The sequence below is a fragment of the Pseudoroseicyclus sp. H15 genome, from assembly GCF_054353345.1.
Genome location: NZ_JBTHJE010000006.1, coordinates 167386 through 222454 on the forward strand (window position 1 = coordinate 167386; position 55069 = coordinate 222454).

The window sequence follows — 55069 nt, forward strand, 5'->3', positions numbered from 1 at the left end:
CTCCTCGATCGTCCCATCGGGCGGCATGCGGTGATTGTCACGCCCGGGCAGATCGCGGATCTCGGGATAGAGCGAGCCGCCCATTGCCACGTTCACCTCCTGAAAGCCACGGCAGACGCCCAGGAAGGGCTGGCCGCGTTCGACCAGCGCGCGGATCAGCGGCAGGGCCACGGCATCGCGGTTGCGGTCGAAGGCGCCATGCGCCGGCGTTTCCGCCTCGCCATATTCTTCGGGGTGCACATTCGGGCGCCCGCCGGTAAAGAGAAAACCGTCGCAGCTTTCCAGCAGCTCGGGGACGGAAACGAAGGCCGGGTCGGCAGGTACCACAAGCGGCATGCCACCGGTCACCTGAGCCACCGCCTCGATATTCATGATGCCGGCGGATTGGGTGAGGTAGCTGTCGTTCACCAGCGTCGCATTGCCAATGATCCCGATGATCGGCCGTGCCATCTGCCATTCCCCGCCTTGCCCTGGATCGCCCCAGCATAGGCCCGCCGGCCGGGCTGGAAAAGGCCCCGGCCCGCTTTCGCGCCGCGGCGGCAGGCCAAAGCCCCGCCACGGCGCAGTTTTTCATCACCCTCGTTAATTGAGGATCGCTAGCGACAGGTTAAGCAGCGAGGCGAAGGAGACCCAGGCGAGGTAGGGCACGAACAGCCAGGCCGCGACGCGATCGGTCCGCCAGCTTTGCCAGATGAAGGCGACGATCAGCACCCACATCAGCGCGATCACGGCGAGCGCGGGCCAGAGCAGGTGCAGCGAGAAGAAGACCGGCGACCAGAACCAGTTCACCACCAGCTGCGCCCCCCAAAGGCCCATGCGCCCGCTGCGCGGCGCCCGTTGCCAGGTCCGCCAGCCGGCGACGCCGACGCAGATGTAGAGGACCGTCCAGACCGGGCCGAAGAGCCAGTTCGGCGGGTTGAAGAAGGGCTTGTCCAGCGCCGCGTACCAATCGTCGGGTGCGGTGAAGACGCCGATGAGCGAGCCGACGCCCACGACGACGATGATGAAGAGGGCCAGGCTCAGCCAGTTGCGCGGGCGGGTGATGCTTGCTTGTGTCATATCGCATATACGCGCTGCCGCGCCGGTTGGATGCATCGCCGAACAACAGAAAAAAGGCCCGAAGCAATGCTCCGGGCCTCTTCCATCTCCGGGAGGGGAGAATGGAGATGCACGAACGGGTACCGATCCGCCGCACATCTCCAAAGGCCAAACAGGAACGCACGCGTCCGGCCCTCCGCCATGCTGGCTTAGCCAGCAGGCATCATGACGGTGTCGATCACGTGGATCACGCCGTTCGACTGCATGACATCGGCGGTCGTGACGGTGGCGACGTTGCCGTTCTCGTCTTCAAGCTTGACCATGCCGTCTTCCATGTAGGCGGTCAGGGTGCAGGAGCCGAGGGTCGGAACGGGGTGACGGCCGCCGTCATCTTCGATCATGCCCACGATGGCGGTCGAGGTCGCCTCGGCGCCAACCACGTGGCAAAGCAGGATGTCCTGCAGCGTTTCCTGGTTCTCAGGCATCAGCAGCATGTCGACCGTTTCCTGGCCGATCGGCGCGAAGGCCTGGTCGGTCGGGGCGAACACGGTGAACGGGCCTTCGCCCTGCAGCGTGTCGGCAAGGCCAGCGGCGGAGACGAGGCCGACGAGCACGGTGTGGATCGGCGAGTTCATCGCGTTTTCAACGATGTTCATGTCGGCCATCATCGGCGCGCCGCCGACGGTGGGGTTATCCTGGGCAGCCACACCGGTGGCAGTGGCGGCGGTCAGGGCGAGAGCGGTGACTGTCGTGCGGAACATGTAGAACCTCCATCTGTCTCTTTGCTAGCCGCAGCCCATCGCTGCGACCTTGCCCAAAGACACGGGAGCCGGCGGAGGGGAGTTTCAGATTAGCCAAGAAAAATGCGCTGACCCGGCCAATTTTCTCATAACCAACTGAAATAGCGTCGAAATAAATTTCGAGACTTGGCGAGCGGGCCTGTAGGCTACCCGCAAATTTCAACCAGCGTGGAGGGTCAGGTGGCCGAAGAGGAAAAGATCGAGGTGGAGAACGCCACTTCGCCGGGGCGGGTGACCCGCGTGAACCGCGCCAAGTACGAAGCGATGCGTGATGCGCTGATGCAGGTGGTGCCGAGTGAGCCGCCGGGCGCGACGCCAGCGGCGCTGAAGGAGGCGCTGCTGCCGAAGCTCGACGAGGGCCTCTTCCCCGGGGGAGACAAGGCCGGCTGGTGGCTGAAATGCGTGCAGCTCGATCTCGAGGCCAAGGGCCAACTCAAGCGCGCCGACAAGCCGCCGGTTCGGCTCTACCGGCCCTGAGGGCCGGCAGAGGCTCAGGCGGCAGTGAGCGGGCCTGCGGCGAGGACGGAGCCGGTGGGCTCGCCATTGGGCGCGCCACCGGGCGGCTCATCGGTGATGGCGAGCAGCAGCCCGGTCGGCAGCGAGGCCGCCAGCTCCGGCGAAAGCGCCAGCATCTGCTCGGGCGCGTCGATCAGGCCGAGCGAGACCGGCGCCTCGTCGCCCACGATCGCCCAGAGCTCCAGCACGCGGCCAGAGGGCGCCTCACCCGATTGCAGCAGCACGCGCAGCGCACCGAGATCGGCATGATACGCGGCGGTGGCGACGAGGGTCTGATCGTCGGAGGCGACGGTGGCGACATATTCCTGATCGACCGGCCCCTGCCCCGGCATCAACTGCGGCCCGAAGACAATGGCCAGCGCGACGATGGCCGCGGCTACGACGCCACCCAGGCCGAACCAGGCGCGGCGGCGGCCAGAGCCGAACAGGCGCGTCTCGATACGCCGGCGCAGATGCGCGGGCGGTGAGACCGGGTCCACCTCTGCCTCGGCCATCTGCGCAAGCCGCTCACCCCAGGCCATTGCCTCGGCGGCCAGCGCGGGATCGCCCGCCATATCCTGCTCGAACGCCCTCGCCTGCGCCGAGGTGAGCAGACCTAGGGCGTATTCCGCGGCCGTCAGCCGCGGATCGTCGCCATATGTTCCACTCACGTCGCTCATACCGCCAGACATTCCTTCAGTGCGATCAGCCCCCGGCGCAGCCAGGTGCGGATGGTATTCAGCGGAACGGCGAACCTCTCCGCCAGCTCGGCATAGGTCTCGCCTTCCATATACGCCCGGCGCACCGCATCTGCACGGCCGTCGGGCAAGGTCTCCAGGCAGGCCTGCAGACGTGCCGCTTCCGAGGCTGCGATCGTCTGCGCTTCCGGCCCGGGGGCGGCATCGGCGAGATCGGCGACCTCGTCCATGTCGCCCCGACCGCCACCCTTGCGGGCGCGCAGCCTGTCGATCGCTTTGTTGCGGGCAATGGTGATGAGCCACGACATCGGGCTCAGGCCATTGGCAGAATAGCGCCCGGCGTTATGCCAGATGCGCACATAGACCTCTTGCAATACCTCTTCTGCCTCTGCCCGGTCATTCAAGACACGCAAGGCCACTCCGAAGAGTTTCGCGCTTGTCGCATCGTAAAGCTGGGCGAAGGCCTTTCGGTCGCCAAGGGCGCATCTTCCGATCCAGTGCTCCACCTCCTCCCGCGTGGCCATGGATCAGGTGCCCTTCAGCTCTAGCCGCCGGGCATGCAGCACCGGCTCGGTATAGCCGGAGGGCTGAACGCGCCCCTTGAAGACCAGATCGCAGGCGGCCTGGAAGGCGATGCCGTCGAAATCGGGCGCCATGGGTTTGTAGGCTGGGTCGCGGGCATTTTGCCGGTCGACCACCTCGGCCATCTTCTTCATGGCCGCCATCACCTGATCTTCGCTCACCACACCATGGTGCAGCCAGTTAGCCAGCGCCTGGCTGGAGATGCGGCAGGTCGCGCGGTCTTCCATCAGGCCGACATCGTGGATGTCGGGCACCTTCGAGCAGCCCACGCCCTGATCGATCCAGCGAACGACATAGCCGAGGATCCCCTGCGCGTTGTTCTCAACCTCCTGCCGGATCACGTCGTCCGAGAAGTTGCGGCCCGTGGCGAGCGGGATGGTGAGCAGATCTTCCAGCGTGCCGCGCGGGCCGCCGGCGGCGATCTCATCCTGCCGGGCCAGCACATCGACCTTGTGGTAATGCGTGGCGTGCAACGTCGCGGCGGTCGGCGACGGCACCCAGGCGCAGGTGGCGCCAGCGTGCGGGTGGCCGATCTTGGCCTCCAGCATCGCTTCCATCCGGTCGGGCATGGCCCACATGCCCTTGCCGATCTGCGCCTTGCCTTTGAGGCCGCAGGCGAGGCCGATATCGACGTTGCGATCCTCGTAGGACTTGATCCAGGGCTGATCCTTCATCTCGCCCTTGGGCACCATCGGCCCGGCTTCCATGCTCGTATGGATCTCGTCGCCCGTCCGGTCGAGGAAGCCGGTGTTGATGAAGGCCACCCGGTGCTTCGCGGCGCGGATGCATTCCTTAAGATTGGCCGAGGTGCGGCGCTCTTCATCCATGATGCCGAGCTTCACGGTGTTGGCCGGCAGGCCGAGAACCTGCTCGACCCGGTCGAAGATCTCCACGGCAAAGGCAACCTCGTCCGGCCCGTGCAACTTCGGCTTCACCACGTAGACGGAGCCCTTGTGCGAGTTGCGTGCGCCGCTCGTTTTGCCGAGGTCGTGCATGGCGATCAGCGTGGTGACCATCGCATCCATCATCCCCTCGGGGATCTCGGAGCCGTCTTTCAGCAGGATCGCCGGGTTCGTCATAAGGTGGCCGACATTGCGGACAAGCATGAGAGCGCGGCCCTTCACGGGCAGCGGCGAGCCATCGGGGGCGAGGTATTCGGTATCCGGGTTCAGCTTGCGGGTGACGCGCTCGCCGCCCTTCTGGAACGTCTCTTCCAGGTCGCCCTTCATCAGGCCGAGCCAGTTGGAATAGGCGAGCACCTTGTCCTCGGCATCGACGGTGGCGACGGAATCCTCGCAATCCATGATGCTGGACATGGCCGATTCGAGCCAGACGTCGGAGATGCCGGCCGGGTCCCTCTTGCCGATCTCGGTCGTCCGGTCGACGAGGATCTCGATGCCGAGGCCGTTGACGCGCAGCAGCACCTGCAGCTCGCAGAGATCGTCCTTGAGGTAACCGGCGAACTGGGCCGGGTCCTTCAGGCCGGTGGCCCCATGCGGCAGGGTGACGACCAGCGCGCCGTCCTCCACCGCCAGCCCCTCAGCATTGGCCCAGGAGCCTTCGGCGAGCGGCGCCACCTCATCCAGATGAGCGCGGGCGCGGGCGATGACCTGCGCGCCGCGATCCGCGTCGTAGCCCTTGCCCTGCGGCAGGCTGCCCAGCGCATCGGTGCCGTAGAGCGCATCGTAGAGCGAGCCCCAGCGGGCATTGGCGGCGTTGAGGGCAAAGCGGGCGTTGGTGATCGGCACCACAAGCTGCGGGCCGGGCAAATGCGCGATCTCGGGGTCGACGTTCTGCGTCTCGATCTGAAAGTCGCCGCCCTCGGGCACGAGATAACCGATCTCGCCCAGAAAGGCGCGGTAGGCTTCGGCATCCACCGGCTCGCCGGCGCGGGCCTTGTGCCACTCGTCGATCTTCTGCTGCAGGTCTTCGCGGGTTTCCAGCAGCGCGCGGTTCTTCGGGGCGAGCTCATGCGTGAGGGCCGAAAAGCCGCTCCAAAACGCATCGGCTTCGATGCCCGTCCCGGGCAGAGCCGCCGTCTCGATGAACTCCGCCAGCTCCGGCGCAACCTGCAGCCCGGCCCGATCGATCCGTTCACCCATTCCAAACTCTCCCTCGTTGCCTTCGACGTGACATGAAAAAGGCCGCGTGAACAAGTCCCGCGGCCTCTTCAGCTAGCGATCCCCGCGTTTCGGGGCGCGCTGTGGGCCTTACTGGTCGACACCTTCCGACGCGATCGGAGCGGCGACGCCATCATCGGCGGGCTCGACTTCACCGCTCAGGCTATCGACCTGCATCTCGGCGCCTTCGGGGCTCTCACCGCGCGAGACGGCGATGAAGGTGAAGATGGCGATGAGGACCACGCCAAAAATCGCCACGACAGCCATGCCGATCAGGGGCACAGAATGCTTCTTGGCAGCTTTTTCGGTGTTCGTTTCAGACGCGGACATGGGAGACTCCTTCGACTGGGGTCATTGTTGCGGCCCCTCGGCGGGGCATTTACACCATAGCTAGGGCGCATAGGCGCCGAGACAACATCCACAAAGCGAGCCAGGCCATGAGCGAAACCGAGACCATTTATCTCGCCGAATACACCGCGCCGGGCTGGCTGGTGGACCGCACCGAGCTGACCTTCCGGCTCGACCCGAAGGCAACGCGCGTGATCTCGCGGGTGAGTTTTCGGCCCAATCCGGCGGCGCCGAAACAACCCTTTTTCCTGCATGGCGAGGATCTGAAGCTCATCTGGGCGAAGATCGACGGGCAGGAGATTTCGCCCGAGCTGACGGAGAAGGGCCTGACCTGTGCGGTGCCCGAGGGCGACTTCGTGTTCGAGGCGGAGGTCGAGATCGCGCCGGAGGAGAACACCACGCTCGAAGGCCTCTACATGTCGAGCGGCATGTATTGCACCCAGTGCGAGGCCGAGGGCTTCCGCCACATCACCTATTACCCCGACCGGCCCGACGTGATGGCCCCCTTCTATGTGCGCGTCGAAAGCGACCTGCCTGTGCTGCTCTCCAACGGCAACAAGGCGGGCAATGGCGACGGCTGGGCCGAGTGGGACGATCCCTGGCCGAAACCGTCGTATCTGTTCGCGCTGGTCGCGGGCGATCTGGTGAACCATCCGGGCCGTTTCACCACCATGTCAGGCCGCGATGTCGAGCTGAACGTCTGGGTGCGCGAGGCCGATCTAAATAAATGTGCCTTCGCGATGGAGGCGCTGATCCGCTCGATGAAGTGGGATGAAGAGGTCTACGGGCGCGAATACGACTTGGACATCTTCAACGTCGTGGCAGTGGGAGACTTCAATTCCGGTGCGATGGAGAACAAGGGGTTGAACATTTTCAACCCCAAGCTGGTATTCGCCTCTCCGGAGACGGCGACCGACAAGGATTACGAGCAGATCGAGGCGGTGATCGCACACGAGTATTTCCACAACTGGACAGGCAACCGCATCACCTGCCGCGACTGGTTTCAGCTGTCGTTGAAAGAGGGGCTGACGGTCTTCCGCGACCAGAGCTTCACCTCCGACCTGCGCTCTGCGCCCGTCAAACGCATCGAGGATGCGCAGATGATGCGCAGCATCCAGTTCCGCGAGGACGGCGGCCCGCTGGCGCACCCGGTGCGGCCGGAAAGCTTCGTCGAGATCAACAACTTCTATACCCGGACGGTCTACGAAAAGGGCGCCGAGGTGATCTCGATGCTGCACCGCCTTGTCGGGCCCGAGGCCTATCGCAAGGCGCTCGATCTCTATTTCGAGCGGCACGATGGCGAGGCCGCCACGGTGGAAGACTGGCTGAAGGTGTTTGAAGACACCACGGGCCGCGACCTGACCCAGTTCAAGCGCTGGTATGCCCAGGCCGGCACGCCGCGCGTGAGTGTCGAAGAAAGCTTCGAGGGCGGCACCTATACCCTGACGCTGGAACAGAAAACGCCGCCCACCCCCGGCCAGCCCGACAAGAAACCGCTCCATATGCCCATCGCGGTCGGCCTGCTCTCGCCCAATGGTGACGAGGCCGTGCCGACCCAGGTGCTGGAGCTGACAGATCAGCGGCAGAGCTTCACCTTCGATGGGCTGGGCGCCAAGCCCGTCCTCTCGATCCTGCGGGATTTCTCGGCCCCGGTGATCGTCGAGCGGAAGAGCGATGCCGGCGAAGAGGCCTTCCTCTTCGCGAACGACACGGACGCCTTCAATCGCTGGGATGCCGGCCAGTCGCTGGCCCGGCGCGTGCTGACCGGCATGATCAACGGCGATGAAACCGGCCCCGACGCCTATATCGGCGCCCTCGGCCAGGTGCTGGTCGAGCCCGACCTCGACCCGGCCTTCCGCGCCCTGCTCATGGGCCTGCCGAGCGAAGACGATCTCGCCGCCAGCGAAGCCGCCGCTGGCCGGGCGGTCGACCCCGACGCCGTTCATGCCGGGCGCGAGACGCTGAAGGACGAGATCGCCCGCACGCACGGCGCCGCGCTCCGCCGCATCTATGACGAGAACCAGGTCGCCGGCCCCTACTCGCCCGATCCCGGCCCCGCCGGGAAGCGCCAGCTGGCGAACGCGGCCCTCGCCTATCTCACCCGGTCGGATGGCGGCGCGGCCGCGCGCGGCCAGTTCGCAAACGCTGACAACATGACCCTCAGCATCGGCGCGCTCGGCGCCCTGCTGAGCATCGGGGAGGGGCAAGACGAGCTGTCCGCTTTCGCCAAGCGTTGGGCCGACGACCCCCTGGTGATGGACAAGTGGTTCACCCTGCAGATCGTCTCCGCCGCACCCGAGCGCGCGGTCGAGCTGGTGACCGAGCTGACGGAGCATCCCGCCTTCAATCCGAAAAACCCCAACCGCCTGCGCGCCGTCATCGGTGCCCTCTCGGGCAATGCAGCGGGCTTTCACCGGGCAGATGGGGCCGGCTACAAGCTGCTGACAGACTGGGTGATCCGCACCGACAAGGGAAACCCGCAGGCCGCCGCCCGCCTCTCCACGGCCTTCCAGACCTGGCGGCGCTATGGCGAGGATCGGCAGGCGCTCATCCAGGCCGAGCTCACCCGCGTGGCGGAGACGCCCGGCCTCAGCCGCGATCTGCGCGAGATGGTCGACCGGATGCGCCCCGAGGCGGCGACGGCCTAATCGGCCAGAACCGTCTGCACCATCGTCCGCTGCGGGCGGGCGATGGGGCGGATGGCGGTACGTGGCGCCAGATGGATCTGGCAATAGCTCTGGCTGCGTGTCCAGGCCGACATGGCGGCGCGCTTGGCCGAGTTGGTCATCGGCCCCCAATCGGCCGCCACCCCGCGCCAGCGCCCGTCATGCAGCGCCACGGCATCGTCGCGCGGCACGGTGGTAGCCAGAATGCGGATGGCGCAGGAGAGGTTGTCCTCGGCATCCTGCAGCTCAGAACCGCTGTCGGCCCGGCAGCCGTAGTGCCGCGCGGTCGAGGGGTAGATCTGCATCAGCCCGTACCATTGCCCGCCGCCGCCCACGGCGCTGGGGCGATGGGTGCTTTCGTACCATGACAGGGCCGAGATCAGCCCCACCCAGAAGGCACGGCGGTCTTCCTCTGTCCCGCGCGAATAGCCGGGGCACCAGGTGTCGATGTCGCGGGGCAGCGTGTCGACCAGCGGCTCACCGTGATCCTCCATCGCCGAGAGCGCGGCCCGCGTCCACAAGGCCGGGGTGCCGACGCGCGCCCAGCGGGCAGCGGGCAGGAAAGGGTCTCTCGCCACGGGGCGCACGCGGGCGCCAGTCTGCACGGGAGGAATCTGCTCTACCCATGCCGGTCGGGGCACGGGGCGGGCTTCGGGCGCTTCCAGCATGGGCGCCGGGGGCCAGGCCGGGGTCACCAGCTCGGCCTTCAGGGGCGTGGCTTGAAGCGCGGCGGCAAGCAGAATGGCGGCGCGCAGGGCAGACATGGCGCGGACAATGGCGCGAGTTCCCGGCCCGATCAATCGAAAATCGCCAATTATGAACGCCTTAGCGCTGAAAGCCGCCGAGCCTTTCTCAAAATCTCTGCCCGTACCGAGGCTTGCGGGCCAGCCGCGCTTTGCCTATTCATCCGCATCCCTAACAGGACGAGGCGCGTCATGCTCGATCTGACATACGAATCCCCCAAGCCGAAACGCATCTCGGGCGCCACCGGCGACTGGGAACTGGTGATCGGCATGGAGGTCCATGCTCAGGTCGCATCGAAGGCCAAGCTGTTCTCCGGCGCCTCGACGCAATTTGGCGCCGAGCCCAATTCCAACGTCTCCTTTGTCGATGCCGGCATGCCCGGCATGCTGCCCGTCATCAACGAAGGCTGCGTGGCCCAAACGGTGCGCACCGGCCTCGGCCTGAAGGCGGCGATCAATCTCAATTCCGCCTTCGACCGGAAGAACTATTTCTACCCGGACCAGCCGGCCGGCTACCAGATCAGCCAGCTCTACCACCCCATCGTGGGTGAGGGCGAAGTGCTGGTGGAGTTGGGCGACGGCAAGGCCCGCCTCGTACGGATCGAGCGCATCCACCTCGAGCAGGATGCCGGCAAGTCGATCCACGACATGGACCCGCAGCTCAGCTTCGTCGATCTCAACCGCGCCGGTGTGGCGCTGATGGAGATCGTCTCGCGCCCCGATATCCGCAGCCCGGAGGAGGCCGCCGCCTATATCCTCAAGCTGCGCCAGATCATGCGCTATCTCGGCACCTGCGACGGCGACATGCAGAACGGCAACCTGCGCGCCGACGTCAACGTCTCGGTCTGCCGGCCCGGCGATTACGAGCGCTTCCGCGAGACGGGCGATTTCAGCCATCTGGGCACCCGCTGCGAGATCAAGAACATGAACTCGACGCGCTTCATCCAGCAGGCCATCGAGGTCGAGGCCCGCCGCCAGATCGCGCTCTTGGAAGATGGCCGCGAGGTCGATCAGGAAACGCGCGGCTTCGACCCCGACAAGGGCGAGACCCGCACCCAGCGGTCGAAGGAAGAGGCGCATGATTACCGCTACTTCCCCGATCCCGACCTGCTGCCGCTGGAGATCGAGCAGGCCTGGGTCGATGAGATCGAAGCCTCCCTGCCCGAGCTGCCCGACGCCAAGAAGGCCCGCTTCATCGCCGATTACGGCCTGTCCGATTACGACGCCTCCGTCCTGACGGCCGAGGGCGAGAGCGCTGCCTTCTTCGAAGAGGTCGCCGCCGCATCAGACGGCAAGCTCGCGGCCAACTGGGTGCTCAACGAGCTCTTCGGGCGGCTGAAGAAGGATGGCGACAAGGCCATCACCGAAAGCCCCGTCTCCCCAGCCCAGCTCGGCGGCATCATCGGGCTGATCGTGAAGGGCGACATCTCCGGCAAGATCGCCAAGGATCTGTTCGAGATCGTCTACACCGAGGGGGGCGATCCCTCCGTCATCGTCGAAGAGCGCGGCATGCGCCAGGTCACCGATACCGGCGCCATCGAGACGGCGGTCGACGAGGTGATCGCGGCCAATCCCGCGCAGGTGGAAAAGGCAAAGGCCAATCCCAAGCTCGCCGGCTGGTTCGTCGGCCAGGTGATGAAGGCGACCGGCGGCAAGGCAAATCCCAAGGCGGTGAACGATATCGTAGCCGCCAAGCTCGGCCTTTAGGCGCCGCCCCGCCCGGCCGGGCGCGAAAGCGGCGTTGCGCCTTGGCGCCCGGGCCCGCTCTTGCTAGAGCGGGCATCGGGATTTGGGATTTCTGTCATGCAAGCATATGAGTATCGCGTCGTACCGGCGCCGAAAAAGGGCGCGAAGATCAAGGGCGTGAAAGCGCCGGAGGATCGCTTCGCCCATGCGCTGGAAGCGGCGATGAACGAGCTGGGTGCCGATGGGTGGGAATATATCCGCACCGACACGCTGCCCGCCGAAGAGCGCGCGGGCCTCACCGGCAAAACGACGACCTTCCAGAACCTGATGGTCTTTCGCCGCCCCCGCGAGAGCGCCGTGGTCGCCGCGCCGCAGCCGGCTGCCGAACCGGCAGCCGCCGCCCTGCCCGCCCCGGCGGCCGAAGCCGACCCTGCGACGCAGCTCGAACCGGTGAAGGATGAGCCGACGGAACCGTCGCCGCTCGCCCCCTACGGCCCCAGCCGCATCGAGCCGCCGGCGCCCGACCGCATCGGCGGCACGCTCACCCGCCCCGGCCCTGTTCTGACCGCCAAGCGCGACGAGGCTGCGCCTAAGCCCGCCGCCGACTAGGCCACCCGCCATCCGGGCGCCCCCGCGAGTCGTCCCGGGTCAAGGACGGCCAAAGGCCGCCGCCGCAGGCGGGCGAAGCTCCTTGATGCGGGGCGACTCGCTCGCACCCTTGATGAGGCCTGTTTGATGGCAGACCTGCCAGCAAACGGCCTCTCAGCCGAGTCCCCACCTTCAAGCCCGCCCCAACCCCGCCCCGCTCGCGCCAAGCTGCCCTGGCGCGCCGGGGTGGGCGGGCGGGAGGCTGGCCAGGGCAGCGGACTGTCAAAAGTCGGTCGGCGCCCCGCCCTCTTCCTTCCGCTGGGCCACGAACTCCTCCAGCGCGCCGCGCTCGGCATCGCCGATGGGCGGCGGCACGAAGCTGTCGAGGATCTCGTGATAGATCCGGTGCGCCCGCTCCGGCGTCCACACCGCGCCCGCCTGCTCCCAGGCCTCGAAGTTGCGCCAGTCGCTGACGAAGGGCGAGTAGAATGCAGTCTCGTAGCGGTCCTGTGTGTGCTGGATGCCGAAGTAATGCCCGTGGCTGCCGACCTCGCGGATGGCATCGAAGGCGATATCCTCCGGCCCCGTCGCCACCAGCTCTGGCTCCATGTAGCGCTGGATCATCTGGAGCATCTCGCAATCCATGACGAATTTCTCGGGGGAAGCGATCAGCCCTCCCTCCAGCCAGCCGGCCGCATGATAGACCACGTTGGCGCCCGACTGCACCGCGCTCCACAGCGAATTCGCGGTCTCCCACATCGCCTGGCCGTCCGGCACGTTGGCAGCGCAGGAGCCGGAGGCGCGCAGCGGCAGCCCGTAGAACCGCGCCATCTGCCCGGTCATCTGTGTCGCCCGCATATATTCGGGCGTGCCGAAGGCCGGCGCTCCCGACTTCATATCGACGTTCGAGGTGAAGGTGCCGATCACGCAGGGCACGCCGGGCCGGACGTATTGGAACAGCGCGATGGCCGAGAGCGCCTCGGCAATGCTCAGCGTCACCGCGCCCGCCATCGTCACCGGCGCCATGGCCCCCGCCAGCGTGAAGGGCGTCACCATCACCGCCTGCCCGGCACGGATCAGGCGCAGGCAGCCGTCGATCATCGGGTAATCGTGCTTGAGCGGCGAGGAGGAGTTGATGTTGGTGTACATGTGCGGGCGGGCGCGGAACTCGTCTTCCGAGAGCCCGCCCGCGAGGCGCACCATCTCCATCACGTCTTCCACCCGCGTCGGGCCCAGCGAATAGGCATGGGCCACCTTGTCGGTCAGCGTCAGCTTGTCGAAGAGCACGTCGAGATGGCGGACAGAGGCGTGGATATCCACCGGCTCCACCGGGTAGCCGCCGGCGAAATGGATGCAGTTGAACGCCTGGGTGAGGCGCAGGAGGTTCGCGCATTGCTCGCGCGTTCCCGGCATCTTCCGCCCCATGGTCAGGTCCATGTAATTGGGCGGAGAGGAAACGTTGCCGAACAGGATGTGCTTGCCGCCGATGGTGATCTGCCGCTCGGGGTTGCGCGGGGTGATGGTGAACTCCGCGGGCGCCTTGCCCACCATCTCCATCACGAAGTCCCGGCCAAGCCGCACATTCTCGCCAGAGACGATGGCGCCCGCCTCACGGAAGATCTGCAGCGCCTCTTCGTTGAGAAAGTCGATGCCGATCTCTTCGAGGATGCGCATGGCGCCGTCGTGGATGGCCTGCACGCCCTCGGGCCACAGCGGCTCTGTCGGGCGGTCGGTATTGACCGGCAGTCGCCAGGCGCTCTGGTGTAGATCGGCGCCGCCCCGTTTCAGCGTGTTCGCGGCGCGTCCCCCGGCCCGGCGGCGGCGTATTGGCTCGTTCATGCGATCCCACGCTCCTCAAGGGGCGGGATGGCCCCTGCGAGGAGAAGTCTCGCGCAAGGCGGCGGGCCGAAGTTTGCTCTTTGCGACAGGAATGGTCGCTCAGGTGCCCTGCAGCCAGCCCGGTAGTGCGGCCAGCGAGGGTAGGACCGCCGCGGCATGGGGCGCGAGTGCGGCCTCGTTCGCCGGGCCCGTGAGCACGCCGACGGCCTGCATCCCTGCGGCGCGGGCAGCGAGCAGATCATGCGTGGAATCGCCGACCATCAGTACCCCTGCGGGTTCCAGGTCGGTGGCGGCGCAGAAGGCGAGCAGCTGGCCCGGCGCTGGCTTGGCGCCATGGCCCGAATCGTAGCCGGCAATGAAGGCGAAGGCGCCGGTGATGCCCGCCGCTTCCAGATGCACCCGCGCCGGCGCCTCGGCATCGTTGGTGACCAGCCCCAGCGCGCGGCCCTGCCCCAGCTCGGCCAGCAGCGGCGCGAGCGGCGCCACCGGCACCTGCGGCACCTGGGCCGACATCGCATCCATCTGCGCAATCAGTTCGGCCTGGGTCGGAGGCTCGGGCATCAGCGGCAGGATCAGCTCGGCCACCTCGTCGGCGGTGCCGGCGATGACGGGCGAGCCGGGCGCGAAGCTGCGCGCCGCCGGATCGTAACCCATCGCCGCCGCCATCGCGGCTTCCAGCGCAGGGTCGCCCCCGGCCAGCTCGGCGATAAGGGTCGCCGTCCATTCGCCCCAGGTGGCGTTGAAATCGAAGAGCGTGCCGTCCTTGTCGAGGATGATCCCGCGAAAGCCGCGCCCGGCCGCGGCGCTCATGTCCAGTGTACCTGCTCGGCGCCGGGCAGGGCGGCGCGCGCCTGCATCAGCCGCTCCGGCTTCTGGCCGGTCTGATCGGCGAAACGGCGCACCCATTCGTCATCGAGCAGGATGAAATCGAGCACCGAGGCGAGCGTCGCCGGGTCGCCCGCCGCCTCGCGCAGCTGCCCGAGCTCCGCGCCCGAGGCGCCCAGGAAGACGGGCAGCAGCTCATCATCCGTCACCAGCCAGGCCAAAGCCTCGATCGCCGTGATTTCTGCTTGTTCCGGTGTCACCCACGCCCCCCTTGCGATGGAAACCAATTCTTAACGGTTCGGCGTTTTAAGAAAAACCGAGATATTTCCAGTCAGGCCCGCCCTTGCCCGCTCGCATCCTCATATACGACCCGACGGTCTCCAGCAGGATACTTACGCGCTCTGCTCTTGCCGAGGCGCAGTACGATATCGTCGTGGCTGAAAGTTCGGCCGATGCCCAGATCGAATTGATGCGCGGCGCTCCGGGTCTCATCCTGCTCGGCGTTGTTGCGCCGGCGGCCTCGGCCTTTTCCTTCCTCGCGGGCCTGCGGTCCGATCCGAAGACCCGCAACGTGCCCGTCATCGCCATCGGCCGGCTGACCGACCCGTCGCTGCGCCTGGCGGTGCTGCGCGCGGGCGCAGACGATCTGTGCGCCCGGCCCATCGACCCGGTGATGTTGCAGGCGCAGGTGCGCCGGCTGCTGCGCCGGGCCGACATGATGAACGAGCTCTGCCTGAAGGAGGATATGCACCACGCGCTCGGCTTTGCCGAAGAGGCCGAAGATTTCCACCATCCCGGCCCCGTCAACGTGATCGTGCCCGAGGGTCAGGCGATTCTGCCCAGCGTCGCCTCGGTGCTCGACCGGTTGCCCGGCGGCGGCGAGGTGCTCGACCCGCGCGGTCTGCTCACCCGCATCGGCGCGGGCAAGTCGGCCGATCTCTTCGTCATCGACGCCACGGCAGAGGGGCTGCGCCCCGGCGAGCTGTTCCGCCTGATTGCCGAGCTGCGCAGCCGGGGCGTCACACGGCACAGCGTGCAGATCGCCATCGTGCCGCCCGACATGCCGGATATGGCGGCCATGTCACTCGATCTCGGCGTCGATGACGTCGTCACCGCCCAGGTGCGCACCGGCGAGCTGATGCACCGGCTGAAGGCGCTGCTGCTGCAGAAATCGCGCGCTGACCGGGCACGCGACAAGCTGCGCCGCGGGGTGGAAAGCTCGGTGACCGATGCGTTGACCGGCCTGCATAACCGCCGCTACGCCCTGCCCGCCCTGAAGCGGGTGACGGATGAGGCGGCGCGCACCGGGCAGATGGCGGCGGTGATGGTGCTGGATATCGACCATTTCAAAGACATCAATGACAGCCACGGCCATGCCATCGGCGACAAGGTGCTGGCCGAGGTGGCGCACCGCCTGGCCGCCCGCATTCGCATGGGCGATCTGGTGGCGCGGATCGGGGGCGAGGAATTCCTGATCGTCATGCCCGATACCGATGACGAGGCCGCCGCCGCGGCGGCGGAGCGGCTGCGCTCAGGCATCGAAGACAGGCCCTTCGAGCTGGGCAGCGCCGGGCCGCGCGCGCTTGGCAGCGATACGGTGAAGGTGACCGTGTCGATCGGCGTGGCACTCGGCGCCGGTGAATGCCCGGGCGGGCCGACGCTGTTCGAGCGGGCGGATGCGGCGCTCTATTCGGCCAAGCTGGCCGGGCGCAATATGGTGAGCCTCAGCCGGCCGGCGGCCTGAGGCCGGCTCCCCGGGCCGACCACAGCGCTAGTCGTCGCGGGGCCCGGGTCCGAACGAAGGCGGGCCGGGGCGACGGCGTGTCTCGCTCTCCAGCCTTTCCGCGAAGGCTTCGCGCTCTTCTGGGCTCTTGCCCTCCAGCCGGGCGATGAACGCCTCGCGGCCCGCATCGCCCGCCGACATGGCACGCTGCATCTGGCGCTCGAGCACATCGCGCACCGCTTCGGGTTCGAACGGATCAGTGCGCACCGCCGCCACCAGCGCTTCCAGCGAAGCGCTGTCATCCGGCTCGGCAACGCCGCGCTGGGCCAGCTGGCGGCCAAGTTCGCGGCGCAGCGCGCGGCGGTCGTCATCAGAGAGGGCGCGGGAAATAGGCCCGAGCGACAGCTCGACCGGCGGCCGCATGCCGGGGCCGACATTGCCGCCGATCACCGCGCCGATCGCCAGCCCGAACACGAGCAGGTTCAGCCCCAGCGACACGACCAGCGCGATGCGCCAGGCGCGGCTTGGCTTTGGCTTTGGCGGCTTCTGCATCAGAATTCCTCCGCCTCGAACACCTCGGCTGATGGCATGATGTCCAGCGTCACGCTCTCGCCCAGCAGGGCCGCCATCGCCTCGCCAAGGTTTCCGGGCGCGGCCAGGCCGAACCACAGGCCGGTCAGCGCCGCGAGGCCGAGGAAGGTCAGCGAGGGCCAGCCGCCGATGTCGCCGACAAAGCCGCCGCCCATCGCGAGCGTGCCACCGCCCGACATTGCCGGCTGCTGCGCCATCGCCACCACCGGGCGCCGGCGCGGCTGGGCGCTTTCGGCATCGGCGCGCAGGCGGGCCATGAAATCGGCCGAGGGCGCCGGCGTGCTCGCACGCGCCGCGCCGAACAGCTCGTCCATCTCGTCGTCTTCCGGCCTAGTCATCGTGCCACCCCAACGCGCCTTTCTGCGGCAGCAGGGCCGCCTTCAGCGCTTTCTTGCCGCGGGCGACGAGACTTTCCACCGCCTCGACGCCGATGTCCATGATCTCGGCGATTTCCGGATTGCCGAGCTCTTCGAGATGCCGCAGCGACACCGCCTCGGCCTGCCGCGCAGGTAGCCCGGCCAGCGCATCGCGCAAGGCCAGCGCCCGGGCGCTTTCCTGCATGCGGGAGGTGACGCCGGGGGTCTCGTCCTCCGGCTCATGCGCCGCCTCCAACGGGGCCGAGCGCCCGCGCCGGCGCAGCCGGTCGGTGGCGAGATTGGCCGTCACCCGGTAGAGCCAGGTCGAAACCTTGGCCTCGCCATGCCGCCAGCCGGGCGCCGCGCGCCAGAGCCGCAGCAGCGCCTCCTGCGCCACATCCTCGGCCTCGGCGACATCCAGCAGCATGCGGTAGGCCTGCGCGAAGGCGCGCGGGCCGAGCCGCTCTGTCAGCGCCGCGGCGGCCCCGGGCTCGCCGGCGGCATAGTCGGCCAGAAGGCCCGCATCCGGGTCAGCCGGGTCGGGCGTGCGCGCCGGATCGGTGGTCTCGCTCATGGCCGAAGACGCTACGCCCCGGCCCCGGCGCAGTCCACGCCGCACGGCGCCGAGGGCCCCGCCATCGGCGAGAGGGCGCCCGGCCGTGCCGAGCGCCCCCATCTGGGCGGCATCAGCCCTCGTCACTGCCAGTCCCCTCGCTGGCCGGGCCCCAGCGCATCTCGCCGGGCCCATGGTGGGCGCCGCGCCACAGGCCGGGGCCGCGGTGCTCGCCGCGCATCCAGGCGCCGCCATGGCGCGGGCCCATCCGGCCCATGCGCTCGGTGATTGCGGCATATTCCTCGGCCGAGAGGCTGCCGTCGTCATCGGCATCCATGCGGTCGAAGATCATGGCGGGGTTCGGCATCCGGGCGCCGAGCTCTTCCACCGAGAGAACTCCGTCCTTGTCGATGTCCATGCGCTCGACGAGCCGCTCGCTCATCGCGCCTGCATTGGCTTCCGCCGCCGCCACGATGGCCGCGGCCATCTCTTCGGCCGAGACGGCCCCGTCGCCGTTGCTGTCGGCCTCGGTGAACCGGCCCCGCATCTGCGCGGTCAGCTCGGCGAGCGTCAGCGCGCCGTCGCCATCGGTGTCGAGTGTCTCGAAATCCGGGCGCTCGCCGAACGGCCCGCCGGGGCCGGCCTGCGCCGTCGCCTGTACGCCCACACCTGCCAACATCGCGGCCATGAGGATGGTCATCTTCATTTCAGCCTCCTACTTGCTGCCGGCTTCCCTGCCGGACTGCCCCTCCAACGAGCCGCGGCAGAGGTTCCGTCGCCGGCGGGGCGCAGCTGGCGCGTCACAGCGACGCGAGGGGGCAATGGGGCTTTAACCCGAGGGCAGCTTGCCCCATCTAGGGGGAAGACAGACTCGCCTGTTCCGATTGGAGGCCCCGATGAGCCAGACCGACACGCCCGCCGCCCGCCAGGGCGCCCTCGGCGATGTAACCGTGGATGACCGGCCGCTCTGGCCGGCGCTGCGGCGGGGCCTGCGCGAGCGCTGCCCGCATTGCGGCGAGGGGAAGCTTCTGCATTCCTACCTCAAGGTAAACGAAAAATGCGCTGTCTGCGGTGAGGATTATACCGCCCAGCGCGCCGATGACGGCCCGGCCTACATCACCATCCTGCTGGTGGGGCATATCGTCGGCTTCGCCATTCACTTCATGTGGGCCTGGTTCCATCCAGAGCCGCTGGTGATGGCGCTGTCGCTGACAACCCTTGCCGTCGCGCTCTCGCTCTTCCTGCTGCCGCGGGTGAAGGGCGGCTTCGTGGCGCTGCAATGGTCGCGCCGGATGCATGGCTTCGGGGCGAACTAGCCCCCCAAGCCGGGCGTGCGCCTGCCCGGTCACTCCGATTTGAACGCGAAGGGCGGGGCCGATCCCGGTGGTGCGGGTATTGGCGCGCTCTTTTGCGTTCCCGACGTCACTCCCCCGGGGTGGCCTTTACGCCCGGCGCCACAATCCTTATCTTTCACTCAGGAATAGCCGGAGACGCCCCATGCCCGATGACCAGCTCGAAGGCACCCCGCTGATCAAGCCCTCGACAACCGATCACCCGCTCTACGAGCAGATCGTCGAGGCCTGCCGCACGGTCTATGACCCAGAGATCCCGGTGAACATCTACGACCTCGGTCTCGTCTACACGATCGAGATCGACGCCGAGAGCGCGGTGACCATCTACATGACGCTCACCGCGCCCGGCTGCCCCGTGGCCGGCGAGATGCCCGGCTGGGTGGCCGACGCCGTCGAGCCGCTGCCCGGCGTGAAGCAGGTGGATGTCGAGATGGTCTGGTCCCCCCAGTGGGGCATGGACATGATGAGCGACGAGGCCCGGCTGGAGCTGGGCTTCATGTAAGCAAGGGTATTATCTTGCTTCTCCCGATAGCAAAAGAAAACCCTTGCATCTGATGAGAGCAAGGGTTTTTCTTTGCTCATGTCCCAGGCCGTCCTCACCGGAGATATCGTCGGCTCGTCAGAGCTGACGGCAGAGGCCCTCTCTGGCCTGCTGGAGAGCCTCACCCTGCTGGCCGCCGACGAGGGCGCCGCCTTCGGGCGCTACCGCGGCGATGGCTGGCAGATATATCTGGCCGAGGCACCGCGCGCCCTGCGGCTCACGCTGCAGATCCTCGCGCATCTCCAGGGCATCGCCCCACCCGCCGAGACTCGCATCGCCATCGGCATCGGCACGGCGGAGCTGCCGCCGGCCGGCATCGCCGCAGGCGCTGGCCCTGCCTTCGAGACCTCGGGCCGCCTGCTCGATGACCTGCCGGCCCGCGAGCGGCTGGCCATCGCGGGGGCTGGCATCACGCCCCTGCATCAGGCCCTGCTCGCCGCCTGCGGAGAAATCGCAGGCCGCTGGACGCGCACCCAGGCGGAGGCGGTGATCCATGCGCTGGACGCGCTGGGCACCCCGGACGACCCGCCCCGCCATGAAGACCTCGCCGCTGAGCTGGGCCTCACCCGCCAGGCCATGCAGTCGCGCCTCTCCGGCGCCGGCTGGGGGACGATCCTGAAGGCCCTGGCCGCCTGGGAGGCGCCGTCGTGATCGCCACCTTCGCCGCCCTCCTCGCCGCCCATGCACTCGGCGACTTCGCCTTGCAGAGCAACGGCATGGCGCGGCGCAAGGCGGAGGGAGAGCCGCTGGCCCTGCTCGCCCATGCCGGCGTGCATCTGGCGCTGCTCGCGGCGGCGTTGGCGCCGACCAGCCTGACGGCCGCCCTGCCGCTTCTCGCGCTGGCGCTGGCGCATCTGGCCATCGATTGCGCGAAGGCGCTCACCCGCCGCGCCGGGCTGGCCGCCTTCCTGATCGATCAGGCGGCGCATCTGGCCACGCTCGCGGCGCTGGCCATCCTCATGCCGGGCCTCTGGGAAGCCAGTCTCTGGGCGCCGCACCTGCCCGAGGCGCCGCGCTGGCTGACCTACGGCGCGGGGCTGCTGATCGCCACCCGCGCCGGCAGCTTCGCCATCGCCAAGCTGATGACCGGCCTCGCCCCGGGCGGCCTGCCCGCGGATGAGGCCGGCGGGCTCGGCTTGCCCGGCGGCGGCGCGGCGATCGGCTATCTGGAGCGCGGGCTGATCTTCCTGCTCCTGCTGATCGGCGAGCCGGCCGCCATCGGATTTCTCATCGCCGCAAAGTCGATCCTGCGCTTCGGCACCGTGGCCGAGAACCGCGCCGCCAGCGAATATGTCATCATCGGCACCCTGGCCTCCTTCGGCTGGGCCATTGCCGTGACCTTCGCCACGCAAGGGCTCGCCGAGGCCCTGCCGTAGGGTGGGTCACAGCCGCTGCCCCGCAAAACGGCAGAGGTTCCACAACGGAAGCCGGGCGGGGACTGAGCCCCCGTCACAAAACCTTCGCCGCGCCGTCGCCCTTCCGTTGCCGAGCCTGCCCTACCAGCACGGGCATCAACAGCCGTCGCAAGGACACTCCATGCCCCTCCTCCGCACCAGCGCGCTCGCCGCGTTCTCCCTCATCGCCCTGCCCGCCATGGCCGACCCGGCCATCTCCTACGGCCCCCGCCCGGCCTATCTGATCGACCAGATGGAAGACGGCGCCCTCAAGGACGCCCTTCTCGCCTGCGAGAGCCAAGAGCCGGCCCGCACCGCCTTCTCCATCGGCCACCGCGGCGCGCCGCTGATGTTCCCCGAGCATACGCGCCAGTCCAACATGGCCGCCGCCACGATGGGCGCCGGCATCCTGGAATGCGACGTCACCTTCACCTCTGACCTGCAGCTGGTCTGCCGCCATGCCCAGAACGACCTGCACACGACGACCAACATCGTGGCCACCGATCTGAACGACAGCTGCACCACGCCGTTCACCGCCGCCGAAGGCGACGCCCCGGCCACCGCCGAATGCCGCACCTCCGACATCACCCTGGCCGAGTTTCAGACGCTGCAGCCCAAGATGGACGGCGCCAATTCCGCCGGCACCACGCCCGAGGAGTACCTCGCCGGCACCCCCGCCTTCCGCACCGATCTCTACTCGTCGAACGCCGATCTGCTGACCCATGCCGAGAGCATCGCGCTCTTCGACGAACTCGGCGCCGACTTCACGCCCGAACTGAAGGACCCCTCGGTCGAGATGCCCTTCGGCGAATACACGATGGACGACTACGCCCAGGCGATGATCGACGAATATGTCGATGCCGGCATCGACCCCTCCCGTGTCTACCCGCAGAGCTTCAACTTCGACGTGGTCAAATACTGGATCGAGAACACCCCCGATTTCGGCGCCCAGGCGGTCTACCTGATCGACGACAGCTCCGTCCCGGGCCTTGACGGCAACGACCCCGCCACCTGGGGCTGGAGACCGGCCGAGCTGAAGGAGCAGGGCGTGAACTACGTCGCCCCGGCCATCCCCTTCCTGCTGACGCTGAACGAGGCGGGCGAGATCGTCGCATCCGAGCTGGCCAACCAGCTGAAGGCCGCCGATATCAACATCATCGCCTGGTCGCTGGAGCGCTCCGGCCCGCTCGGCAACGGCGGCGGCTGGTACTACAACTCCATCACCCCGGCGATCGACAATGACGGCGACTATTTCGAGGTGCTCGATGCCCTCGCGCAGAAGGCCGGCGTCGCCGGCGTCTTCTCCGACTGGCCGGCGACAGTGACCTATTACGCAAATTGCATGGGCCTCTGACCCTTTCGCATGGCTGACACCCGGGCGCGCCACTTGAGAGAGCGGCGCGCCCGTCCTATCTTGCGAGGTGTAAAGGAGGGCCCATGTTCTCGATCCCCGGAAAGCAGGCCGTGTCGCTCACGCCGGCCGCCGCCAAGCAGATCTCCACTCTGATGACCCGCAAGGGCCACAAGGGCCTGCGCCTTGGCGTCAAGAAGGGCGGGTGTGCGGGCATGGAATACACGCTCGACTATACCGATGCTGTCGATCCGCATGACGAGGTCGTCGAGCAGGACGGCGCCGTGGTGATGATCGCACCGATGGCGCAGATGTTCCTCTTCGGTACCGAGATCGACTACGAGGTCTCCCTGCTCGAATCTGGCTTCCGCTTTCGCAACCCCAACGTCGTCGACGAATGCGGCTGCGGCGAATCGATCAAGTTCGACGAGAGCCTCGGCGCGCAGCTTGGCTGAGCCAGGCCCCCGCTAGCGCAAACACCGGCCAGCGCTAGCGCAAACAGCGCGCGCCGCGATTGTCGGCACGCCGCCCCCCTGCTAGCCCGTAGGCCAAAGGGAGGCGCACATGCCCAGAAAGATCGCTGCCGGTAACTGGAAGATGAACGGCCTGAAAGGCGCGCTGGACGAAGTGCGCGCCCTTCTCACGGCCCACCCCTCCCCGGATGTGACCGTGCTGCTCTGCCCGCCGGCCACTTTGCTCAGCGCCCTTAGCGCCACGCTTCAAGGCACGCCGCTGGCCTCTGGCGGGCAGGATTGCCATGCCGAGCCCAAAGGCGCCCATACCGGCGATATCTCTGCCCCGATGCTGGCCGATGCCGGCGCGACCTATGCCATCGTCGGCCATTCCGAGCGGCGCGCCGATCACGGCGAGAGCGACGCCGACGTTGCCGCCAAGGCCGCCGCGGCGCATGCGGCCGGCCTCACCGCCATCATCTGCCTCGGCGAGAGCCAGGCCCAGCGCGAGGCGGGCGAGCATCTGGCGGTCATCACCGCGCAGCTCAAGGGATCGCTTCCCGAAGGTGCGACCGCGGCCAATACCGTCATCGCCTACGAGCCCATCTGGGCCATCGGCACCGGTCTCACCGCCGGGCCGGCGGAGATCGAAGAGGCGCATGGTGCCCTGCGCGCCGGGCTGGAAGAGCGCCTCTCCGATGGGGCCGAAGTGAGCCTGCTCTATGGTGGCTCGGTGAAGGGCAGCAATGCCGCCGAGATCTTCGCGGTGCCGAATTTGAACGGCGCGCTTGTCGGCGGGGCCAGCCTGACCTCCGCCGATTTCTCGCCGATCATCACGGCGCTGGAACAGGCCTAGCGCCGCGCCCGGCGCAGGCCGCCTCAGATCGCGGCCACGGCCTGCGCCAGCTGCTCTCGCACACCGCCGGCAACGCTGCCGAGATCGGGGTTCTCCACCGCCATCATCGAGGCGACGGGGTCGACAGCGCTGACCTCCACCCCGCCATCGACCTCGCGCAGGATGACGTTGCAGGGCAGCATGGCACCGATGCGGGGCTCGGCGCCGATGGCCTTCCAGGCCATCTTGGGGCTGCAGGCGCCGAGGATCTTGTAGCCCGCCATCTCCTCGCCGATCTTGGCCTTCATCGTGGCCTGAACGTCGATTTCCGTCAGCACGCCGAAGCCGGCATCGGCCAGGGCTGCGCGGGTGCGCGCCTCGACATCCGCCATATCGGCATTCTCGATCATGCGGTCGATCGTATAGGCCATCTCGCCCTCCACTGGTGACTCTCGGGCGCCAAACCTGCACCCCTGCCCCGCACCTCGCCCAAGCGCGGCGCGAAGGTCAAGCGGTACGCGAGCGCCCCTTGCGCTCCCTCGCCGCGCGGGCGAGTTTCGCGCCATGCTGCGCCTCTCCCAGTCACCGACTGACCCCGCCTTCGTCCAGGACCCATACGGCTTCTACGAGCGCGCCCGCGCCGGGGGCGACCTGTTCTATTGGGAGGAGTACGGGCTGGTCTGCGCGGTCTCTCACCAGGCGGTCGGGGCCCTGCTGCGCGACAGGCGCATGGGCCGCGAGGCGCCGCCCGAATCCGCGCCGGACATCCCCGACCGCCTGCGCCCCTTCTACGACATCGAGGCGCATTCGATGCTGGAGCTCGAGCCGCCGCGCCACAAGCGCCTGCGCGGGCTCGTTCTGCGCGCCTTCACCTCGCGCCGGATCGCCGCGCTGTTGCCGGGGATCGAGGCGCTCTGCTCCGAGCTGATCGCCGATTTCCCCGATGGCCCGTTCGACCTGATCGAGGCCTATGCCAAGCCGATTCCCGCCATCGCCATCTGCCGCCTGCTCGGCACGCCAGAGGAGGATTGGCGCCAGCTCGTCGACTGGTCCAACGCCATGGTCGCCATGTACCAGGCCCGCCGCACCCCGCAGATCGAGGCCGACGCGATGGAAGCCTCCACTGCGTTCGCCGCTTACGTGCGCGCCGTCATCGCCGCGCGCCGCTCGCGGCCCGGCGACGATCTGATCACCGAGCTGATCGCGGCGGAGGAGGCGGGCGAAAAGCTCTCCACCGACGAGCTGGTGACCACCTGCATCCTGTTGCTCAACGCCGGCCACGAGGCCACTGTGCATTCCCTCGGCAATGCTGCCGCGCTGCTGCTGCCGAGGCCACCCGCCAGGGTGGATGAGGCGCTGGTCGAGGAGGTGCTGCGCTATGATCCGCCGCTGCACATGTTCACCCGCTGGGTCTACGAGCCCTGCGAGCTCTACGGCCACCGCTTCGAGCGCGGCGACCAGGTCGCCTGCCTGCTCGCCGCCGCCGGGCGCGACCTGGCAGTCTATCCCGATGCCGCCACCTTCGACCCCGAACGCTACCGCGCCAAGGCGCCGGCCCATGCGGCCTTTGGCGGCGGCATCCATTTCTGCGTCGGCGCCCCGCTCGCCCGGCTGGAGCTTCTGGCGGGCCTCTCCGCCCTCTTCGAAAAGGCCCCCGATCTCAAGCTCGCCGAGCCGCCCCAATTCGCCGATCTCTATCATTTCCACGGCCACAACAGCCTGATGGTGACCCGATGACCCCTGAAGACTACGTCGCCCATGATGCCACCGGCCTCGCCGCCCTCGTCGAGAAGGGCGAGGTCACCCCATCCGAGCTGCTCGATGCGGCGCTGGAGCGGGTGGCAGCGCTCAACCCCAAGCTCAACGCCGTCGTGCTGATTCAGGAGAAGGTCGCCCGCAAGACCATCGACGGCTTCCTGCCGCCCGGCCCCTTTCGCGGCGTGCCCTTCCTCATCAAGGATCTCGGCTGCGAGGCCATCGACTTCCCCTCGCATAACGGCTCGAAGCTCTTCGAGAATACCGTCTACGGGCAGGACAGCTCCATCTTCACGCGCATCCGCTCCAGCGGCGCGGTGACCTTCGGGCGCACCACCTCGCCCGAGGGCGGCATCGGCCCGGCGACTGAGAGCGCCGTATATGGCGGCCCGACCCGCAACCCGTGGGACACTGAGCGCACCCCCGGCGGCTCCTCGGGCGGCGCCAGCGCCGCTGTGGCCGCGGGCATCGTGCCGCTGGCGCATGGCTCCGATGGCGGCGGCTCGGTGCGCATTCCGGCTGCCTCGTGCGGGCTCTTCGGCTTCAAGGCCACCCGCGCCCGCTTTCCCGACGGGCCTTATGCCGGCGAGGGCTGGGGCGGCATGGCGATCGACGGCTTTCTGGCCCGCTCCGTCCGCGATTCCGCCGCGATGATGGACGAATGCCAGGGCCCTGATCAGGGCGCGCCCTATTTCGCCCCGCCCCTGCGCATGGGCTTTCGCCGCGCGATCGAGGCGCCGCCCGCCCGCCTGCGCATCGGCCTTTGCACCACGCAATTCGACGGCACACCCGTGGCGCCGGAGGTCGCGGCCGAGGTCGAGAAGGCCGCCAAGCTGCTGGAAAGCCTCGGCCACCATGTCACCCCGCTGCGGCCAGAGGCGCATCATGAGGGCATGATGCAGGCCTGGACGAAGATCGTCGCCTGCGGCACCGCCCTGTCGGTGCGCAAGGCACTGGCGCGGCAGGGGCGCGAGCTGCGGCCGGACGATGTCGAAGGCGTCACGCGCGGTGCCATCGCCTATGCCGACGGGCTTTCAGGCGCCGATTATCTCGAAGCCATCGGCCAGATCCACGCCTATGGCCGGCAGATGGCGGCGATGTTCGACAGCATCGACATCCTGCTCTCGCCCACCCTCGCCGAAGTGCCGGCCAGGGTCGGCCGCTTCAAGCACGATACGGAGGATTATGTCGCCTTCCGCACCGGGCCCGAGGGCGTGTTCGCCTATTCCCCCTTCTGCGCGGCCTTCAATGCCTCCGGCCAGCCCGCCGCCTCGGTGCCGCTCGGCACCAGCCCTGATGGATTGCCCGTTGGCATTCACCTTGCGGCCGCGATGGGCGAGGACGAACGGCTGATTTCGCTCTGCGCAGAGCTTGAGCAGGCGGCGCCCTGGGCAGACCGCCTGCCTGCCTTCGCCCTTGCCAGCCCGTAAACAGCCGTTCAACATCCCCTCCATGACACGGGGTACAGCATGACGAATGCCATCGAGGCCCGCGCGGTCACCAAGACCTTCGGCGCCAGCGCCGATCTTGTGACCGCGCTAAACGACGTCACCATCGAGATCGCCTCTGGCGAATTCTTCACGCTGCTCGGCCCGTCGGGCTGCGGGAAGACGACGCTGCTACGCTGCATCGCCGGCTTCGAGACGCCCACCAAGGGCTCCATCCTGCTGGCCGGCAATGACATCACCCATGCCCCGCCGAACCAGCGCAACGTCAACACCGTCTTCCAGAGCTACGCGCTCTTCCCGCATCTGACCGTCGCCCAGAACATCGGCTTCGGCCTGAAGATGCGGGGCGACGAGACCGGCAAGATCGACGCGCGCGTCGCCGAGATGCTCGCCCTGGTGAAGATGGAGCAGATGGCGAGCCGCCGCCCCGAGCAGCTTTCGGGCGGTCAGCAGCAACGCGTGGCGCTCGCCCGCGCCCTCGCCCCGGCGCCCGAGGTGCTGCTGCTCGACGAGCCGCTCTCGGCGCTCGACCTCAAGCTGCGCAAGGAAATGCAGGGCGAGCTGAAGCGCCTGCAGAACGAGACGGGCATCACCTTCGTCTTCGTCACGCATGATCAGGAAGAGGCGCTGACGATGTCTGACCGGATCGGCGTGATGTCGGGCGGCCGCCTGCAGCAGGTGGGCAGCCCTCGCGAGATCTACACCGCCCCGGTGAACCGCTTCGTCGCAGATTTCATCGGTGAGACCAACTTCCTCGTCGCCGATGCCAAGGGCGACAGCATCGCCCTGACCACCGGCGAAGAGCTCTCGCTGCCCGGCGCTGGCACCGGCAAGATCACCGTCGCCGTCCGCCCCGAGCTCATCCGCCTCACCGAGCCAGGCGAAGGGCAGATCGCCGCCACCGTAGCCGATACGGTCTATTTCGGCACCGACTGGCACTGCCATCTGACGCTGAGCGACGGCACCCCCGTCACCGCCCGCCTGCAATCGCCGCCCTCGGGCGAAAGCGCCATCGACAAGGGCGTACCAGTCGGCCTGGCCTTCCAGCCCGGCGCCCTGCGCGTGCTGGAGGACTAGCCCATGGCCCGCGCCGCCGCCCCCAGCAACACGCGCACGGCCTGGCTGCTCTCGGCGCCGGCGCTGGTGGTGCTGTTCTGCGCCGCGATGGGGCCGCTCCTTATCGTCGTCGTCTATTCCTTTCTCAGCCCCGGCGAATATTCCGGCGTGGTCTGGGACCCGACGCTGGAAGCCTGGTTCCGCGTGCTCTTCCGCCGCGACATCTTCGATGGCACCGTCAGCCTGGCCGATGCGCATCTGACGATCTTCTGGCGCTCGCTGAAACTGTCGCTGCTGACGACGCTGATCACCTTCGTCATCGGCCTGCCGACGGCCTGGTTCATCGCCACCCGGCCCGCGCGCAGCCGGCCGCTCTGGCTGTTCCTCATCACCATACCCTTCTGGACGAACCTGCTCATCCGCACCTTCGCGATCATGCAGGTCATCCGGAACGAGGGCATCCTGAACACCGGCCTCATCAAGCTGGGCCTGATCGACACGCCCATCCAGATCCTCAACACCGACACGGCGGTGCTGATCGGCATGGCCTATGTCTACCTGCCACTGATGGTGCTGCCGCTCTTCGCGGCCATCGACCGGTTCGACTTCCGCCTCGTCGAGGCGGGCTATGACCTTTACGCAAGCCGCCTCGCCGTGCTGCGCAGGATCATCCTGCCGATCATCCGGCCCGGCATCGTCGCCGGCTCGATCCTCGTCTTCGTGCCCTCGCTCGGCGCCTATGTGACGCCGCGGGTGCTGGGCGGCGGGCGCAACATGATGCTGGGCAATTACATCGAGTTGCAATTCGGCCAGGGCCGAAACTGGCCGCTCGGTGCCGCCCTCTCGATGGTGCTGCTGATCATCGTGACACTGGCGCTGCTCGTCTATGTTCGGGCCTCGTCCAGCGAACCGGAGAGGCAGTGATGGCCCGCAAAGCATTCTCTGTCACTCGCCTGCCCGGCTTCAGCGCCATCGCCATCGCGGCGTTCATCGCGCTCTACGCGCCGATCTTCACGCTGGTGATTTTCTCCTTCAACGCCGCCAATTCGGTGGCCGTCTGGGGCGGCTTCAGCCTCGACTGGTATCGCCTGGCCTGGGAGAACGAGGTCGTCCAGCAGGCGGCGCTGCGCTCTGTCATCATCGCCACCTGCGCGGCCTTCTTCTCTACCGTCCTCGCCACGCTCACTGCCGTCGGCACCACCCGGCGTGCGGGGATCAAGGGCTCGACGCTGATCTACGTGATGATCAACCAGCCGCTCATGGTGCCAGAGATCGTCACCGCTGTGGCGCTGCTCATCCTCTTCGGCGCCATCCGCACGGCGACCGGCATCCAGGGGCTCGGTTACCTGATCCTCGCCCATACCGCCTTCTGCATCCCCTTCGCCTATCTGCCCATCCGCGCCCGGCTGGAGGGGCTGGACATGAGCCTCGAGACGGCGGCAGCCGACCTCTACGCCTCGCCGTGGCAGGCCTTCCGCCATGTCACGCTGCCGCTGCTGGCGCCCGGCATCATCGCCGGCGCCATGCTGGCCTTCGTGATCTCGCTCGACGACGTCATTATCACCGAATTCGTCAAGTCGGCCGGGCAGGATACACTGCCGACCTACATGCTCGGCCAGCTGCGCCGGGCGATGACGCCCGAGGTCAATGCCATCTCCACCGCGCTGCTCGTGCTGACGGTACTGCTGCTGACCGCCTTCTTTCTCATCACCCGGGGCCGCCAGGACTGACGGCCCCCAACACGTCCGCCACAGGGAGAAATACCATGATACGGACTATGACGCTGACGACCACGGCCCTCACGCTTCTGGCCGGCGCCGCCGCCGCGCAGGAGCTCAACCTCTACAACTGGGGCAACTACACCTCCCCTGAGCTTCTGGAGAAGTTCACCGAGGAGACCGGCATCGAGGTGACGGTGACGGATTACGACAGCAACTCCACCGCGCTGGCGAAGATCGAGGCCGGCGGCCACGGCTTCGACCTCGTCGTGCCGACGGCGAACTACGTGCAGATCTACGTCGACTCCGGCCTCCTTGCCCCGCTCGACAAGGACCGGCTTGAAAACTTCGGCAACATCGCCGAGCGCTGGCAGAACCCCGACTGGGACCCGAACCGCGACTACACCGTACCGTGGCAATGGGGCACGACCGGCATTTCGGTGAACACGTCTGCCTATGACGGCGACATCAACACCTCCGGCATCTTCCTCGACCCGCCGGAAGAGCTGATCGGCAAGGTCAACGTGGTGCCGGAGATGTCCGACATCATGGCGATGACGATCTTCTACGTCGGCGGCGAGGCCTGCACCGAAGATCTGGACGTGCTGCGCCAGGTGCGCGACGTGCTGGTGGCGGCCAAGCCCTCCTGGCAGTCGATGGATTACGGCATGACCGACCGGATGAGCGCCAACGACGTGATGGCGAGCGTCAACTGGAACGGATCGTCCATGCGCATCCGCCTCAACAACCCCGACGTGGCCTATGGCTACCCGCAGGAAGGCTACCCGATCTGGATGGACAACGTCGCCCTGCTGGCCGACGCCCAGAATGTCGACGAGGCCTATCAGTTCATCGACTTCATCCTGGAGCCGGAGAACGCGGCAATGATCTCCGCCTTCGCCCGCTACGGCAACGGCGTCGCCGGCTCGGAAGAGTTCATGCCGGAAGACATGCGCACGGCACCCGAGATCGTCATCCCCGACGAGCTGGCCGACGCGGGCCTCTTCCTGCCCACCTGCCCGGCCTCGGCCAACGATCTCTACACGCAGATCTGGACGGAGCTCCTGCAATAAGCGTCGGACCGGGGGGCTGTCTGCCCCCCGGACCCCCCGAGAGTATTTCGAAGAAAGCGAGGGGGCATTTACCTCTCGCTAACCAACATTTCCGATCATGTCAGTGCGGTACAGGCTGGAGAGTCGATGACCGCAGAAAGCGAGCCCCGCCTGGCCCTCCTTTCGGGAGCGTCATGGCGGGGTAAGCCTTGTTCTCGCTTTCTTTCAAATACTCCGGGGGGCGCCGCAGGCGCGGGGGCAGCGCCCCCTCCCCGCCCGGACGCAGGCGATGGCCCTACCGCTCAGGCCCCTTCGAAGCCTGCCAGCACGTTCACCGTGTTGATCCCCACCGCCTCGATCGCATAGCCGCCCTCCATGACGAAGAGCGTCGGCAGGCCGAGCGCCGCGATCTTCTCGCCCGCGCGGGTGAAGTCGTCGCTCACCAGTTTGAAGAAGCTGATCGGGTCGTCCTTGTAGGCATCCACGCCCAGCGAGACGACCAGCGCCTCCGTGCCATGGGCGCGGACGCGGCCGATGGCGTCGTCCAGCGCCGCGCCCCACTCGTCCCACGCCGTGCCCGGCTTCATCGGGTAGTTGGCATTCGCCCCCTCGGCGGCGCCGGTACCCCGCTCGTCGGCATGGCCGAGGAAGTAGGGATAGGCGTCCAGCGGGTCGCCGTGGAGCGAGGCGAAGAGCACGTCCTCCCGGTCGTAAAAGATGTTTTGCGTGCCGTTGCCGTGGTGGAAGTCGATGTCCAGCACCGTGGTGCGGCGCCCCTCGGCGGCGAACATCTGAGCGGCCATCGCTGCGTTGTTGATGAAGCAGTAGCCGCCGTACTGGTCCGCCGTCGCGTGGTGGCCCGGCGGGCGGCAGAGGGCGAAGGCGGCGCGGGCGCCGGCGGCGACCTCGGCCTGGGCCTCCTGGGCGGAGGCGGCGGAGGAGAGGGCGGCCTCCCAGGTGCCGGCGGTGATGGCCGTCTCGGCGGCGTGGCAGTAGTAGCCGGCCTTGCCGTCGATGTTGGTGGGGATGCGGTCCGTGCGCATGCCGCGCGGCGTGATGCAGCCGGCGATCAGCTCGCCGGCATTGCCGTCGGCCTTCCACTCCGCGAAGGCGCTTTGCAGGAAGGCGAGGTAGCCGGCATCGCAGATCGCCTCGATCGGGGCCATGTCGGCGGCACCCGGCGCCACGATGTCGCCCATGCCGCGCGCCTTCAGCTCCGCCAGCACGTATTCCACGCGGGAGGGCCGCTCAAAGGGAGTCACGAACTGGCCGCCCGAAAGCTCGGCCTGCGGGAAGTGCTTGCGGTGGTCTTCGGAGAAGAAGGTTTTCATGGCGGCTCCGCTGTTTCTCGCGCCAAGGCTGCCCTGTGCCGAGCCGGCCCGCAAGGGCCGGCCGAGGCCCCGTTCACCCGGCGCTGACGCCAGCCTCGGCGAAAGTCGCCATGCCCGAATGGCAGGCGAGCGCCCCCTGCAGCACACCGATGGCCAGCGCCGCTCCAGAGCCTTCGCCGAGCCGCAGCCCCAGCGAGAGGAGCGGCACCAGCCTCAGCTCCCCTAGCAGCGCCGCATGCGCCGCCTCGGCGCTCTGGTGGCCGGCCACGCAGTGATCCAGAGCGCCCGGAACGGCCCGTGCCAGCACCGCCGCAGCTGCCGTGCAGATGAAGCCGTCGAGGATCACCGGCACGCGCTGCATCCGCGCCGCCGCGATGGCGCCCGCCATGGCGGCGATCTCGCGCCCGCCGAGGCAGCGCAGCGCCTCCAACGGGTCCTCCAGCGCAGACGGGTGGCGGGCGAGCCCCCTCTCGACCACGGCGCGCTTGCGGGCCAGCCCCTCGTCATCAACGCCGGTGCCCCGGCCGACCCAGGCCTCGGCCCCGCCGCCATGCAAAGCCGCTGCCAGCGCCGCGGCCGCCGTCGTGTTGCCGATACCCATTTCGCCGGTCACCAGCAGATCGGCGCCCTCCTCCACCGCGTTCCAGCCGGCGGCGAGCGCGGCGACCACCTCGTCCTCGCTCATCGCCGGCTCTTCGGTGAAATCCGCCGTGGGTGTCTCCAGCGACAGCGGCGTTACGCTCAGCCGGGCGCCGAAGGCGCGGGCGAGCTGGTTGATGGCGGCGCCGCCATGCTCGAAATTCGCCACCATCTGCGCCGTCACCTCCGCCGGGAAGGCCGAGACGCCGCGCGCCGCCACGCCGTGATTGCCGGCGAAGAGGCAGATGAGCGGCGCGGTCAGCGCCGGGCGCTCGTCGCCCCGCCAACCGGCATACCAGACGGCCAGATCCTCCAGCCGCCCCAGCGAGGCCGGGGGCTTGGTGAGCTGGGCGTTGCGGGCGCTGGCGCCGGCCAGTGCGATGGCATCGGGGGCCGGCATGTCGGCGAGGGCGGCGCGGAAGCCGGCGAGATCGGTGAAGGTGGCGGGCATGTCGTCCTCGTTGCGTTTGGCTCCGCCTCTCTCTAACGCTCGCCCCGACGAGGGAAAGTCCGGAGCGGACATGGCCAGAGCTATTGGCGACATCGAACCGCGCGACATCGCCGCCGCCATCGGCCTGCTCACGCGCCTCCCGCTCGGCCAGTCCCCGGTCGCGGCGGAGCGGGGCGCGCGGGCGGCCTGGGCCTTCCCGGTGGCCGGGCTGGTCGTGGGCGCGCTCGCGGGCCTGGCCGGCGCGCTGGCCCTGTGGCTGGGGCTGACACCCGGCCTCGCCGCCGCTGCCGTGCTGGCCGCGCAGGCGCTTCTAACCGGCGCGTTGCATGAGGACGGGCTGGCCGATGCCGCCGACGGGCTCTGGGGCGGCTGGGACAGGGCGGCTCGGCTCGCCATCATGAAAGACAGCCGCACCGGCGCCTATGGCGTGATCGCGCTGGTGCTGAGCTACCTGGCCCGCTTCGCGGCGCTGGAGGCGCTGATCGGCGCCGGGGCGCTCTGGCCGGCGCTGCTGGCGGTGCCGGCCTTTGCGCGGGGCGTGATGGCCTGGATCATGGCGGTGATGCCGCCTGCGCGGGAGGGCGGGCTGTCGCGCAGCGTGGGGCGCCCGGGCCGGGCCGGATGGCTGGCGCTCGGGCTGGGAACGCTCTGGGTGCTCGTGCTGCTCGGCTGGGCGGGGCTGCCGGTCGTGCTGGCCGGGTTCGCGGCGGCGGCGGCGCTGGCGCTGGTGGCGCGGGCGAAGATCGGCGGGCAGACGGGCGACATTCTGGGCGCGGCCTGCGTGCTGGCGGAGATTGGCGGGCTGGCGGCGCTGGTCGCCGGGCTCTAGGGCGCCGCGCAGGAGAGCGCGGCGGCGATGCTCGCCGGGCCCGTGGCCGGGCCGATCTCGCGAGTGCTCAGGCCCGTACCATCGAAGCGGACGGCAATCAGGCGCTGCCAGTCGGGGCTGAGGAGGATCATTTCCGGCCCTTCCCCGCAATCGCGCACACCGCCGCTGATGCTCTCGTCACCGATCCGGTGGTTCGTCACCCCCTCAAGCGCCGCAACCTGCACCAGCCGGTCGCCCTGCAACCGCACCACGCGCAGAACTCGCGTCAGATGCGGCCGGTCGACATAGGCGATCTCGACCTGCCCGTCGCCATCGAGATCGGCGGCACCCACCGGTGCCAGCCAGCGGTGGCTCTGGCCGATGAACTCCGTCGCCGCGATCCGAGCCTCCGGGCCGTAGACCGCCAGACGCGCGCCGAGGGAGAGGTCGCTCTCCACCACGATGGCCTCGGGCGAGCCATCGCCGGTGAGATCGGCCAGGCGCGGCGCCACATCCTCGAAGACGCGTGTATCCGGCAGCCGGATCGTCACGTCCTGCAGCTGCACGTTGGCGCAGGCGGGGCAGAGATTGACGCGGAACGTCAGCGCGCCCCATTCGATGGCATCGCCGAGCACGCCGTGATCGTAGCGATCCGTCGGCTCGGCGTATTCGGCCGAGACCACCTTGCTGAGGCTCTCCTGCGCGGCCGCCCCATTCCCGGCCATAGCGGCGAGGAACAGCGCGGCCCAGCGCATCAGATCTGCTTTTCGGGCATCTGCACGACGAGGCCGTCGAGCGCATCGGAGACCTTGAGCTGGCAGGTCAGGCGCGAGCGGTCGGGGTTGGGCTCGAAGGCAAAATCGAGCATGTCCTCTTCCATCGGCTCCTTGCCGGGCAGCTTGTCGACCCAGTCGGGATGCACGTAGACATGGCATGTCGAGCAGGCGCAGGCGCCGCCGCAATCGGCCTCGATCCCGGGGATGCCGTTGTCGCGCGCGCCCTCCATCACCGTCAGCCCGTTGGGCACGTCGACCACGTGCTCGGTTCCGCCATGTTCGATATAGGTTATGCGCGCCATCGATGCCTCTTCGCGTCGGATCGGGCCCTTGATAGGCGAGGCGGCCAGGCAAGGCCAGAGGGGGCGCGGGAAAGTGAGTCCGCGCCGCCACAGGGGCGCCGCGCGAAGCGCCCCGGCCTTTCCGCCCTCTCCCCCGGCGCCATATATGAGGGCGACCCCAATGGCAGACGCCCCATGAGACGCGCCCTCCCCCTTCTCCTCCCATGGCTCGCCGCCTGCACCCCGATTCAGGAGGCGCCTGCCGCCCTGACGCCTGCCCTGCAGGGCGCCGAGATCGAGATCGGCGAGGGCGGGCGCTGCTTCGGCCGCGACATCCAGCCGGCGGTGATCGAAACGGTGACGGCGCATGAGCTGGCCTCGCCCGAGGTACGCGGCGAGGACGGCACGGTCGTGACTCCGGCCAGCTACCGCACGGTCACTCGGCAGAACATCGCCCGCGAGCGGCAGGACGTGCGCTTCGAGACGCTCTGCCCGCCGGTCTACACGGCGCCCTTCGTCGAGAGCCTGCAGCGGGCGCTGGCGGCGCGCGGCTATTACGACGGGCCGGTCAGCGGGCAGCTCGATGTGGCGACGGGCCGGGCGATCCAGGATTTCCAGCGTGGCCGGGGGCCGGACAGCCCCTTGCTGTCGCTCTACGCGGCGCAGGCGCTGGGGCTGGTGGAGCTGACGCCCGAGCAGCTTGAGCGGCTGTAGGTCCCGGACAAACTAAGCCGGCCGAACGAAAAAGGGCGCCCCGAAGGGCGCCCTTTCGACGTCTGCGATCGTTTGAGGATCACTCGTCAGCGTCGTCGATCACCAGCGCGACGAAGCGCGGGTCACCGCCGCGGCGGATGAGCAGCAGAAGCGAGCGGCGGCCGGCTTCGCGCGCATCTTCGATGCGGGTGTTGAAGTCGTCCAGCGAGGCGATGGTCTGCTGGCCGGCCTCGGTGATGACGTCGCCGGGCAGGATGCCCTTCTCGCCGGCATCCGAGAGCGGATCGACATTGGTCACAAGCAGGCCGGAGAGATCGCCGAGGTCGTATTCCTCAACGAGGTCGGGCGTGATCTCGGACAGCTCCAGCCCGAGGATCTCGTCGCTTTGCGGCGCTTCCGGCTCGCCTTGCTGCGCGGCCGGGACCGGATCGATGTTCTCTTCGCGGCGTCCGAGTGTGACGGTCAGCGTTTCCGGCTGGCCATTGCGCAGCACCTCAACCTCGACAGCCTTGCCCACCGGCGAGTTGCCGACGATGTTGACCAGCTCACGGGTGTTCTCTACCGCCGAGCCGTCGAAGGTGAGGATCACGTCGCCGGAGAGCATGCCGGCATCCTTGGCCGGGCCATCCGGCACGTCGGTGATCAGCGCGCCCTGGGCGGAGTTCATGCCCACGATGGCATCCACCATGTCGGGCGTGATGTCCTGGATGTGGACGCCGAGCCAGCCGCGGCGGGTTTCGCCGAATTCCACCAGCTGATCGACCACGCGGGTGACGACGTTGGAGGCCATCGAGAAGCCGATGCCGATGGAGCCACCGTTCGGCGAGAGGATCGCCGTGTTCACCCCGATGACTTCGCCGTTCATGTTGAATAGCGGGCCGCCGGAGTTGCCGCGGTTGATGGCGGCGTCGGTCTGGATGAAATCGTCATAGGTGCCCGAGAGGGCGCGGTTGCGGGCGGAGATGATGCCGGCAGAGATCGAGAAGCCCTGGCCGAGCGGGTTGCCCATGGCCATGACCCAGTCGCCCACTTCGGCATTGGTATCGTCGCTGTCGCCGAATTCGACGTAAGGCAGATCGGTCGCGTCGACCTTCAGCACCGCGATATCGGTGTTGGGGTCGGTGCCGACCAGCTCTGCCGGGCGCGTGTCGCCCGAGAAGAACTCGATCTCGATCTGATCGGCGCCTTCGATGACGTGGTTGTTTGTCACGACATAGCCGTCCGACGAGATGACGAAGCCCGAGCCGAGCGCGGACGAGCGGCGCGGCGCCTCACCACCGCGATCCTGGAAGTCGCGGAAGAAATCCTCGAAGGGCGAGCCTTCCGGCACCATGCCCTGCGGGCCGGTCGAGCCGGCGATCATGGTGGTGGTGGTGATGTTGACCACCGCGGGGCTGACGTTCTGGGCCAGCTCGGCGAAAGAGGCGGGACGGTCGAGGGCCGGGTTCCCCAGCGGGGCCGTGTCACTGTCGGCCGTGACGCCGGGGTTGGCGCCCGTATCCTGGGCACCGACGACAGCCGGCGAGAAGGCCAGCGTCAGACCGACGGCGGCGGCGCCAAGGCCGAGCGGCCCGGCCGTGGTAAGTTTGGACCTGATCGACACTTGTGAATCTCCATTCTGGTTTCTGACCACTCTTGCGGCATCAATGGCACGCGAGAGGGGCGGATGTCGGCGAACATGGCGCCATCTTGGGGCATTGCACAATCGCCTGTTGCAAAGCGTCAAGGCCATGTGAATGGCCGCAATCGGCATGTGAGCTTAGCGTGAAGATCAGATTAACGCTGCCGTGTCAGGCCGTTACGCCGTCGTGAAAGGGGCGCGGACTAGGCCCCAAGCGACGTACCCAGCCAGGCGATTGCGATGCCCAGCGCCAGGGCACCGAGGCCGACGAGGCGCCGCATCGGCACGTTCATCGCGCGCAGCACCTCCAGCATGGCCTCGATGAGGTTGGGCGCGAGGGCCCAAAGCAAACCCTCGGCCACCAGAAGGAGGCCGAGGGACAGGATCAGGGTTGCGATCAATTGCCGGCTGCGGGCGCCGTCTCACCTTCGCGCTCGAGCGTCACGTCGTCGCCCGGCTCGATGGTGATGACATCGGAGCTGTCACCAGCGGCGGCATCCTCTTCCGCCGGAGCGGCCTCGTCTGCCGCGGGCTCGGCCGTGTCGGCCGGCCCGGCAGAGCCGTCACCTTCCGGCAGCGCCTCGCCTTCGATGGCCGGCACGCCCAGTTCAGAGCCCTCGTCGGCCTCATCGCTGGCGGTATCCTGCAAAGTGGCCGGCGTTTCCTCCGCCGACAGACCGCCGCTCGTGGCGATGTTGTCGGTGTAGAGGTAGTCGAAGAACTCGCTGTCGGGCGTCATGACGAGCGCGGTGTTCGAGGAGTTCAGCGCACCGCGATAGGCCTGCAGGCTGCGGTAGAAGTCGAAGAACTCCGGATCGGCGCCATAGGCATCGGCGAAGATGTTGTTGGCTTCGGCATCGGCCTCACCCCGCGTGATCTGCGCCTCGCGCTCGGCTTCTGAGCGGGTTTCCACCACGGTCCTGTCGGCGAGAGCGCGCACACGCTGCGCCGCCTCGTTACCGCGGGCCACCTCGTCGGCAGCCTCACGTTCACGCTCTGCGCGCATCCGGCTGAAGGTGGCATCGAGGTTCTGCGGCGGCAGGTTGGTCTGCTTCAGCCGCACGTCGACGACATCAAGGCCGAGGCCCAGCGCCGAGGCGCGGGATTGGTCGCGAATACGCGTCATCAGCAGGCGGCGGTCCGACGACAGGATCGTGTCGGAGGTCACCTGATCGGCACCCAGAACTTCGCGGATCTGCGAGTTCAGGATCGAGGCCAGACGGTTCTCGGCCGTGGCGATGCCGCCCACGCCGACAGCCTGACGGAAGCGCACGACATCGGCGATGCGATAGCGCGCGAAGGCATCGACGACGAGACGCCGGTCATCCGAGGGCGTGACCTCGATGGTCTGCGTGTCGAGGCTGAGGATACGGTCGTCGTAGCGCACGACATCCTGGATGATCGGGATACGGAAACCGAGCCCCGGTTCCTCCTTCACATCGACGATCTGGCCGAATTGCAGGACCAGCGCCTTCTCCTTCTCGTTCACCACGTAGAGCGACGAGAAGGCGAGCAGCACGATGATCACGACAGCGGGGATAAGATAGACAGCACGGCGCATATCAGTTGCTCCCCGTTTGCGTGGCGGCGGGCGCAGGTGTCTGCGCGGACGACCCGGACGACCGGTTCAGCTCGTTGAGCGGCAGATAAGGCACAACACCCTGCCCGCCCTCAGAGCCGACGAGGGCCGAATCGAGGATCGTCTTGTCGACGTTGCCCAGCACCTCTTCCATCGTCTCAAGGTAGAGACGGCGGCGGGTGACATCTTCAGCCGTCTGGTAGGCCTGCAGGACCGAGGTGAAGCGGCTGGCCTGGCCGAGCGCGTCGTTGACGGTTTCGGCGCGGTAGGCCTCGGCCTCTTCCACGATCTGCGCGGCGGCACCGCGCGCCTCGGCGAGGACACGGTTCGAATAGGCATCGGCCTGGCGCTGCAGACGGTCACGCTCTTGCTCGGCAGCCTGCACGTTGCGGAAGGCATCGATCACCTCGGCCGGCGGGTCGGCCCGCTCGAGGTTGACGCGGACGATGTTGATGCCGCTCTCGTATTCGTCGAGCGTATCCTGAATGCCCTCCTGCACGTTCGCGGCGATGATGCCACGGTCGCGGTTGAGGATGGGCGCCAGCGTCGAGGCCGCGATGACCTCACGCATGATCGATTCAGACACGGCCTGCACCGTTTCCTGCGGCTCGGCGATGTTGAACAGGTAGCGCGCCGGGTCGGACACGTTCCAGACGACCTGGAAGTTGATGTCGACGATATTGGCGTCGGTCGTCAGCATCAGGCCATTCTGATCGCGGGTATTGCCGGAGGAGCCGATGTTCTCTGTCCGCTCGGAGGTGACGTTGACCACCTCGTAAGTGACCAGCGGCCAGGGCGCGAAGTTGAGGCCGGGCCCGCCGGTGGAGGAATATTCGCCGAGGAAAAGCTCGACCGACTGTTCCTCGGGGCGGACGGTGTAGAACGACATGAACGCCCAGGCCGCCACGATCACCGCCGCGGCGATGCCGATGGTGCCGCGGGTGATGCGGAAGTCACCGCCGCCACCGCCGCCGCCATTGCCCGTGCCATTGGGCCGGCGATTGCCACCGCCGCCCATCAGCACGCGCAGCTGTTCGCGGCCTTTGTTCATCAGGTCGTCGATCTCGGGAATGGAGCCCTGCCCATTTTCGCCAGGACGGCGCCCGCCGGGGCGGCGCCCTCCGTCACGACCGCCTTCGCGGTCCCCGTCGTCGTTTCCTCCGCCCTGTCCGCGGCCGCCACCGCCCCAGGGCCCTTGGCTGTTGCCTGCCATAAGGTCCTTCGTCTCCCTTTGCCCGGTCAGTCGGACGTTCACTCACATCTGGACTGTGACGGCCCGAGATTCAAGCTGTGCGCGGCAGAGAGGCTTGTTTGATTGGAGACGAAGGCCTCACAAACTCGCTCTATCTCGTGAGAAGAGCGGAGGTTGGCGCTTGGCTTCCGGCGATTGCCCCGGCGGGCCGCTTGCCGACTGCCGCCACGGTCGCACACGGGTCGAGCGCCGGCCCGTGGGGTGGCGCCCCTCCTGCCCCGCTACCGCGCTTTTTGGCTGCCACATTACTCCAAGCGAAGGGGTCAGCGCTGTCGTTACCGGAGCGCCAGCCCGCGGGACGGGCTGGCGCCCGCCCTGCGCCTTTGGCGCGCACCGGGCTGGGGGAATGGCGGTACGGTTAGGACGACCGGGTTACCCCCAGCGTCTTACCCCACGCGACGAACCGGCGCACGCATGGTCACCAGCTCTTCAGCGATGGTCGGGTGCACGGCGCAGGTCTGGTCGAACTGCTCCTTGGTGGCGCCCATCTTCACCGCGATGGCGGCGAGCTGGATCATCTCGCCCGCCTCGGGAGAGACGATATGGCAGCCAAGCACCACGCGGGTCTCGGCATCCACCACCAGCTTCATCAGCACCCGGTCGGGCGCGCCGGTGAAGGCCGAGCGCATGGGGCGGAAGGAAGTGGCGTAGATCTCCACCGGGCATTGCTCCGCCGCCTGCTCCTCCGTCAGGCCGACGCTGCCGAGCTCGGGCTGGGTATAGACGGCCGAGGGGACCAGCTCGTGATCGACCGGCGTGGGGTTGGCGTTGAACACCGTCTCGACAAAGGCAATGCCCTCGCGGATCGCGACCGGGGTGAGGTTGATGCGGCCGGTGACGTCGCCGATGGCATAGATCGAGGGCGTGTCGGTCTGGCTGTATTCGTTCACCAGCACCTCGCCGTGCCGGCCGAGCTGCACGCCCGCCTCCTCCAGCCCCAGGCCGGCGGTGTTGGGCACCCGGCCCGTGGCGAAGAGCACGCGCTCGTAGATCGCCTCGTCTCCGTTGGAGCCCTTCACGCGCAGCCCGCCCTTGACCTCCTCGGCCTCCAGCACCGAGGTGCCGCAATGCAGGTTCACGCCGCGGTGGCGCATGCCCTCTGCCACCAGTCCTCGGGCCTCGCCGTCGAAGCCGCGCAGGATCTGCTCGCCGCGGTAATATTGCGTCACCTCGACGCCCAGCCCGGCCATGATGCAGGCGAATTCGCAGGCGATGAAGCCGCCGCCGATGATCAGCATCGACTTCGGCAGGCTCTCCATGTCGAACAGATCGTCAGAGACCATGCCATGCTCGGCCCCCGCCATCTCGGGCCGGAAGGGCCGGCCGCCGGTGGCGACGAGGATGTGCCGGGTGGTGATCTCGGTGCCGTCGGCCAGCGCGACGGTATGTGGATCGACCACGCGGGCGCGCTGGTCGTGGAGCGTGACGCCGGCCTTCTGCAGGCCGGAGCGATAGATGCCCTCCAGCCGGTCGAGCTCTTTATGCAGGCGGGTTTTGAAGGTCGGCCAGTCGAAGCTGGCCTCGCCGATCTCCCAGCCGTAGCCCTCTGCCTCTTCCAGCGCGGCGGGCACGGCGGAAGCGAAGACCATCAGCTTCTTCGGCACGCAGCCGCGGATCACGCAGGTGCCGCCCATGCGGCTCTCTTCCGCCAGCGCCACCTTCGCGCCGCCCTGCGCCGCCAGCCGGGCCGAGCGCACGCCGCCGGAGCCGCCGCCGATCACGAAGAGATCAAGGTCGAATTCCGCCATGGCTGGGTCTCCTGTTGATTTGGGGCGATGCTATCCCACGGATTGCGCGAGGAGACCAGCCGGGAGCGCCGGGCGGAGAGCTGCGTGGGGCCCTGCCCCACACCCCGGAGTATTTCGAAGAAAGCGAGGGGGGAAGAGGGCGACGACGCGGCGGCGGGGCCGAGGGATGGGGAGCGACGAGACCATCGGCGGGTAGAGACCACAGTGCACGCCGGTCCGTCGGGTGGCGCTCCAATGGAACCGCTATCGCGCTTTATCCTAGACAAACCCGTCCCGGCGGAGGGCTATGCGCTGACTTCACCAGAGCGCCAGCCCGCGGGTACGGGCCGGCGCTCGCGCGGCGGCCTGAAGGCCTTGTTTCCGCGCGGGGGAAGAAGCCGTGTACCGCGCCCCGACCCTACTCGCCAATGTCGGAGAAGGCGTTGCCGTCTTCGACGAAATCGTAGCGATCCTCGCTGACCTCGCCGGAGGCCAGATCGCGCACCTCGACCCGGCCATCGCCATGGCCGATGACCACGGCGTCGCAGATGTCGATGAACAGACCGTTTTCGACCACGCCGGGAATCTGGTTGAGCACCAGGCTGAGTTGCCGGGCGGTGCCGATGCGATTGAGATGCAGATCGAGGATGTGGTTGCCCTCGTCGGTGACATAGGGCGCCTCGCCGTTCATGCGCAGCGAGGTGGTGCGGCCGAGCACATCGAGGCCGATCAGGGTTTCCTCGATGAGCAGCTTGGTGGTCTGCCAGCCGAAGGGGATCACCTCGACCGGCAGGGGGAAGGCGCCGAGCGTCTCCACTTCCTTGCCGCTGTCGGCGACGACGATCATCTGGTCCGAGGCGGTGGCGACGATCTTCTCCATCAGCAGAGCGCCGCCGCCGCCCTTGATGAGGTTCATCTTGCCGTCGAACTCGTCGGCGCCGTCGATGGTGACATCGAGCCAGCGCGCCTCGTCGAGGCTGATCACCTCGATGCCGACCTCGCGGGCCAGCTCGGCGGTGCGGGTGGAGGTGGGCACGCCGGTGATCTTGAGCCCCTCGTCGCGCACCATCTCGCCGAGGCAGCGCACCAGCCAGGCGGCGGTCGAGCCGGTGCCGAGGCCGACCTTCATGCCGGATTCGACAAAGCGGGTGGCGCGCTTGGCGGCGACGAATTTGGCCTTGTCGATGGGCGACAGATCAACGGGCATGAGCGGGCTCCTTCCGGCGGCAGGGCCTTATAGGAAGAATGGGCCCGCGAGGCGAGAGGGGAGATGGATTGGGTGCGCCCGCCGCGCCCTTTCGGGGGTTGGTTGGGACGCTCTGCGCCGCTCCTCCCTCGCGCCACGGTGCCGCGCCGGGCAAGCGCCTGCCCGTGGGGTGGCTCTGCTCCCTTCCCGCAGATGTGCTTTATGCTGGCCACACTCCTCGTCGCGGAGGGCTCGGCGCTGACTTCACCAGAGCGCCAGCCCGCCGGGACGGGCAGGCGCTCGCCCGGCGCCTTCGGCTCGAGTCCGGGCGGGGTGCGGCGCGGCACCAGGGGTCGCAACCCTTCACCCACCGCCGCCCACACCCCACCACCCTTGACCCGCCGCCCCCGCAGCGCCACTTCGCGAGGGCGGGCGGCGGAGGCCCGGGGCAGACGGGGCAACAGATGACGCGTTGGGTCTACATGGGCCTCGGCTGGCTGGCGGTGGCGCTGGGGATCGTCGGCATCGTGCTGCCCGGCCTGCCCTCGACCGTCTTCTTCATCCTCGCCGCCTATTGCTTCGCCCGCTCCAGCCCCGCGCTGCACGCCCGGCTGCTGGCCAACCCCCGCGTCGGCCCCTCCATTCGCGACTGGGAGGAGCGGGGCGCCATCCATCCGCGCGCCAAGCGGCTCGCTATCGGCACCATGGGGGTCGTGCTGCTCATCAGCGTCGTGCTGCAGCTGCCGCTCTGGGTGATTCTGGTGCAGATCGGCGGCATGGGGCTGGGCGCGGCCTTCATCCTGACCCGTCCCGATTGAGCCGCCCCCAAACGTCGCTTTCCGCCTGCGGCCGGTCTCAGCGGGGTGGTGGGCGGCCGCGGAGCTTGGTTAACTGGCGCCATGGCCGAGCTGACGCTGCACTACGCCCCGGACAATGCCTCGCTCTGCGTCCGGCTGGCGCTGGAGCTGCAGGGGCGTCCCTATGAGACGCGGCTGGTTGACCGGCGGGCCAAGGCGCAGACGTCGCCCTCTTACCTGCGCCTGAACCCCAACGGGCTGATCCCGGTGCTGGAAACCCCGGACGGTGCGCTCTTCGAGACCGCCGCCATCCTGCTTTGGCTGGCGGAAAAGGATGCTGCCCTCTTCCCGCCGTCCGAGGCACCTGGCTATGGCGCGGCCCTGAGCTGGCTCTTCTGGCTCTCCAACAGCCTGCACACCGCACTGCGGGCGCGGTTCTACCCCGGCAAATATCCCTTCGCCGAACCGGAGGCGACGCGGACCCGGCTGATGGAGCTGCTGAACATCGCCGAGGAACGTCTCGCCCCCATGATGCTCGCAGCCCCGCCCGGCATTCTCGATTGCTATCTGGCGCCGATGCTGCGCTGGCTGGCACTCTACCCCACGGCGGACTGGCCGCCGATCACCGGCTGGCCCGGGCTCGCCGCGCTCTGCACCCGGATGGAGGCCCTGCCCGCAACCTGGCGCGCCGCCGAGGCAGAGGGGCTCGGCCCCCGGCCCTTCACCGCGCCAGAGCCCTGCCGCCCCAAGGAAGGAAGTGCTGTCTGATGTTCCTCTCGGTCTTCGACATGTTCAAGGTGGGCGTCGGCCCCTCCTCCAGCCACACGATGGGGCCGATGGTGGCCTCCGCCCGCTTCCTCGATCATCTGCGCGGGCTCGACTTCACCGCCTCGGGCGTGCGGGCGACGCTCTATGGCTCGCTCGCCTTCACAGGGGTCGGCCATGCCACCGACCGCGCGGTGATGCTGGGCCTCGCCGGCTTCACGCCCTCAGATTACGACGCCGACAAGGCCGAGTCGGCGCTGGCCAAGCTGCGCGAGGAGAAGGCGGTCGAGCCCGAAGGCCTGCCGCGGCTGACCTTCGACCCCGAGGCCGACATGCGCTTCAACTACGACGCCCCGCTGCCCGGCCATGCCAACGGGCTGGTGCTCCAAGGGCTCGACAAGCAGGGCGACGTCATCACCGAGGTCACCTATTACTCCGTCGGCGGCGGCTTCGTGCTGACGGACAAAGAGCTGGAGGCCGGGCAGGATACCGACAGCGGCGCGCCTGTGCCCTACCCGTTCAAGAGCGCCGCCGAGATGCTGCAGATGGCGGCGAAGTCCGGCAAGACCATCGCCCAGATGAAGCGCGCCAACGAGGAAAGCCGCCGCCCGCCCGGTGAGGTCGATAAGGGCATCGCGCGGATCTGGGAGGTGATGTCGGCTTGCATCGACAAGGGGCTGGAGGAGCGCGGCATCCTGCCCGGCGGCCTCAACGTTCGCCGCCGCGCCGCCGCCATCCACGAGGCGCTGAAGGCCGAGGCGGGGCAGAACCTGACAGCGCCGCATGTCATCAACGACTGGATCGGCGCCTATGCCATGGCGGTGAACGAAGAGAATGCCGCCGGCGGCCAGGTGGTGACCGCGCCGACCAACGGCGCCGCCGGGGTCGTGCCCGCGGTGCTGAAATACTGGATGGCGCATGTGCCGACAGCCCAGCCCTCGAAGCTGCCCGACTTCCTGCTCACCGCCGCCGCCATCGGCGGGCTCATCAAGTACAACGCCAGCATCTCCGGCGCCGAATGCGGTTGCCAGGCGGAGGTCGGCTCGGCCTCGGCCATGGCCGCAGCCGGGCTTTGCGCCGTCCTCGGCGGCAGCCCCGAGCAGGTGGAGAATGCCGCCGAGATCGCGCTGGAGCATCACCTCGGCATGACCTGCGACCCGGTGAAGGGCCTCGTGCAGGTGCCCTGCATCGAGCGCAACGGCCTCGGCGCCATCAAGGCCGTCTCGGCCGCCTCGCTGAGCCTGCGCGGTGACGGGCAGCATTTCGTGCCCCTAGACGCCGCCATCGAGACGATGCGGCAGACCGGCAACGACATGAGCGAGAAGTACAAGGAGACCTCGCTCGGGGGCCTCGCGGTGAACATCCCGAATTGTTGAGCGGCAGCCCCGCCTTCCCTTCCGCCACGGCACGGAACGGGCGGGCCGGGGGGCGCGTTTCTCTGGCAGCCTCCACCCAAGGGGGCTGAACAAGACAGGAGATTTCGCGATGTCCGACACCAAGCTCAAGCTCACCCACGACATCTACGTGATGGTCGCCGATGGCGAGAAGGCGCTGCTCTTCCGCAACGAGGGTGACGAGAAATTCCCCAATCTCGAGGTCGTCCGCGAATTCCATGAAGAAAACCCGCCGACCCGCGATCAGGGCACCGACCGCCCGGGCCGCATGAACGATGGTGGCGGTCGCGTGCAGAAGAGCTCGTTCGACGAGGCCGACTGGCACCGGATCGCCAAGGACCGCTTCGCCGACGAGATGGCAGAGCGGCTTTACAAGCTGGCCCACAAGGGCGCCTATGAGCACCTTGTCGTTGTCGCGCCGCCGCAGGTGCTGGGCGAGATGCGCCAGAAATTCCACAAGGAGGTTGAGAGCCGGATCGTCGCAGAGATCCCGAAAACGCTGACGGGCCATCCGGTCGATCAGATCGAGAAAGTGCTCGCCTCCGAATAAACCTTCCGTCGAATGAGCGCCGGCGGCCCGCCAGCCGCCGGCGCTTCCCCATCTGGTCAAATGGCCGCAGCGGGACTTTCGCCCCCGCACATTGCCCCTGCGTCATCAGCCGGTTAGCGTGCGGCCATGGCACAAGACCGCCCCCTTCTCGGCATTTTCCTCATGCTCGGCTTCTGCATCATGGCCCCCTGCGGGGATGCCATGGCGAAGCTGCTCGGCGATTCCGTCTCGATCACCCAGCTCGTCGCCATCCGCTTCACCGTACAGGCCGCAGTACTTGTGCCGCTGGTGCTGCTCTCGGGCGGCAGCCTTCGGATGTCTCGCCGAGTTCTGGTGCTGACGGCGGTGCGCACGGTCCTGCATATAGCTGGCATCTCTCTGATGTTCACCGCCCTGCTCTACCTGCCCCTGGCCGATGCCATTTCCATCGCCTTCGTCATGCCGTTCATCATGCTGCTGCTCGGCTGGGCGGTGATGGGCGAAAGCGTTGGCATGCACCGGCTCGGCGCCTGTGCCGTCGGCTTCGTTGGCACGCTTGTCGTGCTGCAGCCCAACCTGCGCGAGGCCGGCGCCGTTGCGCTGCTGCCGCTCGCCGTGGCGCTGTTCTTCGCGCTTTTCATGCTGGCCACTCGCGCCGTCGCGCGCGAGGTCGGGCCGATTGCCCTGCAGGCAATGAGCGGGCTGATGGCGAGCGTCGTGCTGGTGCCGCTGCTGCTGATCCTCGGCGACACGCCCGGCGTCTTCAACTGGACCCCGCCCTCGGGCGCAACCTGGTGGCTGATGGCGGCGCTGGGGCTGCTCGGCACGCTGGCGCATCTGGCCATGACGGCCTCGCTGCGCTTCGCCCCCTCCGCCACGCTGGCACCGATGCAGTATCTGGAGATCCCGATGGCCACGCTGATCGGCTGGGTCGTCTTCTCCGATCTGCCCGGGCCGACAGCGAGCCTGGGCATCGGCCTGACCATCGCCGCCGGGCTCTACATCATCCTGCGGGAGCGGCGGGCGGCCAGGCTGGCGATGCCGCCAGTGAGCTGACCAGCGCGCCCAGCGCCTCCTGCGGCAGGATCAGCAGCATGGCGGGCCGCTCCGGCGCCAGCCACGCGGGGCCGGTGACCTCGTTCGACGTGGCCATGCGCCCGCCGATCTCGAACAGAAGGCCCGAGGTCGGCCAGAGCAGCCCCTCACTGTCACAGCGCCCCGGCGCGAGCGGGAAGAGCGACAGCTCGGTGCCGCTCGGCAGGTCGAGCCGCAGCTCGGGCGGGCAGAGGCAGGCGAGGTAATCCTGCCCCAGCAGCACGCAGCGCCGGTCGGGGTGGGCCGCGAGCACGGAAAGAGCCGCCAGTTCGTGGTCGAGCCGGCCGCCGCGCATGCCGAGCGCCAGCACCAGCGGCGCCTCGATATGGCGCAGCGCCTTGTCGAAATCGGTGGTCTCCTGCTCGTCGACCTCGATCAGCCGCCCCTCCAGCGCCGCCCGGGCGGCGGGCGAGATGGAATCCATATCGCCGATCACCGCCTCGGGCTGATGCCCGGCATCCAGCGCGGTATCGGCCCCGCCATCTGCTGCGATGAGCCGCGGGGCGAGCTGCAAAGCGCTCTTCAGCGCTACGGGGTCAACCGGGCCGCCGCCGATCAGCGTCACCGGAACCGGGCTGACAATCATGCTGCTGCCTGCCACAATATTCCCGCATTCGTCGCCGATTGCCCTGAAATGGTCCTGAAAACTGCCATGGGCGACCTATTTCTTCGCCCTCAATGGGCCTTCAAGGAGGAGCAGAATATCCTCCTGCACCGCGCGAAACCAGGAAGCGAGTGAAGACATGGTCGGGTCCAGCAAGATTCTCACGGTCTCCTATGGGACATTCAGCTGCACCCTGGAAGGGTTCGACGATTCCTTCGGCACCATGAAGGCGATTGCGGAGTATTTCCGCGACCTTGCCTCGGATGACCGCTACTTCGGCGCCGAACCGCCCACGCCCGATGCCGAAATGCTCGCCCGCATCGCCGAGCGCGAGATCTCCCGCCGCGTCGATGCCCGGACCGACGGCACCGGCATCGTGCTGCGCGCCGCTCAGCTGAGCGCCCCGGCAGCGCAGCCGGAGCCCGAGGTGGAGGAGCCGCAGGAGGAGGTGGCGGAAGAGACGCAGCCGGAAGAGGCACCCCAGACCGTCGAGGAGCCCGTGCCCGCCATGCCGCCCAGCCCGGTGCAGCCGCGCGAGGCCAAGGGCGGCTCCGTCGAAGACAAACTCGCCCGCATCCGTGCCGTCGTCGGCACCGGCGCGGCGGCGGCAGTTGCCGGTGAGGCGATGGCTGGCGAGGCGAGAGATGAGCAGGTGAGCGAGGCGCCTGCCGAAGAAGATTGGGCCGAAGCGCCGAGCGAGGATTTCGCCGAGACACCGGTTGCGGAGGCGCCGGACGAGGCGCCGACGGCCGAGCCCGAACCTCAGCCCGCCGACACGCCGATGGCCGAGGGTGAGGCGGAGGCTCCCGGGGAGATCGAAGACACCACCGATGAACAGGCTCAAGAGCCGGCGGACGAAGATTGGACCGCCAGCGACATGGCCTCCGCCTATGCCGCCGCCGAGGCCGACCCCGCCGAGACGGTCCATCCGGAAGACCTGGCCCCCGCCCCGGCGGACGAAGCCGAGGAGAGTCATCCTTCCGAGGCCGATGAAATCGCCGGGGCCACGCCCCAGCATGCCGACGAGACGCCCGCCCCCGAGCCGGAGCAGGGCCTCACCGAAATGGCCATGCCCTACGATAGTCTCGCCACCGAGCGCGACTACGAGCCAACGGTCGAGACGGTCGATGCCACCGACTACCAGGTCGCGCCGCCCGCCGAAGATGCCGGTCAGGTCGGCCCCGCCCTGCCGGAAACCGAGCACGTCGGTGCCGAAGAAACCGACTCGCCCTTCGTCGGCACACTGGCGGACGAAGACGAAGCCGCGCTGCTGGCCGAGCTCGCAGCCCTTGAGGCCGAAGTGGGCGTAGAGGCGCTGGATGCCCTGACGGCCGAGGGACCGATGGATGCTGCGCCCGGCGACGACGCGGCGAGCGATGTTGAAGACTGGCCGGCGGACGAGGAACTCGCCGGCGCCATGGCGAGCGCCGCTGCCGCCGGCGACCCCGGCCACAGCGCACCTGCGAAGCCCGGCGCCGACGAATTGGCCGAGGCCGAGGCCGACCTGCACGATTGGTCGGCGGGCAGCGATGCGGTCGCGACGCGCGACAACGCCGAGGCGGACATTGCCGCCGAAGAGATCGACCCCTGGGAAGCCGAGCTAGACGCCGCACTGGCCGAGGAATTCGGCGAGACCGCCGAGCTCGACGAACCCGCCGCCGGGGCCGCGCCCCGGGCCACCACCGAAGAAAACGCGACGCCCGCCCAAGACGACCCCGCCCCTCCCGCCGAAGTGGCGGATGAGGCGAGCGACGAGAAGATCACTGAGGACGAGGCCGAAGACTGGGCCGACGGCGACTCGCTGTTCGGCAACGACGGTGCCGACCTGCCCGCCGAGCCGGAACCTGCCGCCGCCCTCGACGACACCCCCGAGCGCGACCACATCCCGGAGCCCGACCCCGCCGACAATCGCACCGCCTGGGACGAACCCCGCCCCTTCGGCCGGGCGCCGGAGGCCGATGAGGACGGCCTCAACCGCATCCTCAGCCGCACCGACGAGCAGCTCGCCGAGCCGGGCAATTCGCGGCGCCGCGATGCCATTGCCCAGCTCAAGGCCGCCGTCGCCGCCACCGAGGCCGCGCGCCGGCTGGGTGAGGGCGACGGGCGCGAAGGCAAGCTCGCCGCCTTCCGCGACGATCTCGATCAGGTGGTGCGCCCCAAGCGCCCCGTTCGCGCCGGCGACATGTCGGAGCGGCCGCGCACGGCGCCGCTGAAGCTCGTCGCCTCTCAGCGTGTCGATATGGGTGAGCCCGCCGAGCCCAAGGCCCCCGTGCAGATCCGCGCCACGCAGCCGGTGCGCCCGCGCCGCGTTCTGCCCGGCGAGGTACCGCCCGCCCCCGCCGCCAGCAGCGACGATGCGGCGGAAGACAGCTTCCCCGCCTATGCCTCCGGCGCCGGGGCCGAATCGCTCTCCGACCTGCTGGAGGTCGCTGCCGCCTACACATCGCAGGTCGAAGGCGCCGAAGATTTCTCCCGCCCGCAGCTCATGCGGCTGGTGGGCGAGGCGGCGCCAGAAGGCTTCTCCCGCGAGGAGGGGCTGCGCAGCTTCGGCACGCTGCTGCGCCAGGGCCGCATCGTGAAGGTCCGCTCGGGCCGCTTCGCTTTGTCGGGCACCAGCCGCTTCCACCCAGAGCGGCGGGCGGGCTAAGCCCCCGATCCATTCAAGCCACGGGCCGGCCACAGCGCCGGCCCGTTTTGCGTTGGCGGCTTGAAAGAACCGCCGACACCGCCCATCTAGCCCGCGTCACCAACGGAGGCCCTCATGGATCACGCCCGGACCGCATTCGCCCTTCCCGCGACCTGCCTTCCGGTGACCCATGCCTGCCTTTCTGACGCTCTCCGACATCCGTATCGCCACGCCTGACGGCACGGCGCTTTTCTCTGACCTCTCGATCAGCTTCGGCCCCGAGCGCACCGCGCTTGTCGGGCCGAACGGCGCGGGCAAGTCCTCGCTACTGGCCGTCATGGCTGGCGAGGCTACGCCGGCTGCCGGCCAGGTCAGCCGATCCGGCACGCTCGGCCGGCTCTGGCAAAGCTGGCCCGACCTCGACCTGAGCCTCGCCGGGGCCATCGGCGCCGACCCCGGCCTGGCCCGGCTGGCGCGCATCGAAGCGGGCCAGGGCGACGAGACCGATTTCGCCGAGGCCGACTGGGAGCTGCCGGCCCGCGTCGCCGCCGCTCTCACCTCGGCGGGGCTCGAGGAGGCGATGCTGCCCCGCCCGCTCCATGCCCTCTCCGGCGGCCAGCGCACGCGGGCGGGGCTGGCGCGCCTGCAGCTCGAACGCCCTGACCTGCTGCTGCTCGACGAGCCGACCAACAACCTCGATGCCGAGGGCCGGGCCCTCGTGTCCGCGCTCGTCGCCGATTGGCCGGGCGGCGTTGTGCTCGCCAGCCACGACCGCGCGCTATTGGCCGGCGTCGACCGCATCCTGGAGCTGTCTCCCACCGGCTGCACGCTCTTCGGCGGCGGCTGGCCCGCCTATGCCGAAGCCCGCGCGGCCCAGGCCGCGCGCGAAGAGGCCGACGTGCAGCGCACCGCCCGCGAGCTGAAGCGCACCCGAGCCGAGGCGCAGCTACGGGCCGAGCGGCAGGCCCGGCGCGACAAGGCCGGGCGCGCCAGCAAGGCGAAGGGTGGCGAGCCGAGGATCGTGATGAATGCCCGGCTGGAGCGGGCCGAGGGCACGGCGGCGCGGGGCAACGTCCTCGGTCAGCGGCTGGAAGCTGCGGCAGAGGAGGCGCGGCAAGCCGCCGAGGCCCGCCTCACCCGACGCCCGCCGGTGCGCATCGCGGCAGAGGCGGGCGCGGCGCACGGGGTGGTGGTGTCGCTGAAGGGCGTGACGGCCCGGCGCGGCACCTTTGAGCTCGGGCCACTCAGCCTGAGCGTGACTGCGGGCGAGCATGTGGCACTGAGCGGCGGCAACGGCGCCGGCAAGTCGACGCTGCTCGCCGTCGCGCGGGGCGAGCTAGAAGCAGAAGGCGGAGCGATCCGCCGCCCGGCCCGCCTTGCCACGCTCGACCAGCATGTCGCGGGGCTGATGCCGGAGGAGAGCCTGCAGGATGCCGTCCGGCGCCTGCATCCGGACCTCTCTGAGACCGAGGCACATGCCCTCCTCGCCCGCTTCGGCTTTCGCAATGTCACGGCTCAGAAGCCCGTGCGCGCTCTCAGCGGCGGCGAACGCCTGCGGCTTGGCCTCGCCCTCGCCCTGGGCGCGCCCGAGCTGCCGCAGCTGCTCATCCTCGACGAGCCGACGAATCACCTCGATCTGGAAACGACAGAGCTGCTGGAAGCCGCGCTAGCCGACTATGCCGGCGCGCTGCTTGTGGTCAGCCACGACCGCGACTTCCTCGACGCCATCGGCATCGACCGGGAGCTGCATCTCGCGAAGGGCCTTCTCGCCGGGGCGTAACCCCGGCGCGAGGGCTCAGGCGTTCGGCGGCAGGGCGAAGAGCGCCAGCTCGGGCAGGTCGGTGAAGGGCACCTCGAGCAGGCGCATGGCCGGCAGCGAGATCTCTGCCCCGGCGCCCGGCTCGCCGCCCGAGGGGCGCAGCTCGACATTGATCGACTTGCCAGTCGCGAGAACCTCGGCGCGGCCCGGAGTCAGCTCGGTCACATAGCCCGTCTCGATCCAGATGCCCGGCTCGGCGGGGTCGCCCAGCGAGCCCACAGTGGTGCCGAGGCGCGTCTCCGCCGCCGGCGCCGGCTCTGCGAGAGCCGCCTCGCGGTCTTCCTCGCTGGTGGTGTCGAACTCATCCGCCGTCGTCGCATTGGCTGGCGGCGGAGGCGGCGGCGTCGTGTCGAGCGTCGGCGCCGCTTCGGGGGCCGGCGCGGCGGTTTGCGTGGGCGGTGGGGCGAACACAGAGGCCAGATCGGCTTCGGTGCAGGCAGCCAGCGGCAGAAGGGCAAGGAACATCAGAGCTTTCATTGCCAAAGCCTAGGGCGGCCCCCGCCCCGGCGCAATATGCCTCAGGTGCCGCAAGCGTGAGCCCGGCGGCACCCCGCTTGCGCGCGCGGGGCGACCCTCCTACGTTCCGCCCATGGTACTCACCGATCCCTTTCAGCGCGACATCCGCTATCTGCGCGTCTCCGTCACCGACCGCTGCGATTTTCGCTGCGTCTATTGCATGTCGGAGAACATGGAATTCCTGCCGAAGAAGGAGCTGCTGACGCTGGAAGAGCTCGACCGGCTCTGCAGCGCCTTCGTCCGGCTCGGCGTGCAGAAGCTGCGCATCACCGGCGGCGAACCGCTGGTGCGCCGGGGCATCATGACCTTCTTCGAAGCCATGGGCCGGCATCTGAAGACCGGCGCGCTGAAGGAGCTGACGCTGACGACCAACGGCAGTCAGCTGTCGCGCTTCGCCGATCAGCTGGCCGCCGCCGGGGTGCGGCGCGTGAATGTCTCGCTCGACACTCTGGATGAGGGCAAGTTCAAGGAGGTCACCCGCTGGGGCCGGCTGAAGCAGGTGATGGAGGGCATCCACGCCGCCAAGGAGGCCGGGCTGCGCGTGAAGATCAACACCGTGGCGCTGAAGGGCTTCAACGATGCCGAGCTCTTCGACCTGGTCGAATGGTGCGCGGCGGAAGATCATGATCTCACCTTCATCGAGGTCATGCCGATGGGCGACATCGGCAACGAGGATCGCCTCGGTCAGTACTGGCCTTTGAGCGACCTGCGGGGCCAGCTCGCCCAGCGCTATCACCTCGATGCGCTGGCGGAGAATACTGGCGGGCCGGCCCGCTATGTGCGGCTGGAGGAGACCGGGCAGAAGATCGGCTTCATCACGCCGCTGACCCACAATTTCTGCGAGAGCTGCAATCGCGTGCGCATCACCTGCACCGGCGAAATCTACACCTGCCTGGGGCAGGAGGGCCATTCCGACCTGCGCGGCCCGCTGCGCGCCAGCGAGGCCGACGCACCGCTCGAAGAGGCGATCCGCGCCGCGATCGCGCTCAAGCCCAAGGGCCATGATTTCGACTATTCCCGCCAGGATGTCGCCGGCCGCGTCAGCCGCCACATGAGCCATACCGGCGGATAGGCGCCACTTGCGCCGTCGCCCTGCCCTTCTTTCCGCCTATTGCAGCGCCGCCAATCTGGCGGCGCCGTTCGTCTATCGCCGCGTGGCGCGCGGGCTGGCGGAGGCAGGCGTGGCGCCGGAGCGGATCGCCGAGCGTTGGGGAGAGGCGAGCCTGTCGCGACCGGAGGGGCGACTGGTCTGGCTGCACGGCGCCTCCGTGGGCGAGGGGCTGTCGCTGCTGCCGCTGACGGAGGAGCTGCTGGGGCGCGGATCGAGGGTGCTGCTCACGACCGGCACGGCGGCGGCGGCGGAGATCCTGCCGGGGCGGCTGCCGGAAGGAGCTTTGCACCAATTCGCGCCGCTGGATGCCGCGGGGCCGCTGCGGCGGTTCCTTGGGCATTGGCGGCCGGATGCGGTGGCCTTCGCCGAAAGCGAGATCTGGCCGCAGACGATATTGCGCGTGAAAGCAGCGGGCCTGCCGCTGGCGCTGGTCAACGCGCGCCTGTCGGCACGCTCTGCCGCGCGCTGGGGCAAGCGGCCGGCGAGCGCTGCCGCGCTCTTCTCGGCCTTCGGCCTCGTCGCGGCGCAGGGGCCCGAGATCGCCGCGCGCCTGACGGCGCTTGGCGCGCACGCCGTCTTCGACGGCGGCGATGCCAAGGCGGCGGCGGCTCCGCCGCCGGTGGATGAGGGGGAGCTCGCGGCGCTGCGCGCCGAGCTGGACAGGCGGCCCGTGTGGGCGGCTGTGTCGACGCATCCGGGAGAAGAAGAGCTGGTGCTGGCCGCCCATGAGGCGCTGCGCGCAGAGCTTTCGGAGGCGCTGCTGATCCTCGTACCAAGGCATGTGGCCCGGGCGGACGAGGTGGCGGCGCTTGCGGGCGGGGTACCGAGGCGTTCGGCGGGGGA

Annotated in this window: 57 protein-coding genes (2 of these 57 running past the window's edge); 29 read left to right on the forward strand and 28 right to left on the reverse strand. The window is 68.6% G+C overall.

The features are described from left to right. From ACXN5S_RS14705 to ACXN5S_RS14715, 3 genes are all read right to left on the reverse strand, one after another. Positions 1–450, reverse strand: the 5' portion of a protein-coding gene (locus tag ACXN5S_RS14705) for a gamma-glutamyl-gamma-aminobutyrate hydrolase family protein (protein WP_458606216.1). 324 nt of this gene lie to the left of the window's left edge; 450 of the gene's 774 nt are visible here — the first part of the coding sequence; its start codon is at positions 448–450; its stop codon lies off the left edge, out of view. 132 nt (positions 451–582) lie between these two features. Continuing rightward, positions 583–1059: a TspO/MBR family protein gene (locus tag ACXN5S_RS14710; RefSeq protein ID WP_458606217.1), complete on the reverse strand. Its 477-nt coding sequence runs from the start codon at positions 1057–1059 to the stop codon at positions 583–585. A 188-nt stretch (positions 1060–1247) separates the two neighbouring features. Then, complete coding sequence (locus ACXN5S_RS14715; RefSeq protein ID WP_458606218.1) at positions 1248–1799, reverse strand: fasciclin domain-containing protein; 552 nt, start codon at positions 1797–1799, stop codon at positions 1248–1250. A 219-nt stretch (positions 1800–2018) separates the two neighbouring features. Here ACXN5S_RS14715 and ACXN5S_RS14720 point away from each other — a divergent pair, with 219 nt between their 5' ends. Beyond that, positions 2019–2315: a DUF6958 family protein gene (locus tag ACXN5S_RS14720; RefSeq protein WP_458606219.1), complete on the forward strand. Its 297-nt coding sequence runs from the start codon at positions 2019–2021 to the stop codon at positions 2313–2315. A gap of 14 nt (positions 2316–2329) precedes the next feature. On the opposite strand, the gene ACXN5S_RS14725 is transcribed toward ACXN5S_RS14720, so the two are convergent. From ACXN5S_RS14725 to ACXN5S_RS14740, 4 genes are all read right to left on the reverse strand, one after another. Beyond that, on the reverse strand, positions 2330–3013 hold the full coding sequence (locus ACXN5S_RS14725; RefSeq protein ID WP_458606220.1) for an anti-sigma factor: 684 nt from the start codon (positions 3011–3013) through the stop codon (positions 2330–2332). After that, a complete protein-coding gene (locus tag ACXN5S_RS14730; protein WP_458606221.1) occupies positions 3010–3555 on the reverse strand; it encodes a sigma-70 family RNA polymerase sigma factor in 546 nt (181 codons plus the stop codon). The genes ACXN5S_RS14725 and ACXN5S_RS14730 overlap by 4 nt, the downstream gene beginning before the upstream one ends. 3 nt (positions 3556–3558) lie before the next feature. Further along, entirely contained in the window at positions 3559–5715 is a 2157-nt protein-coding gene (locus ACXN5S_RS14735) for a malate synthase G (RefSeq protein WP_458606222.1), read from the reverse strand. A gap of 108 nt (positions 5716–5823) precedes the next feature. Continuing rightward, the gene (locus ACXN5S_RS14740; protein WP_458606223.1) at positions 5824–6063 is read right to left on the reverse strand and encodes a hypothetical protein; all 240 of its coding nucleotides are present in this window, start codon (positions 6061–6063) and stop codon (positions 5824–5826) included. Positions 6064–6170: 107 nt separating this feature from the next. On the opposite strand from ACXN5S_RS14740, the gene pepN reads away from it, so the two are divergent. After that, entirely contained in the window at positions 6171–8729 is a 2559-nt protein-coding gene (pepN, locus tag ACXN5S_RS14745) for an aminopeptidase N (protein WP_458606224.1), read from the forward strand. On the opposite strand, the gene ACXN5S_RS14750 is transcribed toward pepN, so the two are convergent. Continuing rightward, positions 8726–9511 carry a transglycosylase SLT domain-containing protein gene (locus tag ACXN5S_RS14750; protein ID WP_458606225.1) on the reverse strand — a complete coding sequence of 262 codons (786 nt, stop codon included), beginning with the start codon at positions 9509–9511 and terminating at the stop codon, positions 8726–8728. The two genes, pepN and ACXN5S_RS14750, sit on opposite strands and share 4 nt — an antisense overlap. A 171-nt stretch (positions 9512–9682) precedes the next feature. Here ACXN5S_RS14750 and gatB point away from each other — a divergent pair, with 171 nt between their 5' ends. Beyond that, entirely contained in the window at positions 9683–11197 is a 1515-nt protein-coding gene (gene gatB, locus ACXN5S_RS14755) for an Asp-tRNA(Asn)/Glu-tRNA(Gln) amidotransferase subunit GatB (RefSeq protein ID WP_458606226.1), read from the forward strand. Between the two features lie 96 nt (positions 11198–11293). Continuing rightward, complete coding sequence (locus ACXN5S_RS14760) at positions 11294–11785, forward strand: DUF4177 domain-containing protein (protein WP_458606227.1); 492 nt, start codon at positions 11294–11296, stop codon at positions 11783–11785. 261 nt (positions 11786–12046) lie between these two features. On the opposite strand, the gene ACXN5S_RS14765 is transcribed toward ACXN5S_RS14760, so the two are convergent. From ACXN5S_RS14765 to ACXN5S_RS14775, 3 genes are all read right to left on the reverse strand, one after another. Beyond that, positions 12047–13603: a trimethylamine methyltransferase family protein gene (locus tag ACXN5S_RS14765; protein WP_458606228.1), complete on the reverse strand. Its 1557-nt coding sequence runs from the start codon at positions 13601–13603 to the stop codon at positions 12047–12049. Between the two features lie 99 nt (positions 13604–13702). Then, positions 13703–14413, reverse strand: a complete 711-nt coding sequence (locus ACXN5S_RS14770) for an HAD family hydrolase (RefSeq protein WP_458606229.1) — start codon at positions 14411–14413, stop codon at positions 13703–13705. Further along, complete coding sequence (locus ACXN5S_RS14775) at positions 14410–14688, reverse strand: DUF3572 domain-containing protein (protein WP_458606230.1); 279 nt, start codon at positions 14686–14688, stop codon at positions 14410–14412. The genes ACXN5S_RS14770 and ACXN5S_RS14775 overlap by 4 nt, the downstream gene beginning before the upstream one ends. An 83-nt stretch (positions 14689–14771) precedes the next feature. Between ACXN5S_RS14775 and ACXN5S_RS14780 the strand changes: the two genes are divergently transcribed. Continuing rightward, complete coding sequence (locus ACXN5S_RS14780; RefSeq protein ID WP_458606231.1) at positions 14772–16172, forward strand: diguanylate cyclase; 1401 nt, start codon at positions 14772–14774, stop codon at positions 16170–16172. Positions 16173–16199: 27 nt separating this feature from the next. Here the strand turns inward: ACXN5S_RS14780 and ACXN5S_RS14785 are convergent, their stop codons facing one another. From ACXN5S_RS14785 to ACXN5S_RS14800, 4 genes are all read right to left on the reverse strand, one after another. Beyond that, positions 16200–16703 carry a periplasmic heavy metal sensor gene (locus tag ACXN5S_RS14785; RefSeq protein ID WP_458606232.1) on the reverse strand — a complete coding sequence of 168 codons (504 nt, stop codon included), beginning with the start codon at positions 16701–16703 and terminating at the stop codon, positions 16200–16202. After that, positions 16703–17080 carry a hypothetical protein gene (locus tag ACXN5S_RS14790; RefSeq protein ID WP_458606233.1) on the reverse strand — a complete coding sequence of 126 codons (378 nt, stop codon included), beginning with the start codon at positions 17078–17080 and terminating at the stop codon, positions 16703–16705. Before ACXN5S_RS14790 ends, ACXN5S_RS14785 begins: the two co-directional genes overlap by 1 nt. Then, the gene (locus ACXN5S_RS14795) at positions 17073–17672 is read right to left on the reverse strand and encodes a sigma-70 family RNA polymerase sigma factor (protein WP_458606234.1); all 600 of its coding nucleotides are present in this window, start codon (positions 17670–17672) and stop codon (positions 17073–17075) included. The genes ACXN5S_RS14790 and ACXN5S_RS14795 overlap by 8 nt, the downstream gene beginning before the upstream one ends. 112 nt (positions 17673–17784) lie before the next feature. Then, positions 17785–18357 (reverse strand): EF-hand domain-containing protein, encoded by a 573-nt coding sequence (locus ACXN5S_RS14800; protein WP_458606235.1) that lies wholly within the window; start codon positions 18355–18357, stop codon positions 17785–17787. A gap of 190 nt (positions 18358–18547) precedes the next feature. Between ACXN5S_RS14800 and ACXN5S_RS14805 the strand changes: the two genes are divergently transcribed. The 7 genes from ACXN5S_RS14805 (at position 18548) to tpiA (ending at position 23597) form a co-directional block, all read left to right on the forward strand. Then, positions 18548–18967 carry a DUF983 domain-containing protein gene (locus ACXN5S_RS14805; RefSeq protein WP_458606236.1) on the forward strand — a complete coding sequence of 140 codons (420 nt, stop codon included), beginning with the start codon at positions 18548–18550 and terminating at the stop codon, positions 18965–18967. Positions 18968–19148: 181 nt separating this feature from the next. After that, entirely contained in the window at positions 19149–19505 is a 357-nt protein-coding gene (locus tag ACXN5S_RS14810) for an SUF system Fe-S cluster assembly protein (protein WP_458606237.1), read from the forward strand. Positions 19506–19583: 78 nt separating this feature from the next. Further along, the gene (locus ACXN5S_RS14815; protein WP_458606238.1) at positions 19584–20195 is read left to right on the forward strand and encodes a hypothetical protein; all 612 of its coding nucleotides are present in this window, start codon (positions 19584–19586) and stop codon (positions 20193–20195) included. Then, complete coding sequence (locus tag ACXN5S_RS14820) at positions 20192–20920, forward strand: DUF3307 domain-containing protein (protein ID WP_458606239.1); 729 nt, start codon at positions 20192–20194, stop codon at positions 20918–20920. Before ACXN5S_RS14815 ends, ACXN5S_RS14820 begins: the two co-directional genes overlap by 4 nt. Positions 20921–21080: 160 nt before the next feature. Next, positions 21081–22292, forward strand: a complete 1212-nt coding sequence (locus tag ACXN5S_RS14825) for a glycerophosphodiester phosphodiesterase family protein (RefSeq protein ID WP_458606240.1) — start codon at positions 21081–21083, stop codon at positions 22290–22292. 83 nt (positions 22293–22375) lie between these two features. After that, entirely contained in the window at positions 22376–22744 is a 369-nt protein-coding gene (locus ACXN5S_RS14830; RefSeq protein ID WP_458606241.1) for a HesB/IscA family protein, read from the forward strand. A gap of 109 nt (positions 22745–22853) precedes the next feature. Continuing rightward, positions 22854–23597 carry a triose-phosphate isomerase gene (gene tpiA, locus ACXN5S_RS14835; protein ID WP_458606242.1) on the forward strand — a complete coding sequence of 248 codons (744 nt, stop codon included), beginning with the start codon at positions 22854–22856 and terminating at the stop codon, positions 23595–23597. Between the two features lie 23 nt (positions 23598–23620). Here the strand turns inward: tpiA and ACXN5S_RS14840 are convergent, their stop codons facing one another. Next, a complete protein-coding gene (locus tag ACXN5S_RS14840; protein ID WP_458606243.1) occupies positions 23621–24007 on the reverse strand; it encodes a DUF302 domain-containing protein in 387 nt (128 codons plus the stop codon). Between the two features lie 133 nt (positions 24008–24140). On the opposite strand from ACXN5S_RS14840, the gene ACXN5S_RS14845 reads away from it, so the two are divergent. Genes ACXN5S_RS14845 through ACXN5S_RS14870 form a run of 6 tightly spaced genes read left to right on the forward strand, consistent with a single transcriptional unit; the run spans position 24141 to position 30626 of the window. Next, on the forward strand, positions 24141–25313 hold the full coding sequence (locus tag ACXN5S_RS14845; RefSeq protein WP_458606244.1) for a cytochrome P450: 1173 nt from the start codon (positions 24141–24143) through the stop codon (positions 25311–25313). Continuing rightward, positions 25310–26761, forward strand: a complete 1452-nt coding sequence (locus ACXN5S_RS14850; protein ID WP_458606245.1) for an amidase — start codon at positions 25310–25312, stop codon at positions 26759–26761. The genes ACXN5S_RS14845 and ACXN5S_RS14850 overlap by 4 nt, the downstream gene beginning before the upstream one ends. Positions 26762–26800: 39 nt before the next feature. Further along, entirely contained in the window at positions 26801–27856 is a 1056-nt protein-coding gene (locus tag ACXN5S_RS14855; protein WP_458606246.1) for an ABC transporter ATP-binding protein, read from the forward strand. Positions 27857–27859: 3 nt separating this feature from the next. After that, positions 27860–28759 (forward strand): ABC transporter permease, encoded by a 900-nt coding sequence (locus ACXN5S_RS14860; protein ID WP_458606247.1) that lies wholly within the window; start codon positions 27860–27862, stop codon positions 28757–28759. After that, entirely contained in the window at positions 28759–29565 is an 807-nt protein-coding gene (locus ACXN5S_RS14865; protein ID WP_458606248.1) for an ABC transporter permease, read from the forward strand. Before ACXN5S_RS14860 ends, ACXN5S_RS14865 begins: the two co-directional genes overlap by 1 nt. 35 nt (positions 29566–29600) lie before the next feature. Then, complete coding sequence (locus ACXN5S_RS14870) at positions 29601–30626, forward strand: ABC transporter substrate-binding protein (RefSeq protein WP_458606249.1); 1026 nt, start codon at positions 29601–29603, stop codon at positions 30624–30626. 281 nt (positions 30627–30907) lie between these two features. Here ACXN5S_RS14870 and ACXN5S_RS14875 read toward each other — a convergent pair whose 3' ends face one another. Together ACXN5S_RS14875 and cobT are read right to left on the reverse strand one after the other, a co-directional pair. Next, the gene (locus ACXN5S_RS14875) at positions 30908–31936 is read right to left on the reverse strand and encodes a histone deacetylase family protein (RefSeq protein ID WP_458606250.1); all 1029 of its coding nucleotides are present in this window, start codon (positions 31934–31936) and stop codon (positions 30908–30910) included. A 73-nt stretch (positions 31937–32009) separates the two neighbouring features. Next, positions 32010–33026, reverse strand: a complete 1017-nt coding sequence (gene cobT / locus ACXN5S_RS14880) for a nicotinate-nucleotide--dimethylbenzimidazole phosphoribosyltransferase (RefSeq protein ID WP_458606251.1) — start codon at positions 33024–33026, stop codon at positions 32010–32012. A 70-nt stretch (positions 33027–33096) separates the two neighbouring features. On the opposite strand from cobT, the gene cobS reads away from it, so the two are divergent. After that, positions 33097–33855 (forward strand): adenosylcobinamide-GDP ribazoletransferase, encoded by a 759-nt coding sequence (gene cobS / locus ACXN5S_RS14885; protein ID WP_458606252.1) that lies wholly within the window; start codon positions 33097–33099, stop codon positions 33853–33855. On the opposite strand, the gene ACXN5S_RS14890 is transcribed toward cobS, so the two are convergent. Beyond that, a complete protein-coding gene (locus ACXN5S_RS14890; protein WP_458606253.1) occupies positions 33852–34589 on the reverse strand; it encodes an FG-GAP repeat domain-containing protein in 738 nt (245 codons plus the stop codon). The genes cobS and ACXN5S_RS14890 overlap by 4 nt on opposite strands. Further along, a complete protein-coding gene (locus tag ACXN5S_RS14895) occupies positions 34589–34912 on the reverse strand; it encodes a 2Fe-2S iron-sulfur cluster-binding protein (protein ID WP_458606254.1) in 324 nt (107 codons plus the stop codon). The genes ACXN5S_RS14890 and ACXN5S_RS14895 overlap by 1 nt, the downstream gene beginning before the upstream one ends. 174 nt (positions 34913–35086) lie before the next feature. Here ACXN5S_RS14895 and ACXN5S_RS14900 point away from each other — a divergent pair, with 174 nt between their 5' ends. Further along, positions 35087–35605, forward strand: a complete 519-nt coding sequence (locus tag ACXN5S_RS14900; RefSeq protein WP_458606255.1) for a peptidoglycan-binding domain-containing protein — start codon at positions 35087–35089, stop codon at positions 35603–35605. A 79-nt stretch (positions 35606–35684) separates the two neighbouring features. Here the strand turns inward: ACXN5S_RS14900 and ACXN5S_RS14905 are convergent, their stop codons facing one another. From ACXN5S_RS14905 to rpiA, 6 genes are all read right to left on the reverse strand, one after another. Continuing rightward, complete coding sequence (locus tag ACXN5S_RS14905) at positions 35685–37202, reverse strand: Do family serine endopeptidase (RefSeq protein WP_458606544.1); 1518 nt, start codon at positions 37200–37202, stop codon at positions 35685–35687. 227 nt (positions 37203–37429) lie between these two features. Next, positions 37430–37627 carry a DUF2065 family protein gene (locus ACXN5S_RS14910; protein WP_458606256.1) on the reverse strand — a complete coding sequence of 66 codons (198 nt, stop codon included), beginning with the start codon at positions 37625–37627 and terminating at the stop codon, positions 37430–37432. Then, on the reverse strand, positions 37624–38787 hold the full coding sequence (hflC, locus tag ACXN5S_RS14915; protein WP_458606257.1) for a protease modulator HflC: 1164 nt from the start codon (positions 38785–38787) through the stop codon (positions 37624–37626). Before hflC ends, ACXN5S_RS14910 begins: the two co-directional genes overlap by 4 nt. Position 38788: 1 nt before the next feature. Next, positions 38789–40018 (reverse strand): FtsH protease activity modulator HflK, encoded by a 1230-nt coding sequence (gene hflK, locus ACXN5S_RS14920; RefSeq protein ID WP_458606258.1) that lies wholly within the window; start codon positions 40016–40018, stop codon positions 38789–38791. A 425-nt stretch (positions 40019–40443) separates the two neighbouring features. After that, a complete protein-coding gene (gene gor, locus ACXN5S_RS14925) occupies positions 40444–41805 on the reverse strand; it encodes a glutathione-disulfide reductase (RefSeq protein ID WP_458606259.1) in 1362 nt (453 codons plus the stop codon). A 397-nt stretch (positions 41806–42202) separates the two neighbouring features. After that, positions 42203–42991 carry a ribose-5-phosphate isomerase RpiA gene (gene rpiA / locus ACXN5S_RS14930; RefSeq protein WP_458606260.1) on the reverse strand — a complete coding sequence of 263 codons (789 nt, stop codon included), beginning with the start codon at positions 42989–42991 and terminating at the stop codon, positions 42203–42205. A 443-nt stretch (positions 42992–43434) separates the two neighbouring features. Here rpiA and ACXN5S_RS14935 point away from each other — a divergent pair, with 443 nt between their 5' ends. The 5 genes from ACXN5S_RS14935 to ACXN5S_RS14955 all read left to right on the forward strand — a co-directional run bounded on the left by ACXN5S_RS14935 (position 43435) and on the right by ACXN5S_RS14955 (position 47511). Beyond that, on the forward strand, positions 43435–43788 hold the full coding sequence (locus tag ACXN5S_RS14935) for a YbaN family protein (RefSeq protein ID WP_458606261.1): 354 nt from the start codon (positions 43435–43437) through the stop codon (positions 43786–43788). An 81-nt stretch (positions 43789–43869) separates the two neighbouring features. After that, positions 43870–44535, forward strand: a complete 666-nt coding sequence (locus ACXN5S_RS14940; protein WP_458606262.1) for a glutathione S-transferase family protein — start codon at positions 43870–43872, stop codon at positions 44533–44535. Continuing rightward, a complete protein-coding gene (locus ACXN5S_RS14945; protein WP_458606263.1) occupies positions 44535–45908 on the forward strand; it encodes an L-serine ammonia-lyase in 1374 nt (457 codons plus the stop codon). Before ACXN5S_RS14940 ends, ACXN5S_RS14945 begins: the two co-directional genes overlap by 1 nt. 109 nt (positions 45909–46017) lie before the next feature. Next, positions 46018–46476 (forward strand): baeRF12 domain-containing protein, encoded by a 459-nt coding sequence (locus ACXN5S_RS14950; protein WP_458606264.1) that lies wholly within the window; start codon positions 46018–46020, stop codon positions 46474–46476. A gap of 126 nt (positions 46477–46602) precedes the next feature. Next, positions 46603–47511 carry a DMT family transporter gene (locus tag ACXN5S_RS14955; protein ID WP_458606265.1) on the forward strand — a complete coding sequence of 303 codons (909 nt, stop codon included), beginning with the start codon at positions 46603–46605 and terminating at the stop codon, positions 47509–47511. Here ACXN5S_RS14955 and ACXN5S_RS14960 read toward each other — a convergent pair. After that, positions 47459–48136 carry a thiamine diphosphokinase gene (locus ACXN5S_RS14960; protein WP_458606266.1) on the reverse strand — a complete coding sequence of 226 codons (678 nt, stop codon included), beginning with the start codon at positions 48134–48136 and terminating at the stop codon, positions 47459–47461. The two genes, ACXN5S_RS14955 and ACXN5S_RS14960, sit on opposite strands and share 53 nt — an antisense overlap. A 157-nt stretch (positions 48137–48293) precedes the next feature. Between ACXN5S_RS14960 and ACXN5S_RS14965 the strand changes: the two genes are divergently transcribed. Both ACXN5S_RS14965 and ACXN5S_RS14970 read left to right on the forward strand, forming a co-directional pair. Then, positions 48294–50801, forward strand: a complete 2508-nt coding sequence (locus tag ACXN5S_RS14965) for a DNA polymerase III subunit gamma/tau domain-containing protein (protein WP_458606267.1) — start codon at positions 48294–48296, stop codon at positions 50799–50801. A 169-nt stretch (positions 50802–50970) separates the two neighbouring features. Then, a complete protein-coding gene (locus ACXN5S_RS14970; protein ID WP_458606268.1) occupies positions 50971–52560 on the forward strand; it encodes an ABC-F family ATP-binding cassette domain-containing protein in 1590 nt (529 codons plus the stop codon). A 15-nt stretch (positions 52561–52575) separates the two neighbouring features. On the opposite strand, the gene ACXN5S_RS14975 is transcribed toward ACXN5S_RS14970, so the two are convergent. Further along, a complete protein-coding gene (locus tag ACXN5S_RS14975; RefSeq protein WP_458606269.1) occupies positions 52576–53064 on the reverse strand; it encodes a D-galactarate dehydratase in 489 nt (162 codons plus the stop codon). A 124-nt stretch (positions 53065–53188) separates the two neighbouring features. On the opposite strand from ACXN5S_RS14975, the gene moaA reads away from it, so the two are divergent. Both moaA and ACXN5S_RS14985 read left to right on the forward strand, forming a co-directional pair. Continuing rightward, a complete protein-coding gene (gene moaA, locus ACXN5S_RS14980) occupies positions 53189–54187 on the forward strand; it encodes a GTP 3',8-cyclase MoaA (RefSeq protein WP_458606270.1) in 999 nt (332 codons plus the stop codon). 7 nt (positions 54188–54194) lie between these two features. Continuing rightward, positions 54195–55069, forward strand: the 5' portion of a protein-coding gene (locus ACXN5S_RS14985; RefSeq protein ID WP_458606271.1) for a 3-deoxy-D-manno-octulosonic acid transferase. The gene runs 367 nt beyond the window's last position; 875 of the gene's 1242 nt are visible here — the first part of the coding sequence; it begins with the start codon at positions 54195–54197; its stop codon lies off the right edge, out of view.

Coding starts and splice junctions, on each gene's coding strand:
- ACXN5S_RS14845 (WP_458606244.1), top strand. CDS start 24,141: ATGCTGCGCCTCTCCCAGTCACCGACTGACCCCGCCTTCGTCCAGGAC.
- ACXN5S_RS14900 (WP_458606255.1), top strand. CDS start 35,087: ATGAGACGCGCCCTCCCCCTTCTCCTCCCATGGCTCGCCGCCTGCACC.
- cobS (WP_458606252.1), top strand. CDS start 33,097: ATGGCCAGAGCTATTGGCGACATCGAACCGCGCGACATCGCCGCCGCC.
- ACXN5S_RS14800 (WP_458606235.1), bottom strand. CDS start 18,357: ATGAAGATGACCATCCTCATGGCCGCGATGTTGGCAGGTGTGGGCGTA.
- ACXN5S_RS14765 (WP_458606228.1), bottom strand. CDS start 13,603: ATGAACGAGCCAATACGCCGCCGCCGGGCCGGGGGACGCGCCGCGAAC.
- ACXN5S_RS14890 (WP_458606253.1), bottom strand. CDS start 34,589: ATGCGCTGGGCCGCGCTGTTCCTCGCCGCTATGGCCGGGAATGGGGCG.
- moaA (WP_458606270.1), top strand. CDS start 53,189: ATGGTACTCACCGATCCCTTTCAGCGCGACATCCGCTATCTGCGCGTC.
- ACXN5S_RS14830 (WP_458606241.1), top strand. CDS start 22,376: ATGTTCTCGATCCCCGGAAAGCAGGCCGTGTCGCTCACGCCGGCCGCC.
- ACXN5S_RS14805 (WP_458606236.1), top strand. CDS start 18,548: ATGAGCCAGACCGACACGCCCGCCGCCCGCCAGGGCGCCCTCGGCGAT.
- ACXN5S_RS14855 (WP_458606246.1), top strand. CDS start 26,801: ATGACGAATGCCATCGAGGCCCGCGCGGTCACCAAGACCTTCGGCGCC.
- ACXN5S_RS14870 (WP_458606249.1), top strand. CDS start 29,601: ATGATACGGACTATGACGCTGACGACCACGGCCCTCACGCTTCTGGCC.
- ACXN5S_RS14860 (WP_458606247.1), top strand. CDS start 27,860: ATGGCCCGCGCCGCCGCCCCCAGCAACACGCGCACGGCCTGGCTGCTC.
- ACXN5S_RS14740 (WP_458606223.1), bottom strand. CDS start 6,063: ATGTCCGCGTCTGAAACGAACACCGAAAAAGCTGCCAAGAAGCATTCT.
- rpiA (WP_458606260.1), bottom strand. CDS start 42,991: ATGCCCGTTGATCTGTCGCCCATCGACAAGGCCAAATTCGTCGCCGCC.
- ACXN5S_RS14865 (WP_458606248.1), top strand. CDS start 28,759: ATGGCCCGCAAAGCATTCTCTGTCACTCGCCTGCCCGGCTTCAGCGCC.
- ACXN5S_RS14795 (WP_458606234.1), bottom strand. CDS start 17,672: ATGAGCGAGACCACCGATCCGGCGCGCACGCCCGACCCGGCTGACCCG.
- ACXN5S_RS14810 (WP_458606237.1), top strand. CDS start 19,149: ATGCCCGATGACCAGCTCGAAGGCACCCCGCTGATCAAGCCCTCGACA.
- ACXN5S_RS14790 (WP_458606233.1), bottom strand. CDS start 17,080: ATGACTAGGCCGGAAGACGACGAGATGGACGAGCTGTTCGGCGCGGCG.
- ACXN5S_RS14760 (WP_458606227.1), top strand. CDS start 11,294: ATGCAAGCATATGAGTATCGCGTCGTACCGGCGCCGAAAAAGGGCGCG.
- ACXN5S_RS14965 (WP_458606267.1), top strand. CDS start 48,294: ATGGTCGGGTCCAGCAAGATTCTCACGGTCTCCTATGGGACATTCAGC.
- cobT (WP_458606251.1), bottom strand. CDS start 33,026: ATGCCCGCCACCTTCACCGATCTCGCCGGCTTCCGCGCCGCCCTCGCC.
- ACXN5S_RS14875 (WP_458606250.1), bottom strand. CDS start 31,936: ATGAAAACCTTCTTCTCCGAAGACCACCGCAAGCACTTCCCGCAGGCC.
- tpiA (WP_458606242.1), top strand. CDS start 22,854: ATGCCCAGAAAGATCGCTGCCGGTAACTGGAAGATGAACGGCCTGAAA.
- hflC (WP_458606257.1), bottom strand. CDS start 38,787: ATGCGCCGTGCTGTCTATCTTATCCCCGCTGTCGTGATCATCGTGCTG.
- ACXN5S_RS14935 (WP_458606261.1), top strand. CDS start 43,435: ATGACGCGTTGGGTCTACATGGGCCTCGGCTGGCTGGCGGTGGCGCTG.
- ACXN5S_RS14975 (WP_458606269.1), bottom strand. CDS start 53,064: ATGTTCCTTGCCCTTCTGCCGCTGGCTGCCTGCACCGAAGCCGATCTG.
- gor (WP_458606259.1), bottom strand. CDS start 41,805: ATGGCGGAATTCGACCTTGATCTCTTCGTGATCGGCGGCGGCTCCGGC.
- gatB (WP_458606226.1), top strand. CDS start 9,683: ATGCTCGATCTGACATACGAATCCCCCAAGCCGAAACGCATCTCGGGC.
- ACXN5S_RS14770 (WP_458606229.1), bottom strand. CDS start 14,413: ATGAGCGCCGCGGCCGGGCGCGGCTTTCGCGGGATCATCCTCGACAAG.
- ACXN5S_RS14715 (WP_458606218.1), bottom strand. CDS start 1,799: ATGTTCCGCACGACAGTCACCGCTCTCGCCCTGACCGCCGCCACTGCC.
- ACXN5S_RS14825 (WP_458606240.1), top strand. CDS start 21,081: ATGCCCCTCCTCCGCACCAGCGCGCTCGCCGCGTTCTCCCTCATCGCC.
- ACXN5S_RS14850 (WP_458606245.1), top strand. CDS start 25,310: ATGACCCCTGAAGACTACGTCGCCCATGATGCCACCGGCCTCGCCGCC.
- ACXN5S_RS14955 (WP_458606265.1), top strand. CDS start 46,603: ATGGCACAAGACCGCCCCCTTCTCGGCATTTTCCTCATGCTCGGCTTC.
- ACXN5S_RS14950 (WP_458606264.1), top strand. CDS start 46,018: ATGTCCGACACCAAGCTCAAGCTCACCCACGACATCTACGTGATGGTC.
- ACXN5S_RS14730 (WP_458606221.1), bottom strand. CDS start 3,555: ATGGCCACGCGGGAGGAGGTGGAGCACTGGATCGGAAGATGCGCCCTT.
- ACXN5S_RS14725 (WP_458606220.1), bottom strand. CDS start 3,013: ATGAGCGACGTGAGTGGAACATATGGCGACGATCCGCGGCTGACGGCC.
- ACXN5S_RS14945 (WP_458606263.1), top strand. CDS start 44,535: ATGTTCCTCTCGGTCTTCGACATGTTCAAGGTGGGCGTCGGCCCCTCC.
- hflK (WP_458606258.1), bottom strand. CDS start 40,018: ATGGCAGGCAACAGCCAAGGGCCCTGGGGCGGTGGCGGCCGCGGACAG.
- ACXN5S_RS14895 (WP_458606254.1), bottom strand. CDS start 34,912: ATGGCGCGCATAACCTATATCGAACATGGCGGAACCGAGCACGTGGTC.
- ACXN5S_RS14940 (WP_458606262.1), top strand. CDS start 43,870: ATGGCCGAGCTGACGCTGCACTACGCCCCGGACAATGCCTCGCTCTGC.
- ACXN5S_RS14710 (WP_458606217.1), bottom strand. CDS start 1,059: ATGACACAAGCAAGCATCACCCGCCCGCGCAACTGGCTGAGCCTGGCC.
- ACXN5S_RS14735 (WP_458606222.1), bottom strand. CDS start 5,715: ATGGGTGAACGGATCGATCGGGCCGGGCTGCAGGTTGCGCCGGAGCTG.
- ACXN5S_RS14960 (WP_458606266.1), bottom strand. CDS start 48,136: ATGATTGTCAGCCCGGTTCCGGTGACGCTGATCGGCGGCGGCCCGGTT.
- pepN (WP_458606224.1), top strand. CDS start 6,171: ATGAGCGAAACCGAGACCATTTATCTCGCCGAATACACCGCGCCGGGC.
- ACXN5S_RS14815 (WP_458606238.1), top strand. CDS start 19,584: ATGTCCCAGGCCGTCCTCACCGGAGATATCGTCGGCTCGTCAGAGCTG.
- ACXN5S_RS14970 (WP_458606268.1), top strand. CDS start 50,971: ATGCCTGCCTTTCTGACGCTCTCCGACATCCGTATCGCCACGCCTGAC.
- ACXN5S_RS14840 (WP_458606243.1), bottom strand. CDS start 24,007: ATGGCCTATACGATCGACCGCATGATCGAGAATGCCGATATGGCGGAT.
- ACXN5S_RS14750 (WP_458606225.1), bottom strand. CDS start 9,511: ATGTCTGCCCTGCGCGCCGCCATTCTGCTTGCCGCCGCGCTTCAAGCC.
- ACXN5S_RS14785 (WP_458606232.1), bottom strand. CDS start 16,703: ATGCAGAAGCCGCCAAAGCCAAAGCCAAGCCGCGCCTGGCGCATCGCG.